Here is a 56,224-nt window from a genome sequence, read left to right as displayed (position 1 = left end):
AGAGGTACTCCTCGTCGGAGAGCCCCTCGAGCCGCCGGTCGAGGCGCTCCCAGGCGTCGTCCCAGACGCGCAGCAGCACGGGCAGCACCAGGCGGTCGCTCATGCCGCGCAAGGTAGCCGCCCCCACCGACGACTCACACGCGGTGGGCGGCTCCCGGGCGCAGGTAGACGACCCAGGTGACGACGACGCAGACGGCGTAGAAGGCGATGAACGCCAGGTACGCGGCGTCGCCGCTGCCGGTGGACAGGAACGACTGCCGGAACGCCAGGTTCACCAGCACCCCGCCGAAGGCGCCGACCGCGCCGGCGATGCCGATGAGCGCCCCGGACATGCGCAGCGCCCGCCGGTCGGCGGCCTCGGGGTCGCCGCCCTCGGCCACCGACTGCAGCGCCTGGGAGCGGAAGATCGCCGGGATCATCTTGTAGGTCGAGCCGTTGCCGACGCCGCTGAGCACGAACAGCAGCACGAAGCCGACGACGAACAGCGCCATCGACCCGGTCTGGGAGGCGGCGAACACCACCGCCGCGCCGAGGGCCATCGCGAAGAAGGTGAGGAACGTGATGCGGGCGCCGCCGAACCGGTCGGCCAGCGAGCCGCCGAGCGGGCGGATCAGCGACCCGAGCAGCGGGCCGAGCCAGGTCAGCGACGCGGCGGCCAGCGGGGTGGCGAAGTCGGCGGCGAACTGGTTCTGCAGCACCTGGCCGAAGGCGAACCCGAAGCCGATGAACGAGCCGAACGTACCGATGTAGAGGAACGACATCGCGTAGGTGTGCGGCTCCCGCACCGCCTGCCGCATGGCCCGCGGCTGGTTGCGCGCGGCGGTCAGGTTGTCCATGAGCAGCGCCGCGCCGACCGCCGCCGCCACGATCAGCGGCAGGTAGACCCAGAGGACGACGCGGGGGTGCTCGACGCCGACCGTGGCGAGCACCAGCAGGCCGACCAGCTGGACCACCGGGACGCCCAGGTTGCCGCCGCCGGCGTTGAGCCCGAGCGCCCAGCCCTTGAGCCGGTCGGGGTAGAAGGCGTTGATGTTCGCCATGGAGCTGGCGAAGTTGCCGCCGCCGACGCCGGCCAGGGAGGAGACCAGCAGGAGGGTGCCGAAGTCGACGCCGGGCTCGAGCACGATCGCCGTCGCGACGGTCGGGACGAGCAGCAGGGCCGCGCTGACGATCGTCCAGTTGCGGCCGCCGAACGTCGCGACGGCGAAGGTGTAGGGCAGGCGCACGAACGCGCCGAGCGCCGTCGGCAGCGTCGTCAGCAGGAACTTCCCCGCCGGGTCGATGCCGTAGACGCTCTCGGGCAGGAACAGCACCAGCACCGACCACAGGCTCCAGATCGAGAAGCCGACGTGCTCGGAGAACACCGAGAAGAAGAGGTTGCGCCGGGCCACCCGCTTGCCGGTGGACTCCCAGAACCCGGGGTCCTCCGGGCGCCAGTCCTCGATCCAGCGGGGCCGGGCCCGGCCGCGCGGCAGCGGCAGGGTGGTCAGCGACGGCGGCGGGGTCTGCGCGGGAGCGGCCATGCCGACCACCGTCGCGAGCGCCCGTTCCCCCCTGGTTGCCCCGAGGGGGAACCCGTGTTCCGTTTCGCTCACCGCGGGTGCCCCGGTGTGGTGAGGCCGGTGCCGCCGCCGTGCGCCGGGCCCCGGCCGCCGGGGAAGATCACCGTCGTGAGCCTCCCCGCGGACCAGACGGCACCCGGCCGTGCCCTCATCGAGGCCGGCGGCCCGGTCGCCGGCTCCATGACGACGGCCGCGGCGGCGCTGGTGTTCGAGCGCGGCACCGGCGCGGTGCAGCTCGACCCGCGGCTGGCCGCGTGCCTGCGCGCCGCCGCCGAGGAGGCCGCCGGTCTGCCGGTGCCCCGCGAGCGGGTGCGGGCCGGTGCCGCGCTGGCCTTCGCCGTCGAGCACGCGGTCACCCTCGGCCGCTCCGGCCGGCAGCTGCACGACGGCTTCTTCACCGGCCGCAGCGGGGTGCGCTCCGCCGCGGCGGAGGTGGTCGAGGGCGCGGTCGCCGCGGCGCGGCGGTCGGTCGACGAGCGGCGGGTGCGGCACCTGGGCTACCTGGTCGCCGAGGTGGCCTTCTCCGCCGACGTCGACGCCGAGCTCGTCGCCCGGGGGCTCGTGCTCGCCGACCGGCTGAACTGGCGGCAGCTGGCGCTGCTGGCCGGCGTCGGCCGCCGCGACCGGCAGCCGCTGCCGATGGCGCCGCTGGAGGACGAGCCGCGCGCGTGGACCGCGTGGGGTGCGCGCGAGGACGTCGACGACCTGCAGCGGACCCGCCTGGTCGACCCGCCGCTCGTGCCGGCCCGGCCCGGTGCCGCCGCGCGTCCGCGGCTGCGCCCCACCGACCTGCGGCTCACCCGCCGCGGCGTGCTGGTGCACCGGCTGCTGGCGCTGGACTTCGTGCGCGACGACGCCGTGGCCGCCGCGCTCGCCGACCTCGGGCTGCCGCGCTCCTGACCACCGCGCACCGCCCGCTCCTCCCGTGCACCACCCGCACCGCAGGACGGGCGGTGCGCGCAGGACGCGGGCGACGCCCTGCGCGGTCCCGCCGGGCTGGCTAGGAGGAGCGCGCGTAGGCGGCCGGCGTCGTCGCCAGCATCCGGCGGAAGTGCCGGGTGAGGTGCGCCTGGTCGTAGAAGCCGACCGCCGTCGCCACCTGGGCGGCCGGCATCCCCTCGAGCAGCAGCCGGCGGGCCCGCTCGACCCGCCGGCCGGTGAGGTAGCGGTGCGGCGGCAGCCCGTGCCGGCGGGTGAAGGCGCGGACCGCGTGCGTCGGCGAGACGCCGAGCGCGGCCGCCGCCGCGGCCAGGTCGACCCCCTCGGTCAGCCGGGCGTCGACCAGATCGCGCAGCCGGTCGGCGACCGCGTCGTCGCGCACCGGCGGCGGCGGGACGACGGCACGGTCGAGGTGCTGCCCCAGCCGCTCCAGGACGAAGGCCAGCCGGCTCTGCGCCTCCAGCCGGTCGCCGTCGCGGCGCAGCGCCCCGTGCAGCGCGGAGACGCGGGCGCGCAGCACGGCGTCGTCGAACGCCGGGGAGTCGACCGACCGGCCGACGCGCTGCTCCCCCAGCGTTGCCGGCTCCAGGTAGAGCACCCGCTTGCGGAAGCCGCCGGGGAACTGCGAGCGGCCGTCGTGGGGCACCCCCGGCGGCAGCAGCGTCACCTCGGCCCGCGAGGCGCCGTGGGCGTGCCGGTCGAGGTCGTAGCGCACGGCGCCGTCGTCGACCAGCAGCAGCGTCCAGGCGTCGTGGGTGTGCGCCGGGTAGACGTGGTCGGTGAACCGGGCGTGGAAGACCTCGGTCAGCCCCGGCACGTCGGGCCGCCAGGCGGTGACCTCGGCCCGGACGTGGGCCACGTCAGGAACGTACAAGACCGGCCCCGCCCCGCCGCCGGACGCTGGCGGGCATGGAGACCCCGCCCTGGCCCACCAAGATCGCCGTCGTCCTGCGGGACGGCCTGCTGCCGTGGCAGGAGCTCAACGTGACCGCCTTCCTCGCCGGCGCGATCGCCGGGGCGGTCCCCGAGCTGATCGGCAAGCCGTACCTCGACGGCGACGGCACCGCGTACCTGGCGATGTTCCGCCAGCCGGTGGTCGTGCTCACGGCGGACGGCGAGGTGCTGCAACGGGCGCGGACGCGGGCGCTGGACCGCGGGCTGCCGCTGGCGCTGTTCACCGCCGACCTGTTCGCCACCGGCGGCGACGCCGACAACCGCGCCGCCGTCGCCGCCGTGACCGGCCCGGCGCTCGACCTGGTCGGGGTCGCGCTGCACGGGCCGAGGAACGCCGTCGACAAGGTGGTCAAGGGCGCGCGGATGCACCCGTGATCCGGCGGGCGCGGAGCACCGCGTCGGCGACGTGGTGGACGTCGCCGTGCGCCTCGTGGCCGCGCGCGGTCCGCGGCCGGGCCTCGGCCACCTGCACCTCCCACTCGGCCGGGTCGAGCAGTTCGGCCAGCTGCTGGGCCGTGGCGAAGTACTCCGGCCGCGCGTCGTGCCGGATGCCCAGCGCCATGTCGCTCGGGTCGTGGTTGACCAGCAGCAGCGTGCCGCCAGGGGCGACCGCCGCGGCGAGCCCGGCGACCACCTTCTCCCGGACGTCGGCCGGCGGGTGCAGGAACGACGCGGTGACCAGGTCGTAGGCGCCGGCCTCCGGCGGCTCCTCGGCCAGGTCGGTCTGGCGCCACTCGACGCGGTCGGCGAGCCCGCGCTCCGCCGCCGCCCGCGCGCCGCGGTCGATCGCCACCTGCGACAGGTCCAGCGCGGTCACCCGCCAGCCGCGCTCGGCCAGCCACACCGCGTCGCCGCCCTCGCCGGCCCCGGCGTCGAGGGCGCGCCCGGGCGGCAGGTCGGCCACCTCGGCGACCAGGACGTCGTTGACCTCCCCGCTCCACAGGTGCTCCGCCGTCCGGTAGCGCTCCTCCCACCACGCGCGGTCGTGCACCTCGGTCGCCCGCCGGTGCTCCTCGACCGCCCGCCGCGTGTCCTCCTCGCCGAGGTCGCCGGTGAGGTGCGCGCCGGCCATGAGGCCGGCCGCGGCGGCCACGATGACCTGGGCGGAGAGGTCGGCGACGTTGCCGGCCACCCACACCCCGGGGACGGCGGTGGCGCCGGTCGGCCCGGCGGGGACGGCGCTGCCGAACGGCACGCCCTCGCGGAGCACGGTCTCCGCCTCGAGCCTGAGCTCGCCCAGCAGCTCGGCGCGCGCGGTGAACCGCGGTGACACCACCACGGCCTCGCGCTCCACCACGGTGCCGTCGGCCAGGCGGACGCCGGTCAGCCGGTCGCCGTCGGCCACCAGCCCGGCGACGGGCTGCTCGACGACGACGATCCCGCGGGCGGCCAGCCGCTCGCGCTCCTCCTCCGTCGGCTCCGGCGAGGTGTGCCGGAACAGCACGACGTCGGAGCTCCACTGCCGCCACATCAGCGCCTGGTGGACGGCGAAGGCGGTGGTGCCCAGGATGCCGATCGGCCGGCCGCGCACCTCGGCGCCGTGGCAGAACGGGCAGTGCAGCACGCCGCTCCCCCACTGCTCGGCGACGCCGGGGACGTCGGGCAGCTCGTCCACCAGGCCGGTGGTGACCAGCAGCCGCCGGGCGCGCACCTCGCCGGCGTTGGTGGTGACGACGAAGCCGTCCCCCTCGCGGCGGGCGCCGGTGACCCGGCCGTCGACCACCTCGCCGCCGTACCCGGCGACCTCGCCGCGGCCGATGGCGTACAGCTCGGCCGGCGGGGTGCCCTCCCGGCCGAGGTAGTTGTGCACGTGCCCGGCCGGCGCGTTGCGCGGCCGCCCGTCGTCCACCACCAGCACCGAGCGGCCCGCCCGGGCCAGCGTCAGCGCTCCGCTCAGGCCGGCGGCGCCGCCGCCGACCACCACCACGTCGTACGCGTTCTCCATGCCGACGACGGTGCACCCGGCGCCGCCGACTTGACAAACTCCTTTGCCCGGACAGCAAATGGAACCGTGGACGAGGACGTGCTGGCGGGGGTCGGCTCCCGGCTGCGGGCGCTGCGCCGGGAGAAGGGCGCGACGCTCGCCGAGCTGTCGGAGGTCACCGGCATCTCGGTGAGCACGCTGTCGCGGCTGGAGTCCGGCGACCGCAAGCCCACGCTGGAGCTGCTGCTGCCCCTCGCCCGGGCGCACCAGGTGCCGCTCGACGAGCTGGTCGGCGCGCCGCCCATCGGCGACCCGCGGGTGCACCTGCGGCCGCGCAGCAGCCACCACGGCACCACCGTCGTCCCGCTGACCCGGCGGCCCGGCGGCATCCAGGCGTTCAAGATGGTCTACCCGCCGCGCACGCCGCCCGGCGCGCCGGGCGACCTCGAGCTCAAGGTGCACGAGGGCTACGACTGGCTCTACGTGCTCTCCGGCCGGATGCGGGTGGTGCTCGGCGAGCACGACGTCGTCCTGGCGCCCGGCGAGGTCGCCGAGTTCGACACCCGCACCCCGCACTGGATCGGCAACCCGTTCGACGAGCCGGCCGAGGTCCTCGGCCTGTTCGGCCCGCAGGGCGAACGCCTCCACGTCCGCGCCGCCCCCCGCGGCCGCTGACCCCGCTCCCGGCGTCGGAAGCGGCGGGTCAGGTCGTGGGGACGGCGGCGGCGAGCTCCGGCACGAAGCTCTCCAGCAGGTACGGCAGCCTCAGCGCGCTGGAGAACTGCAGGGCGTCGTAGTCGGACCCCTCGACGAACACCGAGCGCCCCTCGGCGACGGCGGGGATCGCGGCGAGCACCGGGTCCGCCTCGATCCCGGCGCGCTCCTCGGCGGCGCCGGACTGCCACACGATCACGTCGGCGTCGCGCAGGTTCGTCTGCTCGCGGCTGACCGTCCCGTAGAACTGGTCGCCGGCGATCTCGTCCAGCTCGGCCGAGACGGTCATGCCCAGGTCGACGAAGAACCGGGTGCGGGTGTCGTCGGAGGCGTGGAACGGGTACTCGCCCTCGAACGCCGGGCCGGACAGGGTGAGGCTCGCGCCGTCCAGCTGCGGGTGCTCGGCGCGCGCCTCGTCCAACAGCGCCTCCACCTCCGCGACGAGCTCCTCGGCGCGCTCCTCCTGGCCGAGGGCCTGCCCGGTGACCCGCGTCTGCTCCTGCCAGGGCGTGCCGAAGGCGACGTGGCCGGCCGGCTGCACCACGGTCGGCGCGATGCCGGACAGGGTGTCGTACTCGTCCTCGGTCAGGCCGGTGGTGACGGCCATGATCAGGTCCGGCTCGGCCGCCGCGATCGCCTCGAAGTCGACCTCGGCCCGCGGCATGATCACCGGCTCGGCGTCGCCGGCGGCCTCGTCGGCCCACGGGAAGAAGACGTCGTCCTCGGGCCCGAAGGCGTAGCGCACCGCGACCGGTACCACCCCGAACGCGAGGATCGCGTCCTGCTCGGTGTAGCCCAGCGAGACGACCCGGTCGGGCTCCGCGGGGATCCCGGTCTCGCCGTGGGCGTGCTCGATGGTCACCGGGAGGCGCCGCCGGCGGTCTCCTCGGACGCGGCACATCAGACGTCGACGACCACGTTCCCGTCGACGTCGCGCGCCGGGTAGCGGCGCATGGCGAGCCCGGCCGCCGGCGAGGCGCCGTCGGACCAGCGGAACGCGTAGAGGTGCAGCGGGCAGACCAGGACGTCGGGATCGGTCTGCCCGTCGGCCAGCGGTCCGCCGGCGTGCGGGCAGCCGGCCTGGGTCGCGTGCAGCGACCCGTCGCGCAGCCGGAAGACGGCGACCTGGGTGTCCCCGGCGACGAAGGCGCGGCCCTCCCCCGGCGGGATGTCGTCGACCCGGCCGACGGTCCAGGCCCGGACGGCGGGCGCGGTGGTCGCGGCGGCGGCGGACTGCTCGAGCAGGCTCATCGGACGGGCACCTCCGGCAGGTCGAGCAGCGGCAGGGCCGGCCGGAACTGCCCCGGCGTGGCCGGCGCGGCGCCGTCCTGGCCCCAGGGGTCGGTGTAGGCGTCGATCGACATCTGCAGCCGCTCGTCGAGGCCGGCGACGAGGCCCTCGGCGTCCTCGAGCAGCACGGCCTGCACCGTCTCCAGCCCGACCCGCGGCACGAAGTCGTAGGTGCGCTCGAGCCAGTTGGCGTGCTCGCGGTAGTACTGGATGAACCGGCCGGTCAGCTCCAGCACCGCGGCCGGCGAGTCGACGGTGGCCAGCAGGTCGCCCTTGCGCACGGTGGCCCCGGCCGCGCCGCCGACGTACACCTCCCACTTCCCGTTCCCGACGGCGACGACGCCGACGTCCTTGACGTAGGCCTCGGCGCAGTTGCGCGGGCAGCCGACCACGGCGAGCTTCAGCTTGCCGGGGCTCTCGATGCCCTTGAGCCGCTCCTCCAGGTCGATGCCGAGCTGCGTGGAGTCGCCCAGGCCGAAGCGGCAGAAGTCGCTGCCCACGCAGGTCTTCACGGTGCGGAAGCTCTTGCCGTACGCGTGCCCCGACGGCATGCCGAGGTCGGCCCACATCGCCGGCAGGTCCTCCTTGCGGACGCCGAGCAGGTCGATCCGCTGGCCGCCGGTGATCTTCACCATCGGCACCTCGTACTTCTCGGCGACGTCGGCGATCGTCCGCAGCTGGGCGGGGGTGGTGACCCCGCCCTTGATCTGGGGGACGACGGAGAACGTGCCGTCGCGCTGGATGTTGGCGTGCACCCGGTCGTTGATGAACCGGCCGTCGCGCTCGTCGACGAACTCGTCCCCCCACATCATCCGCAGCAGCGACGTGAGCCCCATCTTCGACCTCGCGTCCTCGGCGCCGCCGGGCGCGAGCGCCGCGAAGACGGCGGAGACGCTCCGGAGGTCCTGCGAGCGGATCGCCGCCACGAGCGCCGGCTTGGCCAGCGGCACGCCGGGCACGTACCAGCTCGCCGACTCGTCCTCCGTCACCTCGCCGCCGGCGGCCCACTCGACGACCTGCCTGACCAGCGACCTGCACGAGCCGCAGCCCTTGCCGGCCCGGGTGCGGTCCATCACGGCACCGGCGCTGCTGCAGCCGTCGGCGACCGCGCCGCAGATGGCCTGCTTGGAGACGCCGTTGCAGTTGCAGACCTGCGAGTCCATCGGCATCTCGGCGACGCCGACCTCCTCGGCGCCGTCGGAGAGGTCGACCAGCAGGCGGATCCGCTCCTCGGGCAGGGGGCTGCCGCGGTCGAAGGCCTGGGTGAGGAAGGCGACCTTGCGGGTGTCGCCGATCAGGGTCGCGCCGATCAGCCTGTCGTCGCGGATCACCACCGAGCAGTGCACGCCGCGCCTGGGCTCGGAGATGACGAGGACCTCGTCGTCCGGCCGCTCGGGCGCCTTGACGCCCATGGTGGCGACGTCGACCCCGGCGACCTTCAGCTTCGTCGCCAGCCGGCTGCCGTGGTACTCGGCGGACGGGTCGGCGCCGGTGAGCACGTCGGCGAGCACCTTCGCGTGCTCCCAGGCGGGGGCGACCAGGCCGTAGACCGTGCCGCGGTGCTGGGCGCACTCGCCGATGGCGTAGACGTCGGGGTCGTCGGTGCGCAGCTGGTCGTCGACGACGATGCCCCGCTCCACCTCCAGCCCGGAGAGGACGGCGACGTCGGTGTGCGGGCGGATGCCGGCGGCGAGCACCAGCACGTCGGCCTCGAGCTGCCGGCCGTCGGAGAGCACCACGCCGCGCACCCGGTCGGCGCCGAGCACCTCGGCGGTGAGGGTGGACAGGTGCACGGTGATGCCCAGCGCCTCCACCCCGGCCCGGAGGATCGCGCCGGCGTCGGCGTCGCACTGGGCGCTCATCAGGTGCGGCGCGGCGTCGACCAGGTCGACCGCCATGCCGTGGGTCTGCAGCGCGCGGGCGGCCTCCAGCCCGAGCAGGCCGCCGCCGACGACGACCGCGCGCCGGTGCGTGCGCGCCGCCTCCACCATCGCCCGGGTGTCCTCGATGGTGCGGAACCCGAAGACGCCGGGCAGCAGGCTGCCGTCCGCGCGGTGCACCCCCTTGACCGGGGGGATGAACGAGTAGCTGCCGGTGGCCAGCACGAGGTGGTCGTAGGGGGTGACCGTGCCGTCGTCGGCCCGCACCTGCTTGGCGGCGGTGTCGACCCGCTCGACCCGCACCCCGGCGCGCAGCTCGACGCCGTTGTCGGCGTACCACTCGTGGGTGTTGAGGACGATCGAGTCCTCGTCCTCCTCCCCCGCCAGCACCGGCGAGAGCATGATCCGGTTGTAGCACCCGTGCGGCTCGTCGCCGAAGACGGTGATCCGGAACTGCTCACCGCCGCCGCGCTCGAGCACCTCCTCCACCAGCCGCGCGCCGGCCATGCCGTTGCCGACGACGACCAGCCGGGCGCGGGTGTCGAGCGTGTCGTCGTCGATGTGCAGGGCGGTGACCCCCGCCGGGCGCCCGCCCAGGACGGCCGTCATCAGACCTCCACCAGCCCGAGGTCGAGCACGAGCTCGCCGGTGACGCCCTCGGGCGCGGCGGCGTGCAGCTCGACGACGGTGCCGCCGGGCAGGTCCTCGACCACCCGCAGCGGCACGTGCACGTCGCCCCTGGCGCCGATCGGGAACCAGCGCATCGGCTCGCCGTCGCGCAGCAGGAGCACGTAGACCAGCTCGGGCGCGGAGTTGCCGCCGCGGAAGTACAGCGCCTGGGCCGACGCGCCGGCGGGCACGGTGTAGCGCAGCGAGGGATCGAGCGGGCCCGGCTTCGCCAGGCCCTCGCCGGTGATCGGGAAGACTCCTTGCAGGAACCGGGGGCTGCTCTTCACGCTCGTGGTCCTCCTCCGGGACGGCGGTCGCGGTTCGCGGGATGGGCTGTGCTGGAAGGGGCGCGGGGCCGGCTGGTCGGCCGGGGCGGGCAGCCGCTCCTCGGGCGGGCCGACGCGGGTCACCGCGACGGCGCACACCTTGAAGGCGGGCATCCGGCTGGTCGGGTCGAGCGCGTCGGCGTCGGTCAGCGCGTTGGCGCTGGAGCCGCCGCCCCAGTGGAACGGGGCGAAGACGACGTCGGGCCGGATCGCGTCGGTGAGGTGGGCGGCGAAGCGCGCCCGGCCGCGGCGGGTGGCCAGCTCGACGACGTCGTCGGGGCCGATGCCGTGCCGGCGGGCGAGGTCGGGGTGCAGCTCCGCGCGCGGCACCGGCGCCACCAGCTGCAGGCTGCGCGAGCGGCGGGTCTGCGTGCCCGACTGGTACTGGGCCAGCACCCGGCCGGTGGTCAGCACGTACGGGTACTCGCGGTCGGGCCGCTCGTGCGGCTCCACGTGCTCCACCCGCAGGAACCGGGCGCGGCCGTCGGGGGTGGCGAACCGCTCGGTGAACAGCCGCGGCGTCCCCGGGTGCTGGGGGGCGGGGCACGGCCAGAAGACGCCCTGCTCGTCGTCGATGCGCCGGTAGCTGATGCCGGAGTAGTCGGCCGCTCCCCCGGCGCTGGCCCGGCCGAGCTCCTCGAAGACCGTCTCGGGGTCGCCGCTGAAGCCCCGCGCGCCGAGGCGCCCGGCGAGCTCGGCCAGCAGCTGCAGGTCGTCGCGGACGCCGGCGGGCGGGTCGAGCGCCCGGCGCCGGCGGATCACCCGCCCCTCGAGGTTGGTCATCGTGCCCTCCTCCTCCGCCCACATGGCGCTGGGCAGGACGACGTCGGCCAGCTGCGCGGTCTCGGAGAGGAAGAAGTCGCTGACGGCGAGGAAGTCGAGGTCGCCGAGCCGGCTGACCACCCGGCGGGCGTCGGGGGCGGACACGGCGACGTTGGAGGCGAGCACCAGCAGGGTGCGCACGCCGCCGTCGGTGCCGAGGGCGTCGAGCAGCTCGTAGGCGCTGCGGCCCGGCTGCGGCAGGTCGTCGGGGTCGACGCCCCAGACGGCGGCGACGTGCGCGCGGGCGGCGGGGTCGGCCAGCCGGCGGTAGCCCGGCAGCTGGTCGGCCTTCTGCCCGTGCTCCCGGCCGCCCTGCCCGTTGCCCTGCCCGGTGACCGTGGCCCAGCCGCTGCCGGGCCGGCCGGGCAGGCCGAGCGCGAGGGCGAGGTTGATCCACGCCTGCGCGGTGTCGGTGCCGCTGCGGTGCTGCTCGGCGCCGCGGGCGGTGAGGACGACGGCCTTCTCCGCCCGCGCCAGCGCGAAGACGGTGCGCCGCTGGTCGGCCACCGGCACGCCGGTCAGCCGCTCCACGCGGTCGGGCCAGTACGCGGCGACGCCGGCCCGGACCTCCTCGAAGCCGGTGGTGCGCGCGGCGACGTACTCCTCGTCGACCAGTCCCTCGGCGACGGCGATGTGCAGCAGCCCGTTGGCCAGCGCCAGGTCGGTGCCGGGCAGCGGCTGCAGGTGCAGGGCGGCGTCGCGGGCGGTCGCCGTGCGCCGGGGGTCGACGACGACGTGCTGCGCGCCGCGCTCGCGCCCGGCGTCGAACCACTGCATGGCCGGCGGCATGGTGTCGGCCGGGTTGCTGCCCACCAGGACGACGACGTCGGCGCCGGCGATGTCGGAGAGCGGGAACGGCATGCCGCGGTCGATCCCGAACGCGCGGGTGGCCGCGCCGGCGGCCGAGGACATGCAGAAGCGGCCGTTGTAGTCGATGGCGCTGGTGCGCAGCGCGACGCGGGCGAACTTGCCGAACTGGTAGGCCTGCTCGTTGGTCAGCGAGCCGCCGCCGAAGCAGCCGACGGCGTCGCGGCCGTGCTCCCGCTGGGTGCGCCCGATCGCGCCGACCACCCGGTCCAGGGCGTCCTCCCACGTCGTCTCGACCAGCGGGCTGGTGCGGTCGCCGGGGACGGCGCGCGCCAGCGGGCGCAGCAGCCGCTCCGGGTGGTCGAGCAGCTCGGCCGACGACCAGCCCTTGGAGCACAGGCCCCCGCGGTTGGTCGGGAAGTCGGAAGGGACCAGGGTCGCCGGGCGGTCGCCGGCGGTCACGCTCATCCCGCACTGCAGCGAGCAGTACGGGCAGTGGGTGTCGGTGGTGCGCGTGCCACCCGTGCCGTCGCCCGGCCGGGCGGCGGACGGCATCGGCAGGGCGGTGGGCACACGACGAGGTTCGGCGGCCGTCGTTTCCCGACGGCTGCCCCGGCGTCAAGGCTGCGTTCCGAGGACCTCACGGCGCCCTCGGCGCGGCTGTGCGGCTCAGCGCTCCCGGCGGAGCGCGGCCGGGGCCCGGCGGCGCCAGGCGGCCTCGGCGAGCTCCTCGAACAGGCCCGGGTCGACGGCGGCGACCGCGACCCGCACGCCGGAGAGCCGCTGCCCCCACCACAGCAGCTCGACCCCGGGCGCCCCGGCGGCGGCGCGCGCCAGGTCGTCGTCCACCAGCACGTTCACGACGCCGTCCTCGGGGACCGAGGCGACCACCTCGCCGCCGCCCACCCGGACCGACCGGCGGCCGTGGTGGTCAGCCTCGTAGGTGCCCGGGAGGGCCAGCAGCAGGGCCACCGCGTCGTCGAGCCGCACGGGGACATCCTGAATCGGACCGGACCCCACCGGGTAGGGCGCGACCATGACTTCGACGACCAAGCCCCTCGCACTGGTGACCGGCGCGTCCAGCGGGATCGGGCTGGAGCTGGCCCGGCAGTTCGGGCAGAACGGCTTCGACCTCGTGATCGCCGCCGAGGACGCCGGTCTCCTCGCTGCCGCCGAGGAGCTGCGGCAGACCGGCGCCGAGGTGCAGAGCGTGCAGGTGGACCTGCGGACCCCGGACGGCGTGACCCAGCTCTACGCCGCCGCGACCGCCGGCGGCCGCGCGCTCGACGCGGTGGCGCTCAACGCCGGCGTCGGGCGGGGCGGCGCGTTCATCGACACCCCCCTGGCCGACGAGCAGGACGTCATCGACCTCAACGTCACCTCGACGGTGCACCTGGCCAAGCTGGTGCTCACCGACATGGCCGCCCGCGACGAGGGCAAGGTGCTGATCACCTCCTCCATCGCCTCGACCATGCCCGGGTCGTTCCAGGCGGTCTACAACGCCTCGAAGTCGTTCCTCCAGTCCTTCGCCGAGGCGGTGCAGGAGGAGCTCGAGGACACCGGCGTCACCATCACCTCGCTGATGCCGGGACCCACCGAGACGAACTTCTTCCACCGCGCCGTCATGGACCACACCCCGATCGGCCGCGGCAAGAAGGACGACCCGGCGCAGGTCGCCGCCCAGGGCTTCGCCGCGCTCATGGACGGCAAGAACAAGATCGTCGGCGGTTCGCTGATGACCAAGGCGCAGAAGGCGATCGGCGACGTCCTGCCCGACCGGGTCAAGGCGGTGACGCACCGCCAGATGGCCGAGCCCAAGGACTGAGGCAGCGGCGGGGTCTGGTGGGATGGGGCGGTGACCGAGCGGCGCCCGACCGTCGAGCGCATCGAGACCCCTCCCCCGCCGCCCCCGCCGCCGGTGCGGCCCGCCGAGCAGCGGGACGTGCCGCGGATCGCCGCGACGCTCACCCTGTCGCTCGGCGACTCGCGGTGGGTTCGCTGGGCGCTGCCCGGCGACGGCCGCATGCAGCGGCTCACCCGCCTGCACGAGCTGTCGGCCGGCCACCGGGCGGTGTCGACCGGCACGGCGTGGGTCACCGACGACGTCACGGCGGTGGCCGCGTGGGTGCCGCCGCCCGGTGCGCCGGGCACCCGGCCGCTGCCGGACGACGTCCGCGCGGCGCTGGACCGCGAGCTCCCGTTCCTCTCCGCCGAGCGGTGGCCGGCGGTGCGCCGGACCGACGAGCTGGTCGCCCGTCTCGCCCCGGCCGGGCCGCACTGGCGGCTGGCCCACCTCGGCACCCGGCCGACCGCCCGGCGGAGGGGCGCGGCCACCGCGCTGCTGGAGGCGGGGCTGGCGGCGGTCGACGCGAGCGGGCTGCCGGCCGCCACCGCGGTGCACGCCTGGGCCGACGCGGCGTTCCTGCGCCGGTCCGGCTTCACCGTCGCCGAGGCCACCCGGACCGCGGACGACGAGCTGCCGCTGTGGGTGCTGGTGCGCGAGCCGGGCTCAGCCGCCGGGGGCGACGCGCTCCCGGGCTGACACCTCTCCCGGGACGTCGCGGCGGGCGGCAGCGCCGCGAGCGCGTCGGCCACCGTGCGCCCGGTCGGCAGCAGCTCCTCCCGCTCGGCGATCACCCCGGCGGACAGGGCGACGCACCCGTCGCAGCCGGACCGTCACGCTCACGGGTCCTCCCCTCGTCGGGCGTCACGCCGGCGCCGGCGGGCGGTCAGTCCCACCGCCGTCGGGAGCGCTTGAGCTCGCCGCGCATCTTCTTCGCCTGGATCCGCCGCTCCTGGCTGCCCCGCGTCGGCTTCGTGCGGCGGCGAGCCGGCGGCGAGGGCGCCAGGGCGGCGCGCAGCACCGCGGCCAGCCGCTCGCGCGCGGCCTGACGGTTGCGCAGCTGCTGGCGGTGCTCGCTGGCGGCGACGGTGAGGACGCCGTCGACGAGCCGGCCGCCCAGCCGCTCGGTCAGCCGCTGCCGCTGCTCGTCGCCGAGCCCGGGCAGGTCGTCGACGGCGACGGAGAGCTCCACCCGCGAGTCGGCGGTGTTGACCCCCTGGCCGCCGGGGCCGGACGAGCGGGAGAACCGCCAGGCCAGCGCGCCCGCGGGCACGACGAGCCGGTCGGTGACGGGCAGGTCACCGGAGGCGTCGTCGCTGGCGGGCACGCCGTCCAGTGTCGCGGATGCGCTGCTCAGGGGACGGGGTCGGGGCCGCCGGCCGCGCCGGGGCGGCAGCGCACCAGCCGGCGCAGCGTCAGCCAGCCGCCGCGCAGCGCGCCGTGCCGGCGGATCGCCTCGATACCGTAGGCCGAGCAGGTCGGCGAGTACCGGCAGCACGGGGGACGGCGCGGGCTGATCTCCCGCTGGTAGACGCGGATCGCCGCGACCATGCGCTCGGCCGGCCGCCCCGGCGCCCGGACCGCCCGCCGCACCGTGCCCGGCAGCACGAGCATCGCCTCGGGGCCGCAGCCGAGCAGCTGGGCCAGGCAGCAGCCGGTCTGCAGGAACAGCAGGTCGCGCAGGCAGTTGTCGTCGCCGCGGCGCCGGTAGCCGTAGCCCGGCGGCGGGCCGTACCCCCGGCCGTACCCGGGAGGGGGCCCGTAGGGGCGGCCGTAGCGCGGACGGCGACGGCGCGGACCCCAGCCGAAGACGAAGACCATCTGCCGATCCTGCGGGAGCGGGGCACCGACCGCAGGGCGGCGCGGATGATGACGGCGTGGCACCGCGCACGCCGCTCGCCGAGGCCCTGGCTGCCGGGCCCGTCGTCCTCGACGGCGGCCTGGCCACCGAGCTCGAGCGGCGCGGCCACGACCTCTCCGGCCACCTGTGGTCCGCCCGCCTGCTCCGCGACGCGCCCGCGGCGATCGCCGCCGTCCACGCCGCCTACGCCGCGGCCGGGGCGCAGGTGGTCACGACGGCGAGCTACCAGGCCACCCACGAGGGCTTCGCCCGCGCCGGGCTCGGGTCCGGGGAGACCGACCACCTGCTGCAGCGGTCGGTGTCGCTGGCCCGGCGCGCCGCGCCGGACGCCTGGGTGGCGGGCTCCGTCGGGCCCTACGGCGCGATGCTGGCCGACGGCTCGGAGTACACCGGCGGCTACGCCGACGACCTGGGGACCTCCGCCCTGCGGCGCTTCCACCGCCCGCGGATGGAAGGGCTGGCCGCGGCCGGCGTCGACGTGCTGGCGCTGGAGACCGTGCCGGCCGCCGCCGAGGCGGAGGCGCTGCTCGCCGAAGCGGCCGCGCTCGACGTCCCGGTGTGGCTGTCGCTGACCACCGTGCTCGACGACGAGGGGACCGTGCGCACCCGCCGCGGCGAACCGGCGGCCGAGGTCTTCGCGCAGGCCGCGGACACCCCCGGCCTGATCGCGGTCGGCGTCAACTGCACCGACCCGGCGGGCGTCCTGCCGGCCGTGGAGGCCGCCGCGGCCTGCGGCGTGCCGGTCGTCGTCTACCCGAACAGCGGCGAGCGTTGGGACGCCGCCGGCCGCCGCTGGACCGGCGAGCCGGTGCGGGCCGCCGCCGACGTCCCCCGCTGGGTCGCCGCGGGCGCCCGCCTGGTCGGCGGGTGCTGCCGGACCGGCCCCGCGCAGATCCGCGCGGTCAGCGCCGCCCTCCCCCGCTGATCACCGTGGGTGACGCCTCGTCGCCCGGACCGGTGAACGGGTCCCCGGCGGCTCGCCCGGCCGGCTACGGCGTGTGACGCTCGGCCGGTGACGACCCGGGGGAGCGCACACCTGCAGCTGGTGACCGACGAGGTCGCCGAGCCGGTCGCGGTGACGGTCGCCGCGCCCGCGGTCCGCGCGAGCGCCAACGCGTTCGGCATCGCCGGCACCACGGTGGCGCTGGCCGTCGTCCTCGCCCTGCTCGGTGCCCAGGACTGGCCGCTGCCCGGGCGGACCGCCGACGGCGTGACCGACGTGCCCTCGTCGCTGGTGCAGTTCCTGGTCGTCTGCGCCGGGCTCTGCCTGTGGGCCGCCGGGCGGGTGACCCGGCCGGCGCGGACGTTCCGCTCCCCCGCCGCCGCGTCGGTGTGGTGGGCGGTGGTCGCCGCCGCGGCGTTCGTCTCGCTGACCGCCGCGGTGTCGCTGGCCTCCTGGGGCGGGTTCGGCGCCCACCCCGCCGACCTGCTGGTCCGCTGGACGGTCCCGTTCGTGCCGGCCCTGCTCGCCGGGGTGCTGGCCCGCCGCGACGGGCGGGCGGCCCGCCTGCGCGCCGCGCTGGGCACCGGCGTGGTCACCCTGCCCCTGTTCGCGCTGGGTTGGGCGCTGCTCGCCTCCCCCGCCGGCATCCCGCTGCCGGCGTCGGAGGTGCTCTCGACCACGTTGCTGGCCGGCGTGGCCCCGTTCGCGGTCGCCGTCGCCATGGTCACCGCCGAGCGCCGCCCGTAGCGGAGTCCCACGACGGCGCCCTGCCCGCCGCGGGACCCCGCGTCGGGGCGTCAGAGGATCGGGTTGCCGCCGGTGACCGCGACGCGTGCGCCGGACACGTAGCTGGCCTCGTCGCTGGCCAGCAGCACGTACACCGGCGCCAGCTCGGCCGGCTGCCCGGCGCGGGCCAACGGCACCTGCTGGCCGAAGCTCTCCACTTTCTCCTCGGGCATGGTGGCCGGGATCAGCGGCGTCCAGATCGGCCCCGGGGCGACGCTGTTGGCCCGGATGCCCTTGTCCGCGTACATCTGCGCGAGGCTCGCGGTGAAGTTGGCGATGCCGGCCTTGGTCATCGCGTACGGCGCGAGGTTCGGGCTCGGCATATCGGAGTTCACCGACGACGAGTTGATGATCGCCCCGCCCGAGGGCATGTGCGGGATCACGTCCTTGCAGAGGGTGAACATCGCGCTCAGGTTCAGCGCGACGGTGTGGTCCCACTCCTCGTCGGAGACCTCGTCCAGGGTGTCGTGGCTCATCTGGTAGGCCGCGTTGTTCACCAGGACGTCGACCTTGCCGAAGGCCTCGACGGCCTTGGGGATGATCGTCTTGGCGTGCGCCCGGTCGGCCAGGTCGCCGGCGACGAGGACGCACTTCCGGCCGGCCTCCTCGACGTACCGGGCGGTGTCCTGTGCGTCCTCGTGCTCGTTCAGGTAGCTGATCAGGACGTCGGCGCCCTCGCGGGCGAAGGCGATGGCGACCGCGCGGCCGATGCCGCTGTCGCCGCCGGTGATGACCGCGGCCTTGCCGGTGAGCCGGCCGGACCCCCGGTAGCTCTCCTCGCCGTGGTCGGGCTTGGGGTCCATCTCGCCCAGCGTGCCGGGCGGGGTCTGCTGCTGTGCGGGCTGGGAATCGGGGCGCGGTGACGACATGCGCCCCGCCTACCCGCGCCGCGCCGGGCGGAACCGGATCGTGACGCCTCGCGACGTGGTTCTGGGGCCGGACCCGCGCTCCGGGGGTCCGGCTGGACGTGCGGAGCGCGTGACCCGCCCCCAGGAGCGGGCCGGCCGCGACCTACGCGGCGCGGGCGACCGACGACTCGGCGGGGGCGGCCACCGGCAGCTGCCAGCGCAGCACCAGGCGACGCCGGCCCGTCTCGTCGACGACCGGCACCCAGCGGCACTCGGGACACTCACTGGTGCGCACCGTCGCGCCCCCTTCCGTTCACCTGTCGTTCACCTTCTGACCACTATCGGTTCATCCCATGCCCGCGCGGAGGCGTCGTTACCGGATCGTGATCGCCGCTCGGCCCGGTTCCGGAACGAGGAGACCCGGCAGAAGGTGGCGCGCGACCCTGTTGTGCGCCTTCCGGCGCTGCCAGGCTCGCGGGGTGACCGAGACCGAGTCGACCCGCACCTCGTTCTGGGACCGGCCCGCGACGTGGAAGGCGTTCGCGGTGGTCGGTGGCTACCTGGTCGTCTACCTGGTCGTCTCGCTGGTGGTCGGCCTCCTCCTCGGCGACCGGGTCGCGGAGAACCCGCTGGAGGACGCGACCAGCATCGTCGTCGCGCTGGTGCTGCCGATCGGGATCGGCGGGCTCGCCCTGCTCGTGTTCACCTGGCGCGTGGGCTGGCTCCGCGAGGTCTTCGGTCCCCAGCCGATCGGTGGCCGCGGCTGGATGTGGACCGCCCCTGCGCTGATCGCGGCCGTGGTCGTCGGGCACCTCGGCGCCACCGACTGGAACCGGTGGACCGGCGGTGAGATCGCGGTGCTGGCGCTGGCCGGCCTCTGCATCGGCGTCACCGAGGAGCTCGCGACCCGCGGGCTGGCGGTGAAGGTGCTGCGCGACGCGGGCCACGGCGAGCGGTTCGTGGCGGTCGTGTCGTCGCTGCTGTTCGCGCTCATGCACACGGTCAACCTGCTGGCCGGGATGGCGCTGTCGACCGTGCTGGCCACGCTGGCCTACACGTTCTGCTTCGGCATGTGCATGTACCTGGCGATGCGGGTCACCGGCACGATCTGGGCCGCGATCGTCCTGCACGCGCTCACCGACCCGACCACGTTCCTGTCCACCGGGGGGATCGACGAGGCGGTCGGCGCGCGGACGGAGAACGCCTGGTCCCTGCTGGCCTCGTTCGGCACGTTCGCGTTCCTGGTCTTCGCGGTCGTCGCGGTGTTCCTCGTGCGGGGCCGGGTCCGGCCGGCGGAGCCGGCACGCGTCGGGTAGCACGATCGGCCCGGCGGTGCCGGGAAGCGGAGCGGCGTCGGGCACGCTGTTGTCCACGATGACCGCGATCGCCGCCCCTCCCCTGCTCGACGACCCCGCCGACCTCACGTCGCTGCGGGCGCTCGGCGACGACCCCGACGAGCTGTTCGCCCGCTTCGCCGCGTGGGCCGACGCCGGGGGCACGACGCTCTACCCGGCGCAGGAGGAGGCGCTGATCGAGCTGGTCAGCGGCGCCCACGTGGTGCTGGCCACGCCGACCGGCTCGGGCAAGTCGCTGGTGGCCACCGGAGCGCAGTACGCCGCCCTGGCGGGGGGACGGCGAAGCTTCTACACCGCCCCGATCAAGGCGCTGGTGAGCGAGAAGTTCTTCGCCCTGTGCGGCGTCTTCGGCGCGGAGAACGTCGGCATGCTCACCGGCGACGCCGCGGTCAACCACGACGCCCCGATCATCGCCTGCACCGCCGAGGTGCTGGCCAACATCGCGCTGCGCGAGGGCCGCGAGGCGCCGATCGGCCTCGTGGTCATGGACGAGTTCCACTTCTACGGCGACCCCGACCGCGGCTGGGCCTGGCAGGTGCCGCTGATCGAGCTGCCCGACGCCCAGTTCCTGCTGATGTCGGCCACCCTCGGCGACACGGAGAAGCTGCGCGAGGACCTCACCCGCCGCACCGGCCGGCCGACGGCGCTGGTCGCCCACGCGGAGCGCCCGGTGCCGCTGCACCACTACTACGCGACGACGCCGATGCACGAGACGATCGGCGAGCTCCTCGACACCCGGCAGGCGCCGGTCTACGTCGTCCACTTCACCCAGGCCTCGGCGCTGGAGCGGGCGCAGGCGCTGATGAGCGTGAACGTGAGCAGCAAGGAGGAGAAGCAGGCGATCGCCGACATGATCGGCGGCTTCCGGTTCTCCTCGGCCTTCGGCACGACCCTCAGCAGGCTGGTCCGGCACGGGATCGGCGTCCACCACGCCGGGATGCTGCCCAAGTACCGGCGGCTGGTGGAGCAGCTGGCCCAGGCCGGGCTGCTCAAGGTCATCTGCGGGACCGACACCCTCGGGGTCGGGATCAACGTGCCGATCCGCACCGTCGTCTTCTCCGCGCTCTCCAAGTTCGACGGCACCCGGATGCGCCTGCTCACCGCCCGCGAGTTCCACCAGATCGCCGGCCGCGCGGGGCGGGCCGGCTACGACACCGCGGGCACCGTCGTCGTCCAGGCGCCGGAGCACGAGGTGGAGAACCTCAAGCAGTTCGCGAAGGTGGCCGACGACCCGAAGAAGCGCCGCAAGCTGGTGCGCAAGAAGGCGCCCGAGGGCATGGTCCCGTGGTCGAAGTCGACGATGGAGCGGCTGATCGAGGCCGACCCCGAGCAGCTGACCAGCCACTTCCAGGTCACCACCGGGATGATCCTCGACGTCGTCGCCCGGCCCGGGAACCCGGTCGCCGCGATGCGGCACCTGCTCACCGACAACCACGAGCCGCGCAAGCGGCAGCTCCGGCACATCCGCGAGGCGATCGGCATCGCCCGCTCGCTGCTGCAGGCCGGCGTCCTCGTCCGGCTCGACGAGCCCGAGCCCGACGGCCGCCGCTACCGGCTCACCGTCGACCTGCCCCCGGACTTCGCGCTCAACCAGGAGCTGTCGACGTTCGCGCTGGCCGCCATCGAGCTGCTCGACCCGGCGTCGGACACCTACGCGCTGGACGTGGTGAGCGTCGTCGAGGCCACCCTCGACGACCCCCGCCAGATCATCGCCGCGCAGCTGAACAAGGCCAGGGCCGAGGCCGTGGCGCAGATGAAGGCCGAGGGCATCGAGTACGAGGAGCGCATGGAGCTGCTCGAGGAGGTCACCTACCCGCAGCCGCTCGCCGAGCTCCTCGAGCACGCCTTCGACGTCTACCGCCGGTCCAACCCCTGGGCCGCCGACGCCCACCTCTCGCCGAAGTCCGTCGTCCGCGAGATGTGGGAGCGGGCGATGACCTTCCGGGAGTTCGTCTCCACCTACGGGCTGACCCGCTCCGAGGGCGCGGTGCTGCGCTACCTCTCCGACGCGTTCAAGGCACTGCGCTCGGGGGTGCCGGCCGCTGCGCGCACCGACGAGGTCACCGACCTCGTCGAGTGGCTCGGCGAGCTGGTGCGCCAGGTGGACTCGTCGCTGCTCGACGAGTGGGAGGCGCTCACGAACCCCGACACCGGCGCGATCGACGAGGTGGCCGTCCCGGCCCGGCCGCGGCCGCTCACCGGCAACGAGCGGGCGTTCACCGCGATGGTGCGCAACGCGCTGTTCCACCGCGTGCAGCTGTGGGCGCGCCGCCGCTGGTACGACCTCGGCGAGCTGGACTCGGCGTCCGGCTGGGACGCCGAGCGCTGGGGCGAGGTCGTGCAGGCCTACTTCGCCGAGCACGACGAGGTCGGCACCGGCGCCGACGCCCGCGGCCCGGCGCTGCTGGTGTGGGACCGGCAGCCGGGCGTCTGGCGGGTGCGGCAGATCCTCGACGACCCGGCCGGCGACCACGACTGGGGCTTCGAGGTCGAGGTGGACCTCGAGGCCTCCGACGAGGAGGGGCACGCGGTGGTCCGCCTCGTGGGTGCCGGCCGCACCGACGGATGAGAAGGTGCGCGGCGTCAGCGCACCCGAGTCGGCCGCCGGACGCTTCGAGCTGGCGGTCCACCAGCCGCCCCCGCCGGAGCTCGCCGCTCCCGAGCTGCTGCCCGCCCGCCTGGCCCACGCCGTCGCCGCCGCGCTCCCGGTCGACGGCGCCGGGCTCACCGTGCACGCCGACGGCGGCCTGCGCGCGCCCATCGGGGCCAGCGACCCGACGACGGCGCACGCCGAGCGGCTGCAGTTCACCTTCGGCGTGGGCCCGTGCCTGCGCGCCGCGGACGACGGCGCCGTCATCGCCTTCGACGAGGAGGACATCCGGCGCAACTGGGCCGGGCTGCACGCCTCGCTCACCACCGAGACGCCGTACCGGGCGGTGCTGTCCCTGCCGCTGATGCCCCCGCTCGGCCCGTTGCTGGTGCTCGACCTCTACCAGTGCGACCCCGAGGAGCTCACCGGGCTCGACCGCGACGAGGTGGAGGCCGTCGTCGTCCGCCTCACCACCCGGCTGGCCGATGCGCTGCTCGCGCCCGACGACCCGCAGGAGGCCGCCGGCTGGTGGAAGGGCCCCGACGCCCTGCGCCGCACGCAGGTCTGGCAGGCGATGGGCATGGTCACGGTGCTGCGCGGGCTCGAGCCCGCGGACTCCCTCGAGGTGCTCCGGGCCCACGCCTTCGCCACCGGGCGGGTCGTCGACGACGTCGCCGCCGACCTGGTCGCGCACCGCCTCGACGTCTCCGCGCTGGCCGCCGTCCCCGACTAGGGCTCGTCCCGCCCGCCTCCCCCAGGACGGGCACACGCCCACCGCCCTCTCGCGCCCGCCGAGAGGGCGATGAGCGTGTGCCGGTCCAGTGCGGCGCGGCCAGTCGGTGCGCTCACCCGCGGCAGTCCGTCCAGGGGTGCGGCGGGTCACACGGCGGCCTGTGACACGCTCGCAGCCGATGACGGGGTGGGAGATGGTCGCGGTCGCCGCCGGCCTCGCCGCCGGGTCGATCAACGCCGTCGTCGGCTCGGGGACGCTCGTCACCTTCCCGGTGCTGCTGGCGGTGGGCCTGCCCCCGGTGGTGGCCACGGTGTCGAACTCCCTCGGGCTGGTGCCGGGCAACCTGACCGGGGCGATCGGCCACCGGCGCGAGCTCGCCGGCCAGCGGCCCCTGGTCCTGCGGCTCTTCCCCGCGTCGGTGCTGGGTGCCGTCACGGGTGCGTTCCTCCTGCTGCACCTGCCGGCCGAGGCGTTCGAGGCGGTCGTGCCGGCGCTGGTCGGCCTGGCCGTCGTCCTCGTGGCCGTCCAGCCCCTGCTGCAGCGCTGGCTGCGCCGCCGCGGGTCCGATGCGCCGGTGCGGCTGCGCGACTGGCGGCTGGCCGGGCTGCTCACCGGCGCCTACGCGACCGGCGCCTACGGCGGCTACTTCGCCGCCAGCCAGGGCGTGCTGAAGAACGTGCTCACGCTCGGCGTCAACGCGGTGGCGGCGGGCACCTACGTGCTGGTGGCCACCGACCGGGTCGACTGGCTCGCCGCCGGGCTGGTCGCCGCGGGCGCGCTGCTCGGCGGGTGGGTCGGGTCGTCGGTCGGGCGGCGGCTGCCGCCGGTGGTGCTGCGGACGGCGGTCGTCGTGCTCGGCCTGGTCGCGATCGCGGTGCTGGTGACCCGGTGAGCGTCCTCGAGTTCTGCCTGCTCGTGCTCGCCGGCGTCGGCGCGGGCCTGTCCGGCAGCATCGCCGGCCTGGCCTCGCTGATCAGCTACCCCTCGCTGCTGGCGGCCGGCCTGCCCCCGGTGACGGCCAACGTCACGAACACCGTCGCCCTCGTCCTCAACAGCGCCGGGTCGGTCAGCGCCTCGCGGCCGGAGCTGCGGGGACAGGGCCGGCGGCTGGCCCGGCTGGCCGCGGCCGCCGTCCTGGGCGGGGCCACCGGCATGGCGCTGCTGCTGCTCACCCCCTCGGAGGCGTTCGAGCGGATCGTGCCGTGGCTGATCGGCGGCGCGTCGCTGCTGCTGCTCGTGCAGCGGCCACCGGGCGAACTGGCCGCCGAGGCGGCCACCCACCCGCACCCGCGCGGGGACTCGCGGTGGCTGGCCGTGGGCACGTTCGCGATCGCGATCTACGGCGGCTACTTCGGCGCCGCGGCCGGCGTGATGATGCTGGCCGCATACCTCTTCGCCACCGGCGAGCGGCTGCCGGTGGCCAACGCGCTGAAGAACGTGGTGCTGGGCGTGGCCAACGCCACCGCCGCGATCGGCTACGTCCTCCTCGCCTCGATCGCGTGGTCGGCCGTGCTGCCGCTGGCGGTCGGGCTGTTCTGCGGCGGCTTCCTCGGCCCGGCGGTGGTCCGCCGCGCCCCGCAGCGGCTGCTGCGCCGGCTGATCGGGCTGGCCGGCCTGGGCCTGGCGGTCACCCTCGCCGTGCAGGCGTACGGCTGAGCGGCTACCCGCGGACGACGTAGGCGGCGAGGAAGAGCACGAAGCCGCTGACCAGGAGCAGCAGCCGCGCCGGCGTGAGGCCGTTGAGCAGCCCGGCGGTGACCTCGACCGTCGCCGGGCGGACGACGGCCTCGCGGACCCCCCGGCGGACCAGCCGCACCTCGTCGGCCAGCAGCGGACCGGAGGCGCCCAGCAGCCCCATGCCGACCACCAGCAGGACGAGGGCCAGCCGCTCGCGGAAGCCGCCCGCCGTCCCCGCGAGGAGCAGCACGGCGACCAGCCCGAGCAGGGTGCCGAGCAGTGCCCCGGCGACCGGCGCCCACGGGCCCATCCGGGTGACCGGGCCGCGGCGACGGGGCCGCACCGTCGGCCGGGCGGCGACCGGTCCCGTCGTCGTCCCGGCGACCGGCGGGGCGCCCGCTGCGGGCGGCTGCTCCGGGGCGGCGAAGGCGACCCCCTCGATCGGGTGCGTGCCGGGGTCCGGCTCCGCTCCCGGGTCGGGGGTCGCGCCGTGGGGTGGCCCCGCGGGCGGGGGCACGTCTGATCCGGTCACTTCCTCACCTCACCGGTCACGCTAGGCGCACCCGCCCCGCGACCCGGGGAACCGCGCCCGGCGATCCTCAGCAGGTGGCGAGCAGGTCGCGCAGGGCCGCGGCCTCGGCGGCGGTCACCGACAGCTCGTACTCCGCCTTCACGGTGACGACGACGCTGGCGTACTCGCAGCCGTAGGAGGGGTCGGGCGGCACCCACTCCTCCGCGGTGGAGTCGCCCTTGCTCGAGTTCTGCTCGCGGGTGGTGGCGATCAGGTTGGACAGGTCGTTGGCGAAGGCCTCGCGCTCGTCGTCGGTCCACGCCGCGGCCCCCTGCACCCACGCGGCGGCCAGCGGGACGACGTGGTCGATCGGCACCTGGCTCGCCTCGTCGCGGCTGAACGCGACCACCTCACCGGTGTAGGGGTCGACCAGGGTGCCCGCGACGACGATGCAGCCCTCCGTCCCCTCGCGCACCTCCACGTCGGTCAGGTCGCGGTGCAGGACGTCGTTGCGCTGGTCGCACCCGTTGCGGTCGACGTCGGACCACGCCGGGCCGAACACGCAGCCGGCGCCGTCCCCGCAGTCCCGCTCGTAGCCGGCCAGGCCGCCCTTCGCCGCGATCGGCAGCGTGCCGAGCGCGGCGCTCGCCGCGGCCGGGTCCAGCGTGCCGGCCGGCACCTCCCCGCCGTCGGCCGGCGGGCTGTACGACGTCGGGCCCGGCCGGTCGGTGGCGAGGTAGATCGCCAGGACCAGCAGCGCCACCACCAGCAGGCCCAGCGTGGACGCGCTGCCCGTGCGCCTGCGACTCATCGGCCCCTCCCCCGCGCCGGACCCTACGAGCGCGGGGCGACGGATCCGGGAAGACGCGCGGGAGCGTCACAGCAGCCGGCGGCTGCCCTCCGCGACCACCCGCAGCCAGCGGTAGCCGTAGCCGTCGAGCTGCAGCTCGGCCGCGCCCTCGTCGGAGAGGGGCGTGGTGCAGTCGCGCAGCAGGTCCTCCAGGCAGTGGGAGGCGTCGCAGCCGTCGAGGACGAGCGGCACGGTGCGCGGCTCGGCGCCGAGGTTGTGGACGGCGACCATCGACCCGTCGTCCCACCGGCACAGGTGCGCGAGCACCTCCGGGTGCGGCTGGTCCAGCAGCTCGAACTCGCCCCAGCCGAGCTCGGGGCACTCGCGGTAGCGGCGGACCAGCAGCTTGACGAACGACAGCAGCGAGTCGGGGTCGCGGCGCTGGTCGGCGACGTTGACGTGCTCGGGGGCGAAGCCGCCCGTCACGACCGGCGCGGTCAGCCTGCGGGCGCCGGCGGTGGAGAAGCCGCCGTTGGCGCCCGAGGTCCACTGCATCGGCGTGCGGACGGCGTTGCGGCCCTCGACGTCGAGGTTCTCCCCCATGCCGATCTCCTCGCCGTAGAACAGCACCGGGGTGCCGGGCAGGGAGAACAGCAGGCTGTAGACCAGGCGGATCCGGCGCGGGTCGCCGTCGAGCATGGGCGGCAGCCGGCGGCGCAGGCCGCGGCCGTAGACCTGCATCCGCTCCTCGGGTCCGAACGCCGCGAACACCTCGGCGCGCTCGTCGTCGGTGAGCTTGTCGAGGGTGAGCTCGTCGTGGTTGCGCACGAAGGTCGCCCACTGGCTGTCGGGGTCGACCGGCGGGCGGCCGGTGAGCGCGGTGGCCAGCGGGCCGGCGTCGGCGCGGGCGAGGGAGAGGTAGAGCGCCTGCATGCCGATGAAGTCGAACAGCATGGTGAGCTCGTCGCCGTCGGTGCCGCCGAAGAACTCCGCCTGCTGCTCGTGCGGCAGGTTGACCTCGCCGAGCAGCACGCCGTTGCCGGACCTGCGCCCGACCAGCGAGCGCAGGTCGCGCAGGTACCCGTGCGGGTCGGGCAGCGCGTCGGCGGCCGCGCCCTCGGTCTCCAGCAGGAACGGGACGGCGTCGACGCGGAAGCCGGACAGGCCCAGCTGCAGCCAGAAGCCCATGACCTTGGCGATCTCGTCGCGCACCAGCGGGTTGGTGATGTTCAGGTCGGGCTGCTGCTTGTAGAAGCGGTGCAGGTACCACTCGCCGGTCTTCTCGGAGAACTGCCAGACGCTGTCCTCCTGGTCGGGGAAGACGACCTCCTTCGACGTGTCCGGCGGCGGGTCGGACCGCCAGACGTAGAAGTCGCGGTAGGGCGAGTCCTTGCTGGCCTCGGCGGAGCGGAACCAGGGGTGCTTCGCGGAGGTGTGGTTGACCACCAGGTCGGCGATGACCCGCATGCCGCGGTCGTTCGCCGTCCGGATGACCTCGACCAGGTCGCCGTGGGTGCCCAGCCGCGGGTCGACGCCGTAGAAGTCGGTGATGTCGTAGCCGTCGTCGCGCTCGGCGGTCGGGTAGAAGGGCATCAGCCACAGGCAGGTGACGCCCAGGTCGGCGAGGTGGTCGATCCGCTGGGCGAGGCCGGCGAGGTCGCCGCAGCCGTCGCCGTCCCAGTCCATGAACGTCTCGACGTCGAGGCAGTAGACGACGGCCGTCTTCCACCACAGGTCACTGGTGTCGGTGATCCTCACTGCAGCGCGACCGCGGGCAGCGGCTGGTCGACGTCGAGCTGCGGGAGCACGTGCTCGCCGAAGGCGTCGAGGAAGCCGCGCTGCTCGATGCCGACGTGGTGCAGGTAGATGGCGTCGAAGCCGAGTTCCTGGTACTCGGCGATCCACTCGGCGTGCTGCCCGAGGTCGCTCGAGACGCGGACGACCTCGGCGATGTGCTCGGGGCGGACGTGCTGCGTGGCCTGCTCGAACGACTCGGGGCTGTCCAGGTCCCACGCCAGCGGCGGCCCGATGGCGCCGCTGCGCCACTGGTCGAAGGCGATCGAGAGGGCCCGCTGCTCGTCGGGGTCGTAGGACAGGTGCACCTGCAGGGCGGCGGTGCCGCGGCCACCGGCGTCGCGGTAGGCGGCGAGCATCTCCCGCAGCTTGTCGTGCGGCTGGTTGATGGTGACCAGCCCGTCGGCCCAGTCGGCCGACGCGCGCGCGGTCTCGACCGAGACGGCGGGCGCGATGAGCTGCGGCATGGTCTCGGGCAGGGTCCAGATGCGGGCGCGGTCCACCCGGACCAGGCCGTCGTGGGAGACCTCCTCGCCGGCCAGGAGCGCGCGGATGACCTCGACGCACTCGCGCAGCCGGGCGTCGCGGACGTGCTTGCGGGGCCACACGTCGCCGGTGATGTGCTCGTTCATGGCCTCGCCGCTGCCCAGGGCCACCCAGAACCGGCCGGGGAACATCGCGTCGAGGGTGGCGATGGCCTGGGCGATGATCGCCGGGTGGTACCGCTGGCCGGGGGCGTTGACCGCGCCGAACGGCAGCGACGTCGTCGCCAGGGCGGCGCCCAGCCAGGACCACGCGAAGCCCGAGTGCCGCTGGCTGGGGTTCCACGGCGCGAAGTGGTCGCTGCACATCGCCGCGGTGAAGCCCACCTCCTCGGCGTGCCGGGTGGCCTCCAGCAGCTGCGCCGGGTGGACCTGCTCGTGCGAGTTGTGGAAACCGATCACGCTCACCGGCTCTGCCTACCGGCAAACCGCCCGGTCCGCAGGGTGCGGTGCGCAGTGCAACCACTGCCGAGATCACGTGATCTCGGCAGGCGGGCGCGTTCCGGCCGCTCCGGCGACCCGGCGGTTGTGCCACGCCACCACGGCGGCCTGCCCGACCCACGCGAGGAGCACCGTCCCGGCGAAGAGGCCGAGGAAGCCGGCGTCGGTGGCCGCGAGCCGGCCGGCGCAGAACGACACGAGGAAGACCCCGGCGGCCAGCGCGGCGAGCGACCACCACCGCGCGGGGCCCGTCGGGCGCTGCGGGACGAAGCCCAGGCGCGGCACCGGTCGGCCCCGGTAGACGGACGTGGTCGGGAAGACGCACAGGAAGAGCAGCACTCCCCCGGCGGTGAGCCCGGCCCATTCGAGCGCCATGCCGCCAGTGTCGCGCGACGGGGCCGGCGGAGGCGAGATCGGCGGTGTCCCACGCTTTCCCCCGCCGGAGCGTGCGAGAGCGCCGATGTCGCCGGGTCAGGCCACGAGGTCGGCGACGCGGGCGGGGTCGGTGACGACGTCGAGGTGCCCGCCCCGCCCGTCGCCGGCGACCGGCCAGCCGCGGCTCGCGGCCGCCGCGGCGTCCTCGTCGTAGGCGGCCGACAGCTGGACGTAGCGGGCGCCGTCCTCGGGCCAGGCGCCGGGCAGCGGGACGGCGACGTCGTAGAAGTCCGCCGGCAGCTCGTGGCCCTCGGCCTCGATGGCGGCGCGCAGCGCGGGGTCGCGCACCAGCCCGGCGAAGGCGCCCGGCCCCCACCACGTCGTCCACTCGGCGATCCGGCCGTCCCGCACGAGCGGCGCCACCAGCTCCCGCACCCGGGCCGGCGGCGCCGTCGCCCCGGACCGGGCCGGCACCGGGGCGTCGAGCCACACCACCTCCCGCGCCCCGACGGCGGCGGCGATCGCCGGCAGCGTCGGCCCCGCGCCGGAGAAGCCGAGGACCACGTCGGCGGGGCCGGTCGCGGCCGCGGCGGTCCAGCGCGTCGGCCAGTCCGCGGCGACGTCCACCGCCGCGCGCAGGTCGGGCACGGACACGGCGTTCCCGCGGGTACGCAGCTCCGCCGCCAGCGGCCCCAGCGTCGCCGGGCCGAGCAGCGGCGGGTGGACGAGCAGCCAGGAGGACATGTCGCCATCCTCACCCTCGTCGCTGCGGGCATGGACCGGCCTCGACGGGGCAAGGTGCGGGGCATGACGCCGACGACCGACGCGTGGGGCATCGACGCCACCTGGCTGGACGCACTGGACGAGGAGCACGAGGTCGCGCCGTCGACCATCGAGCGGCTGCGGGAGATCATCGGGCAGCCGCCGGCCGACCTCGAGGACCGCGCCCCGATCGTCGCCCGGCCCGGCGACCCCCTCGAGGTCGACGACGCCGAGGTCGTCTGCGAGGACGGCGAGACCCGGCACGTCGACGGCGTCCTCCCCGGCGACTTCCCGCTCGGCTACCACCGGCTGCGCACCCCCGACGGGCGCGAGCGGCGGCTGATCGTCTCCCCCGGCCGCTGCTGGCTGCCCGACGAGCGGACCTGGGGCTGGGCGGTGCAGCTGTACGCCACCCGGAGCCGCGACAGCTGGGGCATCGGCGACCTCGGCGACCTGCGCGCGCTGCGCAAGATGGCCGCGCTGCAGGGCGCGGGCTTCCTGCTGATCAACCCGCTGCACGCGGTCGCGCCGACCACCCCGCAGGAGTCCAGCCCGTACCTGCCGGCCACCCGCCGCTTCCGCAACCCGCTCTACCTGCGCGTGCCCGAGGTGCCCGGCGCCGGCAAGGCTGACGTCGGCGACGCCGGCGACCTCAACGCGGGCGAGCTCATCGACCGCGACGCGATCTGGGCGCGCAAGCGCGCGGCGCTGCGCCGGGTGTTCGACGCCGCCGGCCACGACGACCCCGCCTTCCCCGACTGGTGGTGGCAGCAGGGCCAGCCGATGCAGGACTGGGGCACCTGGTGCGCCCTCGCCGACGAGCACGGCCCCGACTGGCACACCTGGCCCGAGGAGCTGCGCGACCCCCGGGGGCAGGCGGTCCGCGACTTCGCCGCCGCCCACGAGGGGGACGTCGCCTTCCACGTCTGGCTGCAGTGGTGCCTGTCCCGCCAGCTGGAGGAGGCCGCGCACGGCATGACGGTGATCCAGGACCTGCCGATCGGGGTGGCCGGCGGCGGCGCCGACGCGTGGACCTGGCAGGACGTGCTCGCCCAGGGCGCGAGCGTCGGCGCACCGCCGGACGCCTTCAACGCCCAGGGGCAGGACTGGGGCTCGCCGCCGCTGGTCCCCTGGCGGCTGCGGCTGGCCGACTACGAGCCGTTCGTGCAGTCGATCCGCGCCACCATGGCCGGTGCCGGCGGCCTGCGGATCGACCACGTGATGGGCCTGTTCCGCCTGTGGTGGGTGCCGGCCGACGGGAGCGCCGCCGACGGCGCCTACGTCCGCTACCCCGCCGAGGACCTCCTCGACATCGTCGCCCTGGAGAGCTTCCGGGCTCAGGCGCTCGTCGTCGGCGAGGACCTCGGCACCGTCGAGGAGGGCGTGCGCGAGGCCCTGGCCGAGCACGGGATCCTCTCCTACCGGCTGCTGTGGTTCGAGGAGGACGACCCCGCGCAGTGGCCGGAGGCGGCGATGGCGGCCGTCACCACGCACGACCTGCCCACCGTGGCCGGGCTGTGGACCGGCGCCGACGTCGAGGAGCAGCGCGAGCTGGGCACCGGCAGCGCCGAGGAGCTGCAGAGCGGCCGGCTCGAGTTGATGGGCCGGATCCCGGGGGTGGGCGGCAACGCCCGGCCGGACACCGCGGTCCGCCGTGCCTACGAGCGGCTCGCCTCGGCGCCGAGCCTGCTGCTGTCGGCCACCCTCGAGGACGCCGTCGGCGAGGTCCGCCGTCCCAACATGCCGGGCACGACCGAGCGGCCCAACTGGTCGTTGCCGCTGCCCGTCCCGGTCGAGGAGCTGCCCGGTCACCCGCTGCTGCGGGAGATCGCGGACACGCTCGCGGCGCGCCGGAGCTGAGTCGAACGCACGTTCGACCGCGTGCCACACTGCCGGGGTGGCGGGCGGCATGAACCGGGGGGCGGGGCGGTCACTGGGCGAGCGGGCGGCCGAGTCCGGCGTCCGGCCGGACCTGCCCGCGCCGCCGTCGGCCCGTCCCCGGCAGGACGCCGAGGGCCGGCACTGCTGGGTGCGCGACCCGCCGGAGTTCCCCGGCACGTGGCCCGGGCTGCTCGTCGAGTGGCGGCAGCGGGACGGCGTCTGGCAGGGCCGGGTCGCCTTCACGGTGACCGGCCCGCACGGCGCGGCGCTGGTGGAGGCGTGGCTGCCGGCGTCCCGCCTCGAGCCGCGTTAGCTCCGCCGCCGTCCGGGCTATGGCCTGATCATGACCACACCCGACCGACCCACGCTCGACGACGTCATGGAGCCCACCGAGTCCGCCCCGCCGGACCACAGCCAGCACGCGAAGGGCTACGACCGGCCCAACGACGAGGCGCTGCAGCACCGCACCGAGCAGGAGCGGCAGCTGGTCGGGTCCGACGACGCCGACCCGGCCGGGGCCGAGGACCACTCCGCCACCGACTGATGGGAGCCCGGCTGGCGGCCGGCGACGTCGCGTGCTGGTTGCTGAAGACCGCGACCACGGCCGTCAGCTGGGCACCGGGGACGACGCACGAGCTGCGCCGGTGCGTCCGCCCCTCCTACCGGCTGGGCCTGGTCCGCCCCGGCCGGCCCTGCCTGCTCTGGCGCAGCGGCCGCGACCGGCCGGGCGTCCACGCGCTCGGCGTCGTCGCCGCCGAGATCGAGGACGACGCCGGCGGTCCGGTGCTGCCGGTCCGGCTGACGTTCCTGGCCGAGCCGGTCGACCGGGCCGAGCTCCTCGCCGACCCGGCCTTCCGCGACGCCGAGGTGCTGCGGATGCCGACGGGCAGCAATCCCTCGTGGCTCACGGCCGCGCAGTACGCCGCCGTGCTCGCCCGGGTCTGACAGCCGCCCCTGGGACCATGGGGCCGTGACCGCGAACCGGCTCCGCAACGGGGCGCTCCTCTGGCTGCTCACCCTGCAGTTCTTCGTCGTCGAGACGATCGCGCAGCTGCGGTGGCCCGGTTCCTACTCGCGCGTCGACCAGGTCATCAGCGACCTCGGCACCGCCCTCTCCCCCGCCCGCACGCTGATGAACGCCTCCTTCGTCGTCCAGGCCGCGCTCATCGCCGGCGGCACGCTGCTGCTCGCCCCGGCCCTGCGCGGCACCGCCGGCGCGGTGGCCCGGGTGCTGCTGTGGATCTCGGCGGCGGGGGTGCTGCTGGTCGGCGTCTTCCCCTCCGACGGCAACTCCGCCCTGCACGCGGTCGGGGCCGTCGCCCACCTGCTGGGCGGCGGGATCGCGCTCATCGCGCTCGCCTACGCCGTCCGCCGGCGGTCGGAGGCGGTCGGGACGGCGCTCGCGCTGCTGGGCCTGGTGGGCACCGGGCTGACGATCTTCTTCTTCGCCGGGGTCGTCGAGTGGCTGGGCGAGGGCGGCACCGAGCGGGTCGGCGCCTACGTCATCCCGGTCGGGCTGGCCCTCGCCGGGGTGGCGCTGTGGCGGTTCGGCGCCGACGGTGCGGCGGACCCCCGGCGGGCGGAGAAGGAGCGGGAGCGCGCCGAGCGGGCCGAGGAGGCCCGGCGGCGCGACGAGGCGCTGGAGGCGGCGGCCGCCCGGCAGTCCGCCGAGCGTCGCTCCCCCGAGGCGGCCGACGCGACGGCGGCCGACGAGCCCGACGACCCCGAGGACCTGTGGGCGGCGCCCGAGCGGGAGGACCGCCGCTAGGCGATCGTGAGGACGTCGGACACCGGCCGCCGGCCGCTGGTCGGCGGGGTGAGACCCGCGGGCGGGTAGCCCATGCGCAGCAGCATCTGCGGGTAGCCGATCAGCGACAGCCGCCGGCGCAGGCGGGTGCGGGCGGCCGGCCAGTCCAGGGCCTGGGTGAGCGGGGAGGCCACCAGCCCGGCCGTCGTCGCGACGAGGAGCACCCGGCCGAGCGCGCGCCCGGCCTCGAGCCACGCCGTCCGGTCGTCGTTCTCGCTGCCCATGAGGATCACCGTGGGCCGTTCGACCTCCGGCGGCGGCGCGTCGGGGTCCTGGGCGGCGCGGAACATCGCGTGCTCGTGGGAGCCGATCGCGAAGTCGCGGACCAGCCAGTTCGACGGCCGGTCCCGCGGGTCACCGGCCGGCACGGCCTCCACCGGCACGCCGTCGACGGCCGACGGGTCGGTGCGCATCCAGGTCTCGAGCTCCTCGAGGTAGGCGGGGTCGCCCTGCTCGGCCTCCTCGGCCTGGGAGAGCAGGAAGACGGTGGCGGTCTCCTCCTCCTCGCGGTCGATGACCTTCACCCACAGCCCGTAGCCGCCGGCCTCGCGCTGCAGCCGGTCGAGCAGTTCGGCGGGGACGGCGCGGGGCTCGAAGGCGGCGCGCACCGTGTGCCGCTGCGGGATGGCGTCGGCGAGCGCGCGGTCCTCGTCGCCGGGCTCGGCCGGGCCGGTCACGCGCAGGCTGGCCAGGTGGTCCTCGTCGGCCGGGTCGGGCAGCAGGTCGACGTCGACGGCGACGCCGGCCGCCCGCAGCGCGACCTCGGCGAAGGCCACCGCGGTGCCGCAGCTGATGACCTGCTGGCGGCGGCTCGGATCGAGCACGGGCAGCGCCCGCTCGGGGTCGTAGCGGACGTCGAGCCGGTCGGCCGCGGCGGCGAAGCGCCACGGCTGCGTGTTGTGGATGGACGGCGCCCGCGTCGCGGCGCCGACGACCTGCGCCCAGTCGATCTCCTGCACCATGCCAGCCTGCCTCCCGCGTCGATCGGCCCTGCCGGGTCCTAGGTCCCGGACCATCGTTCCAAACCGCCCGGGTGTGGAGTGCCGCACGGGCGGTCAGGATCGGGTCATGACGAGCGCCGGATCGCTGGACGTCATCCCCGTCGACGAGTGCTACGAGCTGCTGGCCGGCCACGAGGTCGGCCGGCTCGGCGTCGTCGCCGGGCACTACCCGCTGATCATCCCGGTCAACTACGGCATGGACGGCCGCACGCTGGTCATCCGCACGCACCCGGGCACGACGCTGACCGCGGCCGCGCACGCCAACGTCACGTTCGAGGTCGACGACATCGACCGGGTCACCCGCAGCGGCTGGAGCGTCCTGGTGCGCGGGCTGGCCGAGGAGGTCGGCCCCGAGCACCGGCCCGGGCTGGTCGAGCGGACCCACGCCACCGGCGTCCAGCCGTGGGCCCCCGGCGAGCACGGCAGCTGGCTGCGGGTCATCCCGCACGAGGTGACCGGCCGGCGCATCGTCCCCGGGCAGCTGCCGTGGGGGGTCGACGACCGCGCCTACCTCTGAACGGCGCCGGCCCTGATGACCACCCGGGGCGCCTCGTGCCGGGCGAGCAGGTCGACGGTGCGGGTCGCGTCGTGCACCAGGAGGTCGGCCGGCCCACCCGCGCGCAGGCCGTAGCCGTCCAGCCCGAGCACCCGCGCCGCCGACGTCGTCACCAGGTCGAGCAGCACCTCCTGCTGCGGCCCGGAGCGCATGTCGAGCAGGTGCGCGGCGAGGAAGGCGACCTCGAGCAGGTTGTGCCGGCCGAAGGGGTAGAACGCGTCCTCGATGTCGTCCTGGCCGAGCGCGACGGCCACCCCGGCGGCCAGCGCCCGCTCGACCGGCAGGGCCACCGAGCCGGTGTGCGGATCGCTGACCAGCCCCAGCCCGGCCCGCCGCACGAGCCCGAGCGCCGCGGCCTGCCGGTCGTCGTCGTAGTGGCCGAGCGCGCGGGCGTGGCAGGCGACGCCGCGCCCGGTCAGGCCGTGCCGCAGCATCGCCTCGGCGAGCATGCCCGTGGTCTCGTACGCGGGGTCGGGGGCGTCGTCGGTGAGCATGGCGACCCGCAGGCCGCGGCGGGCGGCGAGCGCGCAGGCCCACTCGACGTGCGCGCGCTGGTCGGCGGCCGTGGCCTCGATCCACGGGATGCCGCCGACGACGTCGGCGCCGAGGTCGAGGGCCTGCTCGACCAGCTCGGCCGCCCCGGGGTCGCGCAGGACGCCGTCCTGCGGGAAGGCCACGACGCGGACGTCGACCCGGCCGGCGAACTCCTCCTTGGCGGCGAGCACCGCCTCCACGCCGACCAGGCCGGCCGCGGTGTCGACGTCGGCGAAGGCCTGCACGTGCAGCACGCCGTGGCGTGCGCCGTCGGCCAGGGCCTGGCGGACGTTCGGCAGCAGCCGCTCGACCGTGTAGTGCCGCTTCACCTCGCTGGCCAGGTCGATCGCGGCCGCCGAGCCGGCCATGCCGGCCTCGGTGTAGGCGCGCAGCGCCGCGTCGCCGGCGAGCGGCAGGGTGCGCACCTTGTCCAGGTGCAGGTGCGCGTCGACGAACGGCTCGGTGACCAGGCCGCCGTCGGCGGCGACCACCTCGGCGCCGGGCGGCACCGGCCGCTCCCCCGTCGGGACCACGGCGGCGACCGTGGCGCCGTCGCAGTGCACGTCGACGACGTCGCCCGACCGCAGCCGCGCCTGCGTGACCACCAGCACGGCCGGATCCTCGCAGGTCAGGCCGCGGCGGCGGTCTCCTGGGGCACCGGCTCGGGCCGCGGGCGGGTCCGGCGGCGGGAGACCGCGACGCCGGCCAGGCACACCGCCCCGCCCACGACCGCCAGCGCCGGCGGCACCTCGCCGAGCAGCAGCCAGCCCATGAGGACGACCAGCGGGGGGACGACGTAGGTGGTGACGCCGAGCTTGCCGGCGTCCATGCGGGCCAGCGCGTACGCCCAGGTGCTGAACGCCAGCGCGGTGGGGACGACGCCGAGGTACACCATGCCGGCGATCGACCCGGCCGAGGCGCTGCCCAGCTCGTTCACCAGGACCCCGCTCCAGGGCAGGCAGCAGACCGCGCCGATCGCGCAGGCGGTGGCGGTCACCTGCAGGCCGGGCAGCCGGCGCAGCACCGGCTTCTGCGCCACCACGCCGATCGCGTAGGTGAGGGCGGCGACCAGGCAGAGGAGGACGCCGAGCAGGTCGGCCTCCGCGCCGCGGGTGGCCACGCCGATGAGGACGACGCCGGCGAAGGCCACGGTGATGCCGACGACCAGCCAGCGCGGGAAGCCCTCGCCGAGGAACAGGCCCGCGAAGACCGCGATCAGGATCGGGCCGATGTTGACCAGCATCGCCGTCGTGCCGGCGTCGAGGTGGTGCTCGGCGGCGTTGAGCGCGACGTTGTAGACGCCGAACCAGCCGACGCCGCAGAGCACGAGCAGCCGCCACTCGCCGGCGGTCGGGCGCACCCAGCCGCGCCGGGCCAGCAGCAGGCCGAGCACCAGCGTGCCGACCAGCAGCCGCCCGAGGGCCAGCGCGCCCGGGGAGAGGTCGTCCCGGACGCCGCGGATGCCGATGAACGCCGACGCCCAGGCGACGACGGTGACGGCCACCGCGGCGAGGACGGGGGCGGTGCGGACCGGTGCAGAGCTCACGGCCGGACCCTAGGCGGCGGCACCGACGGTCCTCCGGCGGTTTCCGGACGCGCACGTCGCCCTGGCGGATCCGCTGCGGAGGTCGGCAGTTCCGCTGCGGTCAGCCGTGCAGGTGCTCGGCGTACGTGCGCCGGCCCCGCTCGCCACCGGTCGGCAGCGCGGCACCCTCGCGCAGCGCGGCGCTGAGCTTGCCCGGGAGGGGCGTGGCGACGACCCGCGCCCCCGGTTCGCGGGCGGCGGCCCACGCCCGGGCGAGGTCGGCGACCGCGACCTCCTCCGGCCCGCCGTACTCGACCACGCCGCCGGACGGCGGCCGGCCGACGAGATCGGTGACGTGCGCGGCGACCTCGCCGACGTCGACCGGCTGGACCCGCCAGCCCATCGGCACGGGCAGCACCGGCCCCCTGCGCGCCGACGCCAGCAGGCCGTCGGCGACGTCGTGGAACTGCGTGACCCGCAGCAGGGTCACCGGCAGACCCGACGCCAGCAGCACCTGCTCGGCGGCGAACTTCGCCCGGTAGTAGCCGTAGGGGATCCGGTCGACGCCGACGCAGGAGACGAGGACCAGGTGCCGCAGCCGGTCGCGGTCGAGGGCCTCGACCAGCCGCCGGGTGCCGGCGACGTCGACCTGCCAGGCGTTGCGCGGATCGGTGGCCGCGTGCACGACCACCTCGGCGCCCCGGACGGCCGCCGGCAGGTCGCGGCCGGTGGCGAGGTCGGCGCGCACCCCGCCCGGCCCGGTGCCGCGCCGCGACATCTGCCGCACCGTGTGGCCGGCCCCCTGCAGGAGGGCGATCAGCCGCTGTCCGAGTCGTCCGGTTCCCCCGGTGACGAGAACGTCCACGCCCCGCAGTCTGGCCGGACGGGGAGCGGTCGCGCACCCTCGGGGCCACGATGTCGGGATGACGGTCCCTCTGGCCCCACCGCTGCCCCGTCACCTCCAGTTCGAGGTCACCTCGGCCTGCAACCTCTCGTGCGCCATGTGCCTCGTCAGCTACCGCCCGCGGGTCGACAAGGCGGCCGGCGCCCTCCCGCTGGAGCTGTTCCGCCGGGTCGTCGAGGGCACCCCGGGCCTGACCCGGGTGACCCTGCAGGGCCTGGGGGAACCCCTCCTGCAGCCGCACCTGGTGGAGATGGTGGAGCTGGCCACGGCCCGCGGGATCGAGGTCGGGTTCAACAGCAACGCGATGCTGCTGACGCGGGCCCGCGCCGAGCGCCTGGTGGCCGCCGGCCTGGCCTGGCTGCACGTGTCGCTGGACGGCGCGACCGCGGCCACCCACGAGAGCATCCGCGCGGGGGCCGACTTCGCCCGCACCACGCGCAACCTGCGCGGCCTCGTCGAGGCCCGGCGGGCGGCGGGCGCGACGAAGCCGTGGGTGCGCGTCGTCTTCGTGGCCATGCGGCGCAACGTCGGCGAGCTGCCGGCCCTGGTCCGCCGCCTCGGCGACTGGGGCGTCGACGAGCTGCACGTGCAGGGGCTGTCGCACGACTTCGCCGACACCGACCCGGCCGGTGACTACGCCGGCATCCGGGCGTTCGCCGCCGCGGAGTCGCTGGCGGGCGCACCGGACGGGGCCGCCGAGGTGTTCGCCCGGGCCGCCGAGGAGGCCGCGCGCGCCGGGGTGCGGCTGCGACTGCCGGCGACCGAGGCGGCGCCGGCCCGCCGGGAGCCCGGGCGGCCCGGCTGCACCTGGCCGTGGGAGGCCGCCTACGTGACCAGCTCCGGCACGGTCCAGCCGTGCTGCATGGTCATGGGCAGCGACCGGGTCTCGATGGGGTCGCTGGCCGACGACGACCTGGCCACCGTCTGGGCGGGGAAGGCGTACGCCGACTTCCGCGCGGCGCTGACGACCGACGAGCCGCCGGACGTCTGCCGCGGCTGCTCCCTGTACCGCGGCACGTTCTGAACCGGACGGCCGGCCCCGCGGCGACGGCGTGTCGACGAGCCGACACGCGCCCTCGGCCACGGTGCCCGCCGTGATCGTGATCGCGGCGGTCGTCGCGTCCGTGCTGCTCGCCGCCCTCGCGGTGCTCCAGGTGGCGCTCGCGGCCGGCGCCCCGCTGGCCTGGGACGGCCGGCACCGCGTCCTGCCCCGGGGGCTGCGGATCGCCAGCGCCGTCTCGCTCCTGCTGTACGCGCTCCTCGCCTGGGCGATCTGGGCCGCGGCCGACCGCGCCTCGGAGGTCGGCGACCACCGGCCCGACCACCCGCTCATCTGGGTGCTCACCGCCTACTTCGCCGTCGGGGTGCTCGCCAACGCGATCTCGCGCAGCCGCCCGGAGCGCTTCGTGACGACACCGGTCGCCCTGGTCCTCGCCCGCTGCTGCCGGACGATCGCGCGCCCTGCCCTGAACCCGGCAGGATGGTGCCGTGGCCCGCACGCCGGCTGACCCCCACGACCAGGGCGAGCTCGCGGTCGGCGACGGCAACCGCGTCCACTGGGAGGTCAGCGGCAACCCCGACGGGCGGCCCGCGGTGCTGCTGCACGGCGGTCCGGGCAGCGGCACCTCCCCCGGCATGCGCCGCTGGTTCGACCCGGCCGCCTACCGCGTCGTCGCCTTCGACCAGCGCGGCTGCGGCCGGAGCACCCCGCGCGTCGACGACCCGGCCGTCGACCTCTCCACCAACACGACCCAGGCGCTGGTCGCCGACGCCGAGGCCCTCCGCGAGCACCTCGGCATCGAGCGGTGGACCGTGGCCGGCGCCTCCTGGGGCACCACGCTCGGCCTCGCCTACGCGCAGGCGCACCCCCACCGGGTGGCCGAGCTGGTCCTCGCCGCCGTCGGCACCACCACCCGGCGCGAGGTCGACTGGATCACCCGCGCGATGGGGCGGGTCTTCCCCGAGGCGTGGGCCCGCTTCCGCGACGGCGTCCCGCCCGGGGACCGCGACGGCGACCTGGCCGCCGCCTACGCCCGGCTGCTCGCCGACCCCGATCCCGCCGTCCGCGACCGCGCCGCGCGCAACTGGTGCGCCTGGGAGGACACCCACGTCTCCCTGGGCCCCGGCTGGTCCCCCGACCCACGCTTCGACGATCCCGTCTTCCGCGCCGTCTTCGCCCGCCTGGTCACCCACTACTGGTCGCACGCCGCGTTCCTGCCCGACGGCGCCCTGCTCGACGGCGCCGCCGCCCTCGCCGGCATCCCGGGCCTGCTCGCGCACGGCCGCCGCGACATCAGCGGTCCGCTCGAGGTCGCCTGGCTGCTGTCGCGGCGCTGGCCCGACGCCGAGCTGGTCGTGGTCGACGAGGGCCACGGCGGGCCCGGCCTCACCGACGCCGTGGTCGCCTTCACCGACCGCCACGCGGACGCGTGAGATCGGACGGGTCCGTCACAGCGTGGCGCGCGGGGCGCATCTCACATGCGAGATAGCGTGGCGGTGTGACGGTGACCGACCCTCTTCCCGACACCGCCGACGACTGGGCACCCGACAGCGTCATGCGGCGGATCGGCATCCTCGTCCGTGACGCCCGCCGCCACCGGGGGCTCACCCAGCGCGAACTCGCCGAGCGCCTGGGCACCAGCCAGAGCGCCGTCGCCCGCATCGAGCAGGGCGGCCAGAACCTCACCCTCGAGCTGCTCGGCCGCCTCTCCGGGGCCCTGGACAGCGAGCTGATCAGCCTCGGCCCGCCCACGCCGGCCGGCCCCACCCACCTCCGGGTCACCGGCGGGCACGCGCTGCGCGGCAGCGTGACGGTGAAGTCGTCGAAGAACGCCGCGGTGGCCCTGCTCTGCGCCGCGCTCCTCAACCGCGGCCGGACGACGCTGCGCAACGTCTCCCGCATCGTCGAGGTCGAGCGCATCCTCGACGTGCTGCGCTCGATCGGCGTCGAGGCCACCTGGGACGCCGCCGGCCGTGACCTCACCCTCGTCGTCCCCGACGGGCTCGACCTCGCCGGGATCGACGCCGACGCCGCCCGCCGCACCCGCAGCATCATCATGTTCCTGGGCCCGCTGCTGCACCGGGCCGACACCTTCGCGCTCCCCTACGCGGGCGGCTGCGACCTCGGCACCCGCACCGTCGAGCCGCACATGATCGCGCTGCGCCCCTTCGGCCTGCGGGTCGAGGCGCGCAGCGGCGAGTACCACGCCACCGTCGAGGCGCCGCCGGTCTGCGACCGGACGATCGTGCTCACCGAGCGCGGCGACACCGTCACCGAGAACGCCCTGCTCGCCGCCGCCCGCACCGACGGGACGACGACGATCCGCAACGCCAGCTCCAACTACATGGTCCAGGACCTCTGCCTGTACCTGCAGCTGCTCGGCGTGGGCATCGAGGGCCTCGGGACGACGACGCTCGTGGTGCACGGCCGCCCGGTCCTCGACGCCGACGTCGACTACACGATCAGCGAGGACCCGGTCGAGGCGATGAGCCTGCTCACCGCCGGCATCGTCACCGACTCCCAGCTGACCGTCTCGCGCGCGCCGGTCGAGTTCCTCGAGGTCGAGCTCGCGGTCCTCGCCGAGATGGGCCTGCGGATCGAGCGCTCCGCGGACTACCTGGCCGACAACGGGCACACCCGGCTGGCCGACCTCACCATCCGGCCGTCCGCGCTCCGCGCGCCGATCGACAAGATCCACCCGATGCCGTTCCCCGGCCTCAACATCGACAACCTGCCGTTCTTCGCGGTGATCGCCGCGCACGCGGCCGGCGAGACGCTGATCCACGACTGGGTCTACGACAACCGGGCGATCCACCTCTCCGACCTCACCCGGCTCGGCGCCAGCGTCCGGCTGCTCGACCCGCACCGGGTGCTGGTCACCGGCCCGACCCGGTGGTCCAGCGCCGAGGTCGTCTGCCCGCCCGCGCTGCGGCCCGCCGTCTGCATCCTGCTGGCGATGCTGGCCGCGAAGGGCACCAGCGTGCTGCGCAACGTCGACATCATCGCCCGCGGCTACGAGCACCTCTACGAGCGGCTGGTCGAGATGGGCGCGGACATCGAGGTCTTCCACGACTGAGGTCCGACCCCCCACGATGAGGGCGTGACTCTCGCCGGCTCCGCCGAGACGAGGCTGGCGCGTCTCCTCGAACGGCTGCTCACGGCCGCGGAGGCGTCGCTGGCCGCCGGTGACCTGGAGCCGGCCCGCGCCACCGCCGAGGAGGTGCGCGCGGTCGACCCCGACAACCGGCGGGCCGCCTCGATCCTGCGCCGGGTGGCGCGGCGGCAGCTCGGCCCGGCCGGCGAGCGCGCGCTCATGACGCTGGTGTTCGCCGACCTGGTCGGCTCGACCCCGCTGTCCGAGCGGGTCGAGCCCGAGCAGCTGCGGGACCTCTACGCCTTCTACCGCGGCGCGGCCCGCGACGCGGTCAGCCGCTACCGCGGTTCGGTGATGCAGTACGCCGGCGACGGCGTGCTCGCCGGCTTCGGCTACCCCGAGCCGCACGAGGACGACGCCCGGCGGGCCGTCCTCGCCGGGCTCGACCTCGTCGTCGCCGTCCGCGACGCCCGCACGGAGCTGAGCCGCCGCTTCGGCGTCGCCCCGGAGGTGCGGGTCGGCATCCACACCGGCCGGGTCGTCGTGACCGACCTCAGCGACGACCCCTCGGTCGCGGAGCGCGACTCGGTCGTCGGCCTCGTCCCCAACCTCGCCGCCCGCCTGCAGTCGGAGGCCGCCCCGGGGTCGGTGGTGATCAGCGACGTCACCCGGCAGCTGGTGGACGCCGACTTCTTCCTGCAGTCGCTGGGCGAGCGCGCGCTGAAGGGGATCAGCCGGCCGGTCGAGGTGTTCGCCGTCGAGCGCCCCCGCTACGCCGCGGCCCGCTTCCAGGTGGAGCGCTACCGCAAGGCCGGCCTCGTCGGGCGGGACGCACCCCGCGACCGGCTGCTCGCCTCCTGGCAGGCGGTGCAGGACACCCCCGGCACCGCCGTCTCCCCGTTCCTGGTGCTCGGCGAGGCCGGCATCGGCAAGTCGCGGCTGGTGGCCGAGGTCCTCGACCGGGTCGAGGCCAGCGGCGGGCGGGTGCTGGGGGCGGCGTGCCTGCCCTACTACGCCAACGTCTCGCTCTGGCCGATCGCGCGGCTGCTCGACCGGGTGCTCGGCCGGCTCGACGAGGGCACCGACCGGCTCGACTGGCTGGTCGACAACCTCGCCGACGCGGGGCTGGACCCCGCCCGCGCGGTGCCGTTCCTCGGCCCGCTGCTCGGCATCCCGCCCAGCCCCGAGTTCCCGGCGCCGGAGCTGGACTCCCGCGCGATCCTCGAGCAGACCCTCGACCGCCTCGTCGACTGGCTGGCCGGCGTCGCCGCGCGCACCCCGCACCTGTTCGTCGTCGAGGACCTGCACTGGGCCGACCCGTCCACCCTGGGCCTGCTCGGCCGCATCGCCGAACGCCGTCCGCCCGGCGTGCTGGCGGTGGCGACGACGCGCGACGACTCCGGCATCCCGTGGGTGGAGGCGGCCTGCGTGGTCGAGCTGGACCGGCTCGACGGGCCCGCCGCCACGCGCCTGGTCGACAACCTCGCCTCCGGCGAGCGGCTCTCGGGCGAGCAGCGGACGGCCATCATCGAGCACGGCGAGGGCATCCCGCTGTTCATCGAGGAGCTGACCCGCTCCAGCCTCGACGCGCAGCGCACCGAGCCGATCCCGCTGCGGCTGCAGGAGCTGCTCACCTGGCGGCTGAAGGTGCCCGGCATCGACCTGCGCACGGTCCAGGTCGCCGCCACCATCGGGCCCACGTTCCACCCCGCGACGGTCACGGCGGTCGTCGGCGACGCCGACGCCGTCGCCGAGCAGCTGCAGGTGCTCACCGACGCCGGCATCGTCGACCCCGTCGGCCTCCAGCCGGGCACCTACCGCTTCCGGCACGCCCTGATGCGCGACGCCGCCTACGAGACCCAGGTGCTCGACGTCCGCCGCCAGACGCACGCCCGGGTGGCGGAGGTGCTGGGCGGGCAGGGTGCCGAGCCCGCGCTCGTCGCCCAGCACCTCGACCTGGCCGGCGCCGCCGACCGGGCCGCGGGCCTCTACCTCGTCGCCGCCCACGCCGAGCAGGGCCGCGGCGCGCACGCCGAGGCGACGAAGCTGGTCACCCGCGCCCTCGAGCTGCTGGAGGGGCTGCCCGGCTCCGAGGACCGCGACCTCGCCGAGCTCAACGCCCGGCTGCTGCGCGGCCTGTCGGTCAGCTCGGTGCACGGCTACGCGGCGCCGGTGGTGCAGTCCGACCACCGGCGGGCCGAGCAGCTGGCCACCCGGCTGGGCCGCCCCGAGGTGCTGCCGGCCCTCATCGCGCTGTGGGGGTTCTGGCTCAGCAGCGGCGCCCTGGCCACCGCCCGCGGCATGTACGACCGGCTCACCGGGATGCTGACGGAGCCGGCCTTCGCCGCGTTCGAGCCGGAGGTGGAGTCCTGCGCCGGCTTCCTGGACTTCCACCAGGGCCGGCTGAGCTCGGCCGAGGAGCACCTGCGGCGGTCGCTGGCCGGCTTCGCCGCCCGGCCGGCCGAGCAGCGGGTGCTGCCCGCCTGGCCGCTGCCCAACGACCCGGTCGCCGCGGTCGCCGTCGCGCTCGCCTGCGTCTGCGCCGCCCGCGGGGCCCCCGACGAGGCAGCCCGCCACGAGCAGGAGGCCCTCCGCCGGGTGGCGGAGCTCGACGCCCCGCGCCGCACGGCCTCCGAGGCCTTCGTCACGACCTACGCCGCCTGGATCCGCCGCTACCTGGGCGACGACGAGGGCGCGGCGCGGCTCGGCGCCCGGGTCCTGGCGATCGGCCAGGAGCACGGGTACGCGCTGTGGACCGCGCTCGGCGAGGCCTGGGCCGCGAGCGGCGACCCGGACGGGCGGCCGGACCGCGCCTTCCTCGAGCGGTCCATCGGCACGCTGCGGCTGATGGGGCTGGAGGCCTTCACCGCCTCGATGCTGTGCTACCTGTCCCGGCTGGACGAGGCGGCCGGCGCGCGCGACCGCGCGGAGGAGCACCTGGCCCAGGCGTTCGAGGTGGTGCTGCGCACCGGCGAGGACCTGCACCTGCCCGAGCTGCTCTGCCAGCGCGCGCACGCCACCCTGGCCCGGCAGGGCGATGCCGAGCGGGCGGTCGCCGACCTGACCCAGGCCCTGCGGACGGCGAAGTGGCAGGGCGCCCGCACGTCCCGGCTGCGCGCCGCGCTCGACCTGGCCCGCCTGCCGGTGTCCTGCCGGCCGGAGCGCTGGCGGACGCTGCTCACCGAGGCGCGCGAGGACATTCCCGACGGCGTCGTCACCCCCGAGACCGCCGTCGCGGACGCGCTGCTGGGCCGCTGAGCGCGCTCAGCGCCGCCGGGGCAGGACGACGCGGGCGCGGGTGACGCCGTCCTCGGAGCCGAGCGTGAGCCGCCCCCGGTGCTTCTGCGCCACCACCGCCAGCGACGTCGCCAGGCCGAGCCCGGTGCCCTGCCCCACCGGCTTGGTCGTGAAGAACGCGTCGAACGCCCGCTCCAGGACCTCCGGCGGCACCGGCGGTCCGGTGTTCTCCACGTCGACGACGACGGCGTCGTCCTCCCCGCGGGTGCGCACCGTGACCGTGCCGCCCGGGTCGACCGCGGCCAGCGCGTTGTCGAGCAGGTTGGTCCACACCAGCGCGAGGTCGGCCGGCCAGCCCTGCACCGCCTGCGGCGCCGGGTCGAGGTCCTCGACCACCCGCACGCCCGGCGGCACCTTGTGGCGCAGCAGGACCAGCGCCTGGTGCAGCCCGGCGTGCACGTCGACGTCGGTCAGCGCCTGGTCGGAGCTGTAGGCCAGCGGGCGCACGCCCGACACGATGCGGGAGAGGTGCTCGGCGCCGGCCGAGACCTCCTCCAGCAGCGCGTCGACCTCGGCGGCGCGCGCGAGCGCGCGGACCGCCGGCTCCCGCCGGTCGGGGGGCAGGCCGGTCAGGGCCGGCCCGAGGTCGGCCGGCGCGACGCCGAGGCGGACCAGCTCCGGAGCGGCGCGCCAGCCCTGCTCCACGCCGGCCGTGGCGAGCACGTCGGCGATCAGCCGCTCGGCGTCGGCCCGGGCCAGCGGGTCGGCCGGCGCCGGAAGGGTTCCGGCGAGCGGCCGCAGCGGGTTGGCCGGTCCGCCGTCCTCGGCGAGGAGCGCCCGCAGCCTGGCGGCGCCGCGCTGCACGGCGCTGGCGGGGTTGTTCAGCTCGTGCAGCAGGCCGGCGGACAGCGCTCCGAGCGCCGCCATCCGCTCGTGCTGGCGCACCAGCCCCTCCTCCCGGTCCAGCCGGCGGGTGGCCGCCAGCAGCAGCGCGCGGGCCGACTCGGGGTGGGTGAGCAGCCTGTCCAGGGCCTCCGCGCCGATGCGCTGGAGGGTGCTGCGGGTGCGGGCGCGCACGGTGGCCGAGCGCGGCCGGCGGTGCGCGATGCCGAGCTCGCCGAGCAGCTCGCCGGGACCGCACACGTTGAGCAGGACCTCCGACCCGCCGACCTCGCGGCTGACCTCCAGCTCGCCGTCCAGGACGACGTACATGCCCTCGGGCGGCGAGCCCTCGGCCATGAGCACCTCGCCGGGTGCGACGGTCACGGTGCGGCTGCCGGCGGCGAGCTCGTCGAGGTCCTCGGCGGGCAGCTCGGCGAACAACCGCGAGCCGCGCAGCGCCGTCCGGACGTCGCGGTCGGGCGCCAGGGTCACCGGGTGGCCAGCCGCTGGTGCGCGAAGCGGACCGCCATGGCCCCCTCCCCCACCGCCGCGGCGATCCGGTTGCCCGACCCGTGCCGCACGTCGCCGGCGGCGAACACACCGGGCACCGAGGTCTCCAGCGGCAGCGGCGGCACCGGCAGCGGCCACGCCTCGGGCAGGGCCTCCGGTCCGGCGCCGAGGTCCATGCCGGTGAGGACGAACCCGCGCTCGTCGCGGCGGACGACGCCGTCCAGCCAGCTCGTGCGCGGGGCCTGGCCGATGAAGACGAACAGGGCCTCGGCCGCGACCTCGCGCTCGTCGGTCCCCGTGCGCAGGCGCAGCCCCTCCAGCCGCCGCGTGCCCAGCGCGCCGGCGACCTCGGTGTGGTTCTCGACCGTGATCTTCTCCGAGGCCTCCAGCCGGTCGATCAGGTAGCGCGACATGGTGGCCGCCAGGTCGCTGCCGCGGATCAGCACGGTGACCGACGCGGCGAACTGGGAGAGGAACATCGCCGCCTGCCCGGCCGAGTTCCCGCCGCCCACGACGAAGACCCGCCCGCCCTCGTGGTCGACGCCCTCGGCCCGCCCCGCGCCGTAGTAGACGCCGGCGCCGGTGAGCGCCGCCGCGCCCGGCACGTCGAGGGTCCGGTACTTCACCCCGGTGGCCACCAGCAGCGTGGACGCGCTGACCTCGCTGCCGTCGGCGAGCCGGACGACGGTGTACGGGTCGACCCGCCGCACGCCCACCACCTCGGCCGGCACCAGCAGCTCCGCGCCGAAGCGCACCGCCTGCTCGCGCGCCCGCAGCGTCAGGTCGGCGCCGGAGAGGCCGACCGGGAACCCGAGGTAGTTCTCGATCCGGCTGCTGGTGCCCGCCTGCCCGCCGGGGGCGTTGCACTCGAGGATCAGGGTGGACAGGCCCTCCGAGGCGCCGTAGACGCCGGCGGCCAGCCCGGCCGGCCCGGCGCCCACCACCACGAGGTCGTAGGCCGCCCGCTCGGCGCGCACCCGCAGGCCGATCCGCGCGGCCACCTCGTGCAGGTCGGGGTGGACCAGCACCTCGCCGTCGTCGAGCACCACCGCGGGCAGCGCGCCGGCGTCGACCTGCGCCACGTCGAGCAGCTCCCGCGCCGTCGCGTCGGTCTCGACGTCCAGCCACCGGTAGGGCACCAGGTTGCGGGCGAGGAACTCGCGGACCTCGTGGGTGGCCGGCGACCACCGGTCGCCGATGACCCGCAGGTTGGCCATCGGCGGCGGCTGCCGCCACGTCTGCAGCAGGTCGTCGAGCACCGGGTAGAGCCGGTCCTCCGGCGGGTCCCACGGCTTGAGCAGGTAGTGCTGCACGTCGGCGTCGTTGATCGCCTTGATCGCCGCGTCGGTGTCGGCGTAGGCGGTCAGCAGCACCCGCCGGGCGTCGGGGTAGAGCCGCCGGGCGGCCGACAGCAGCTCCACGCCGCTCATCCCGGGCATGCGCTGGTCGACCAGCAGCAGCGCGACCGGGTCCTCGCGCAGCCGCAGCCGGCGGAGCAGGTCGAGGGCCTGCTCCCCGGAGGCGGCCGTGTAGACCTGGTAGCGCTCGGCGTAGCGGTCGCGCAGGTCCCGCTCGACGGCGGCGAGCACCGGCGCGTCGTCATCGACGGCCAGCAGAGCCGGCTTGCTCATGACGCCTCCTCCACGGTCGGTGGGCGGTGGGGTGCACGGCCCGGCCGTCGGGGTCCCCCGACGGCCGGGCGGCGATGTCCTCGGCGGCGGCGACCGCGTCCAGCCCTGCGTCCAGGGCGGCCCAGGGGCCGGCGGCGGCGCCGGCCGCGCGCTCCCTCGGCTCGTCGTCCTCGCCGAGGGCCAGCCGGATCGCCCGGGCGAGCCGGTCGACGCGGGAGCGCCGCAGCGGCCACATGGTCACGCCGATGGCGGCGCGCGCGGCGTCCGCGGCGCCGGCTAGGCGGGCGGCAGCGCGCGGCAGGCCCAGGGCGAGGACGAGCCCGGCGAGCCCGTCCAGGCAGTTCGCCAGCCCCTCCTGGTCGCGGACCAGGCGGTGCCGCTCGGCCGAGCTGCCGAGCCGCTCCCGGGCCGCGACCAGGTCACCGGCGAGGACGGCGTCGGCGCCGAGGTGGTCGAGCACGGTGGCGACCAGGTGCTCGTCGCCGGTGGACCGGGCCAGGTCCAGCGCCTCCTGGTGCGCCAGGACCGCCGCCGGCAGGTCCCCGGCGAGCAGGGCGGCCTCGCCCCGGTGGACCAGCGCGTAGGCGACCGACCAGGCGTCGCCGCTGCGGCGCAGCGCGTCCACCGCCTCGGCGAGCAGGTCGTGCAGCTGGGGGTCCTCCGGCGGCCGCGTGCACGCGACGCCCACCAGGCCGTGCCCCAGCAGCCAGGGGTCGCCCCGGTCGCGGGCCTCGGCGACGACGGCGCCGAGCAGCGGCGCGGCGTCCTCGACCCGGCCGCCGGCGACCCGGGTGACGCCGCGCGCCCAGTGCAGCCGGGCCCGCTCCTCGGCCGGCAGCCGCCCCGCCGACGGCAGCGCCGCGGTCTGCTCGGCGACCTCGGCCAGCGGACCCAGCAGCCCGCGCGACCACCACCAGCGGGTCAGCGGCGCCGCGATGCCCAGCACCAGGTCGGCGCGGTCGTGCGCCACCGCCCAGCGCAGCGCCGCCAGCAGGTCGGCGGTCTCCGCGTCGAGCCGGGCCCGCCACAGCTTCCGGTCGGGGCCCAGCAGCCCGGTGCCGGCAGCCGCGCTGACCCCGGCCAGGTGCTCGGCCAGCCGCCGGCGGGTGGCCTCCTCCTCGCCCCGCTCCCGCAGCTGCTGGGCGGCGAACACCCGCACCAGCTCGAGCATGCGGAACCGCGGCTCCCCCTCGCCGGAGTCGGTGCCGACGACCAGGCTGTGCGCCACCAGGTCGGCCAGCGTCTCGGCGACGTCGAGGTCGCCGTCGACCGCGCCGATCGCCTCGGCGGTGTCGAGCGTGCACCCGCCGCCGCAGACCGACAGGCGGGCCAGCAGCGCCCGCTCCGCGGCGCCGAGCAGGTCGTGGCTCCAGACCAGGGTGGCGCGCAGCGTGCGCTGGCGGTCCGGCACGTCCACCTCGGGGTCGGGCAGGTCCAGCACCGGGTCGAGCGCCGCGGACAGCCGGCGCAGCAGCACCGCGGGCGGCAGCGTCCGCACCCGCGCGGCGGCCAGCTCCAGGGCCAGCGGCAGGCCGTCGAGCCGGCGGACCACCTCGGCCACCGCCGGGGCGGTCGTCTCCGTGACCGTGAACGAGGGGTCGGCGCGGCGCGCCCGGGCGGTGAACAGCTGCACGGCCGGCGCCGCCGTCACGGCGTCGTACCGCCGCTCGCCGGCGGCCGGCACGGGCAGCGGGCCGAGCGGCACGTCGTGCTCCCCGCGCAGCCCGACCAGGCTGCGGCTGGTGACCAGCAGCTGGGTGCGCGGGCAGCGGCTGAGCAGCCGTCCGAGCTCGGGAGCCGCCCCGGTGACGTGCTCGGCGTTGTCGACCAGCAGCAGCACCGCCCGCCCGGCCAGCCGGTCGGCGACCAGGTCCAGCGCCGACCGCACCCCTTCCGCCGGCACGCCGACCGCGGCGGCGACCGCGCCCGGGACCTCGGCGGCGTCGCGCACCGGCGCCAGGTCGACCCACCAGACGGCGTCGCGCTCGGCGGTCAGCACCTCGGCGGCCTCCAGCGCCAGCCGCGTCTTGCCGGTGCCGCCCGGCCCGGTGAGCGTGACCAGCCGGACGGCGGGGTCGCGCAGCAGGCCGGTGACCAGCGCGAGGTCGTCGTGCCGGTCGACCAGCGGCGCGGCCGGGGTCGGCAGCCAGCCCGGCGCGAGCCCCGGCGGGGTGCGGGGCGCGGCGAACCGCTCGGACAGCAGGACGGCGAGGTCGTCGGAGACGAGGTCGCCGAGCGAGGCGGCGTCGTCGTAGAACGTCGTCGAGGTGTCGCCCTCCGCCTGCATGCGCTCGATGAGCCCGGCCAGCCGCGGCTCGCGGCCGGGTGCGGTCCGCCGGACGTAGAGCAGCCGCGGCATGCCGGCCGACAGCTCGTACTCGTCCTCCAGGCCGGAGATCTCCATGCCGGGGGCCACCCAGCCGTAGCGCTCGCCGTAGATGCCGACGAAGACGTCGCTCTGCTCGAGGTAGGAGCGGTAGAGGTCGCGCGGCGGGTGCGTGCGGGCACCCAGCTCGAACATCACCGGGATCAGCCGCAGCCGGGTCACGGCCTCCCGCACGGCCACCCGCTCCTCGGCGAGCTCGACCATGGTGGAGGAGACGAAGACGCGCAGCCGCTGGTCCGGTGTCGGGATCGGCCGAGCGCCCTCGGCCGCGCCGGGCGGCGGTCCGACCACCGGCCCACCTCCCGCGGGTACGCAGCGGCGTGGTGACCGAGGAGCATACGGAGAGGTCGGGGGGCCGGATAGCCTCGCGGCGATGCTCGATGTCGATCCGGCCGCGGTGGGCCGTTTCTTCGCGCCCGAGCGGCCGGGACCGCTGATCCAGCAGCACGTCGTCTCCTCCGGCGTCGGCCGGTGCGCCGTCGACCGCTGGCCCGACCCGTCGACGGTGCTGGCGGAGCTGCCCGGCGACAACGTCGCCGTCCGCGGCACGCCGCGGGCCGTCCCCGGACTGCGGGGGCTGGTGGAGGCGCCGCCGGAGTGGCTGCCGGCGCTGCGCGAGGTGGATCCCGGCCTGGCCGTCTGGGACCGCGTCGTCGCCGTCCTGCCGGAGTCGGTCGACGTGCCGGCGCCCGGCGCGCGGGTGCGCCGGCTCGGCACGGGCGACGCGGCCGCCCTGGCGGCGCTGGACCCGTCGATCGCCTGGATCGGCGAGACGTGGGACGGCGCCGCGGGGCTGGCCGCATCCGGGTACGCCTGGGCCGCCTTCGACGGCGACCGGCCGGTCGCCGTGGCCTGCTCCTTCTACGTCGGGCGGCGCTTCGAGGACATCGGCGTGGTGACCGAGCCCGGTTTCCGCGGCCGCGGGCTGTCCCGGGCCTGCACCGCCGCGCTGGTGGCCGACATCCGCGCCCGCGGGCACCGGCCGACGTGGACGACGAGCCCCGGCAACACGGCCAGCCGGGCGGTGGCGGCGCGGCTGGGCTTCGTGCACGAGCGCGACGACGTCCTCTACGCCGTCGGCGTCCCGATCCCCGGCTAGCGCTCCTGCGGCAGGGTGACGCCGAAGCCGTGCACGGCGAGGCGCACGAGCACCGGGCCGGGGCGGAGCAGGTCGGCGACGCGCGCGTCGCTGAGGGACTCGAGCTCGGCGAGCCGGCGGCCGAACGCGTCGTCGCCGTCCAGCCGTGCGGCGTTCAGCGCGGCCGCGTTGGCCCAGACCTTCCGCCGGGACTCGCGCAGGAAGATCCGGGTGGCCAGGCGGTTGACCGGTGTCAGCAGGTGGTCGAGCAGGGTGCGCGGGTCACCGGCCCGGCGCAGCTCGAGGTCCTCGGCGCCCACGCGGGAGGCGAGCACGCCGTCGATCCGCTGGTGGTCGCGCTCGCGGGCGGCCAGCACCCCCGGGTCGGCGAAGTCACCCGGCGCGATGACCCGCACCAGCGACTGGGGCAGGTCGTAGTTGATGTGCGCGTTGACGCCGAGCAGCACGTGCGCCTCGGGCCGCAGCCCGGCCCGGGCGCCGAACGCCCGCCGCCAGGGGGCGGGCGCGGTCGCCGGGTCGCGCCGGTGGGCCTCGAGCGCGTCGAGGTAGAAGCCGGCGAAGTCGGTGTCCCACTCCGCCAGCCAGGCGGGGTCCTCGAACAGGCCGTCGTCCAGCGCGGCCCGGACCGCCTCGGTGATGCGCAGGTAGGTGCCGAGGAAGAAGCGCGCCGGGTCGCCGGCCGCCTCCAGCTGCGCCTGCAGTGCGCTCATCCGCGCGATGAGCGCGTCCACCTGTTCGCTCACGCCGCCTCCCCGGTCCGGCCCCCTGCAGGGTCCCGCTGCGAGCGTGCGAGCGGTGGGGGGCAGGGGGTCCTTTTTCAGATCAGGGCGTCCAGTCCGTCGTCGGGCATGAGCGGGGCCGGCACCGACTCGATGGGCGGGCGGTGCGGCTGGTCCAGCCCCCGCATGCGGGCGGCGTGCAGGGCCAGCAGCAGGTTCAGCCGCAGCGTCGGGTCGGTGGTGAAGGGGCCCAGCAGCCGCTCCAGCTTGCCGATCCGGTAGCGCATCGTGTTGTAGTGGAAGTGCAGCCGGCGCGCCGACTCCGCCACGTTGAGGTTGGTCTCCAGCAGCACCCGCAGCGTCTCGCGCAGGTCGGCTGAGTCGGGGTCGGTGCTGTCGGCCAGCGGGCCGAGCACCTCATCGACGTAGGAGCGCAGCTCCGTGCTGTCGGGGATGAGCGAGAGCAGCCGGAAGACGCCGAGCTGGTCGAAGTGGGTGACCGCGGAGGTGCCGTGGATCTCCTGGCCGACCGACAGCGCCCGCTGCGCCTGCTGGTAGGCGTCGCCGAGCCCGGTGATGGTCGGCGACGGGCGCCCGATGCCGGTGCCCAGCACGCGGCCCACCCGGCGCAGCCGGGCGTTCACCCGCGAGGTCACCGCCGAGACCAGGGAGGAGATCTCCTCGGGGTTGCGCCCGTCGAGCGGCAGCACGGTGACGATCTCGGTCGACAGCCCCGCCACGGCGGCGCCGGCGACCTCGCCCTCGAGGGCGGCCCGCCAGCCGTCGGCCAGCCGGTCGAGGACGTCGAGGGCCCGGGTCGGGTCGGCCTGCGGGTCGGCGACGGTCTCGGTCGCCGACACCAGGACGACGACGGGGCCGTCGAGCCGCCAGCCGAACGAGCGGGTCTGCGCCAGCGCGCGCTCGGTGTGCCGCAGCGAGCCGCCGACCAGCCGCCGGACCAGGTCGCCCTGGAAGCGCAGCTCGACCGAGTGCACGGCCTGCTGGCGGATCACCGACAGCGCCGACACCATCGCGGCCTGCTCCAGGACGCCACCGGCACCGACCATGAGCGGGCCGGTGCGGTGCACCGCGACCAGCCAGCCGTGGCGCTGGTCGCCGGCCATGATCGGGGCGACGGCGTACTCCCCCACCCCGCCGGGCAGCTCGTGGTGCCCGGGGACGAGCAGGATGCCGTCGGCGGGGTTGAGGTCGGCGTCGGCCAGCACGTCGGCCGGGGTGACCACGCTCTGGTCGGCGCGGACGCCGGAGAGCCGCCGCGCCGGGGCCAGCTCGGCGAGCGCGTCGTCGGCGGCGGCGTCGAGCAGCCAGAGCCAGTCGCTGATCTCGGCGACGTCCTCGGAGGGGCCGGCGCTGGTCGCGATCTCGCGGTCGGGGCCGAGGCCGAGGACGGCGGCGCCCTCGAGGAACCCGGAGAGCTGGTCGGTGACCTCGGCCAGCCCGCCGCCGGTGAGGGCGACGTCGATGAACTGGTTGTGCATGCGCGAGGTCAGCGACAGCGCCTCGCTCTGCTTGCTGACCACCGCGCCGAGGACCTCGGAGAGGACCTCGTCCATGCGCACGCCGGCCGGCAGCGCCAGGACCGGGAAGCCGCGCCGGTCGGCCTCGGCGAGCACCTCGCCGGGGACCGGCGCCGGCCCCTCGGCGCGGCGGAACGCCAGCGCGGCGGTGCCCATCGAGACCAGCCGCTCGACCAGCGCCCGGCAGTTGGCGGGGTCGGCCGGGGGCAGCCGCGCGCCGAGGACGACGACGACGTCCGAGGCGGCGACGGCCAGGGGGTCGGCCGGGTCGTCGACGACCATGTGCCGCACCGGCCGGTCGAGCCCGTCCCGCCCGGCGACCACCGTCGTGCCGGCCAGCGCGGGCAGCCGGAGCGCCTCGGCCAGCGTGAGGCCCATCCGGTCGTGCCACGAAGTGCGCTCGGCGAACGGCTGTGGGAAGGTGGCACGCGCGGACTGCGCACTGCGACGGAACGCTACCGTCGAACTACGCTGCGTGGCGGCCGTGAGTGACGAATCACCCTGGGTCACGGGTCATCCCCCTTCAGTTGCCAAACAGACTGCCACATCCCGATCCGCTGTCAGGAGTGCCCGGTCGGCCGCTGCCATTCTTGGCAACTTCCGCCATACGAGGCCGCGCGACGCGCCGCATAGGTTCGTGACCAGGTTCACCGCAACCCGCTGGATGGTAGGCCGTCACCCCTGGTGGTGAGTGCCACCCCCTCCGTCGGGGAGCGAGGGACCCGGCGGGGGCCATCAGCACGGCGCTCCCGTCGACGCCTCCGCCGGAAGGGCCGCCATGCGCACCATCGACGAACTCACTGGCCCGGGTGGCCGCCGCACTCAGCCGGACGCGCCCCGCGGACGCGCCGCGCGTGCCGGGGTGCCCCTGATCCCCCTCCCCCGCGAGTCCGCCCAGGCCGCGGCCCGCACCGCCGTCCCCGCCCGCGCCGCCACCGCGGTCCCGGCCTCCGCCAGCACCGGCGTCGCCGAGCTGCTGCGCGGCCCGGTCCGCCCGGCGCGCGTGCTCATGAGCCTCCCGGCGGCCGTCTACCTGCAGGTGCAGAACGAGCGCGGCGGCGACGTGGTCGGCGTCCTCACCAGCGACGCCGCCCGGCTGCCGCTGGGCTGCGTGCTCTTCCGGCCGAGCAACGGCCGGCCCCTGGTCGCCCTGCCCACCGGCGCCCCGGCCGAGGTGGGTGGCGGCCGCATCGTGGTCGGCGACCTCGCGGTCAGCGCCGCCGCCTGGTGGGACCCGCGCCCCCGGCTGCCGCACGCCCGCCCGGCGCTGCTGCCCGAGGGCGTGCGCCAGCTGCGCAACGCGCTCTACGGCGAGGGCGTCCCGCACAGCGCCTTCACCCTCCCCGGCCTGCCCACCGGCCCCGGCGGCCCGCTCGCCGCGCTGCGCGGCGCCGTCCGCCGGGCCGACCTGGACGCGGCGCTGCGCACGGCGGCCCGGCTGATCGGGCTCGGCCCCGGCCTGACCCCGGCCGGTGACGACGTCATGGCCGGCACGATGGCCGGCCTGGTCCTCCTCGGGCACCCGGCCGCCGAGCGGTTCGCCGCCGGCGTCTACTCGCTGGCCGCCGGCCGCACCACCGAGCTGTCCCGGGCGCTGCTGCGGCACGCGGCCGCCGGGCGGGTCAGCGGCGAGTACGCCGCCGTCCTGCAGGGCCTGGTCGGCGAGCGGCCGCTGGGCCCGGCGATCGCCGGCCTGCTGGCCACCGGCTCGACCAGCGGCCGCGCGATGGCGCTGGGCCTGTGCACCGCGATCGACCTGGTGGACCGCACCACGCGCGTGCGCTGACGACCGCGGCCGACGGCCCCCCGACCCCGGCGGTCGGGGGGCCGTCGCCGTTCCGGGGACTGCTCACCCGCGCCGTGCGGTCGCCACCCGCGCGGGTGGTCGGCCGCTACGCGGGCAGCAGCGGGCCGAGGGCGTCCCACTGGGCGATGGGGCAGCCGTCCACCCGGGACAGCTGCCGGTCGACCGGCTCCCCGCGCCAGCGGCCGGTCACGTGCGCGGTCTGCGGGCCGCCGTACTGCTCGGTGCAGACGGCGTCGGCGGGCAGCGGCGCGAACGGGTCGTCGAGGCCCTCGAGGTGGGTGCAGGCCGCGGCCGCCGCCGGGTGGTCGCCGGCCACGCCGCCGCCGCACACCAGGGTCCAGGTCTGGGCCGGCGTGCCGTCGCCGCGGGCGAGCA

Annotated in this window: 54 protein-coding genes (2 of these 54 cut by a window edge); 25 read left to right on the top strand and 29 right to left on the bottom strand. The window is 76.2% G+C overall.

Annotated elements, in window-relative coordinates:
* Window positions 1–103: the 5' end (the start) of a DinB family protein gene (locus ACI797_RS06650; RefSeq protein WP_456857798.1), read on the bottom strand. 440 nt of this gene lie to the left of the window's left edge; only the first 103 of its 543 coding nucleotides appear in the window; its start codon is at window positions 101–103; the stop codon falls past the left edge of the window.
* 31 nt (window positions 104–134) lie between these two features.
* Window positions 135–1,523: an MFS transporter gene (locus ACI797_RS06645; protein ID WP_456857796.1), complete on the bottom strand. Its 1,389-nt coding sequence runs from the start codon at window positions 1,521–1,523 to the stop codon at window positions 135–137.
* Window positions 1,524–1,670: 147 nt separating this feature from the next.
* Here ACI797_RS06645 and ACI797_RS06640 point away from each other — a divergent pair, with 147 nt between their 5' ends.
* Window positions 1,671–2,462 (top strand): hypothetical protein, encoded by a 792-nt coding sequence (locus ACI797_RS06640; protein ID WP_456857794.1) that lies wholly within the window; start codon window positions 1,671–1,673, stop codon window positions 2,460–2,462.
* Window positions 2,463–2,562: 100 nt separating this feature from the next.
* On the opposite strand, the gene ACI797_RS06635 is transcribed toward ACI797_RS06640, so the two are convergent.
* Complete coding sequence (locus tag ACI797_RS06635) at window positions 2,563–3,360, bottom strand: AraC family transcriptional regulator (protein ID WP_456857792.1); 798 nt, start codon at window positions 3,358–3,360, stop codon at window positions 2,563–2,565.
* 50 nt (window positions 3,361–3,410) lie between these two features.
* On the opposite strand from ACI797_RS06635, the gene ACI797_RS06630 reads away from it, so the two are divergent.
* A complete protein-coding gene (locus ACI797_RS06630) occupies window positions 3,411–3,830 on the top strand; it encodes a DUF2000 family protein (protein WP_456857790.1) in 420 nt (139 codons plus the stop codon).
* On the opposite strand, the gene ACI797_RS06625 is transcribed toward ACI797_RS06630, so the two are convergent.
* Window positions 3,805–5,400, bottom strand: coding sequence for an FAD-dependent oxidoreductase (locus ACI797_RS06625; RefSeq protein ID WP_456857786.1), 1,596 nt, complete (start codon window positions 5,398–5,400; stop codon window positions 3,805–3,807). The genes ACI797_RS06630 and ACI797_RS06625 overlap by 26 nt on opposite strands.
* A gap of 66 nt (window positions 5,401–5,466) precedes the next feature.
* On the opposite strand from ACI797_RS06625, the gene ACI797_RS06620 reads away from it, so the two are divergent.
* Window positions 5,467–6,054, top strand: coding sequence for a helix-turn-helix domain-containing protein (locus ACI797_RS06620; RefSeq protein WP_456539716.1), 588 nt, complete (start codon window positions 5,467–5,469; stop codon window positions 6,052–6,054).
* A gap of 28 nt (window positions 6,055–6,082) precedes the next feature.
* Here ACI797_RS06620 and ACI797_RS06615 read toward each other — a convergent pair whose 3' ends face one another.
* The 5 genes from ACI797_RS06615 to ACI797_RS06595 all read right to left on the bottom strand — a co-directional run bounded on the left by ACI797_RS06615 (window position 6,083) and on the right by ACI797_RS06595 (window position 12,877).
* On the bottom strand, window positions 6,083–6,955 hold the full coding sequence (locus ACI797_RS06615; protein WP_456857779.1) for an iron-siderophore ABC transporter substrate-binding protein: 873 nt from the start codon (window positions 6,953–6,955) through the stop codon (window positions 6,083–6,085).
* A gap of 38 nt (window positions 6,956–6,993) precedes the next feature.
* Window positions 6,994–7,344 (bottom strand): Rieske (2Fe-2S) protein, encoded by a 351-nt coding sequence (locus tag ACI797_RS06610; protein ID WP_456857775.1) that lies wholly within the window; start codon window positions 7,342–7,344, stop codon window positions 6,994–6,996.
* Complete coding sequence (nirB, locus tag ACI797_RS06605) at window positions 7,341–9,872, bottom strand: nitrite reductase large subunit NirB (protein WP_456857771.1); 2,532 nt, start codon at window positions 9,870–9,872, stop codon at window positions 7,341–7,343. Before nirB ends, ACI797_RS06610 begins: the two co-directional genes overlap by 4 nt.
* Window positions 9,872–12,460 carry a molybdopterin oxidoreductase family protein gene (locus tag ACI797_RS06600; protein WP_456857769.1) on the bottom strand — a complete coding sequence of 863 codons (2,589 nt, stop codon included), beginning with the start codon at window positions 12,458–12,460 and terminating at the stop codon, window positions 9,872–9,874. Before ACI797_RS06600 ends, nirB begins: the two co-directional genes overlap by 1 nt.
* A 96-nt stretch (window positions 12,461–12,556) precedes the next feature.
* Window positions 12,557–12,877, bottom strand: a complete 321-nt coding sequence (locus ACI797_RS06595) for a hypothetical protein (RefSeq protein ID WP_456857766.1) — start codon at window positions 12,875–12,877, stop codon at window positions 12,557–12,559.
* A gap of 46 nt (window positions 12,878–12,923) precedes the next feature.
* Here ACI797_RS06595 and ACI797_RS06590 point away from each other — a divergent pair, with 46 nt between their 5' ends.
* Both ACI797_RS06590 and ACI797_RS06585 read left to right on the top strand, forming a co-directional pair.
* Window positions 12,924–13,712, top strand: coding sequence for an SDR family NAD(P)-dependent oxidoreductase (locus ACI797_RS06590; RefSeq protein WP_456857764.1), 789 nt, complete (start codon window positions 12,924–12,926; stop codon window positions 13,710–13,712).
* 30 nt (window positions 13,713–13,742) lie between these two features.
* Complete coding sequence (locus tag ACI797_RS06585) at window positions 13,743–14,429, top strand: GNAT family N-acetyltransferase (protein ID WP_456857762.1); 687 nt, start codon at window positions 13,743–13,745, stop codon at window positions 14,427–14,429.
* A 187-nt stretch (window positions 14,430–14,616) separates the two neighbouring features.
* Here the strand turns inward: ACI797_RS06585 and arfB are convergent, their stop codons facing one another.
* On the bottom strand, window positions 14,617–15,057 hold the full coding sequence (gene arfB / locus ACI797_RS06580; RefSeq protein ID WP_456857759.1) for an alternative ribosome rescue aminoacyl-tRNA hydrolase ArfB: 441 nt from the start codon (window positions 15,055–15,057) through the stop codon (window positions 14,617–14,619).
* Window positions 15,058–15,083: 26 nt separating this feature from the next.
* On the bottom strand, window positions 15,084–15,551 hold the full coding sequence (yidD, locus tag ACI797_RS06575) for a membrane protein insertion efficiency factor YidD (RefSeq protein WP_456857755.1): 468 nt from the start codon (window positions 15,549–15,551) through the stop codon (window positions 15,084–15,086).
* 56 nt (window positions 15,552–15,607) lie between these two features.
* On the opposite strand from yidD, the gene mmuM reads away from it, so the two are divergent.
* Together mmuM and ACI797_RS06565 are read left to right on the top strand one after the other, a co-directional pair.
* Complete coding sequence (mmuM, locus tag ACI797_RS06570; RefSeq protein ID WP_456857750.1) at window positions 15,608–16,516, top strand: homocysteine S-methyltransferase; 909 nt, start codon at window positions 15,608–15,610, stop codon at window positions 16,514–16,516.
* Window positions 16,517–16,603: 87 nt separating this feature from the next.
* Window positions 16,604–17,281 carry a hypothetical protein gene (locus ACI797_RS06565; RefSeq protein ID WP_456857747.1) on the top strand — a complete coding sequence of 226 codons (678 nt, stop codon included), beginning with the start codon at window positions 16,604–16,606 and terminating at the stop codon, window positions 17,279–17,281.
* Between the two features lie 50 nt (window positions 17,282–17,331).
* Here ACI797_RS06565 and ACI797_RS06560 read toward each other — a convergent pair whose 3' ends face one another.
* The gene (locus ACI797_RS06560) at window positions 17,332–18,189 is read right to left on the bottom strand and encodes an SDR family oxidoreductase (RefSeq protein ID WP_456857742.1); all 858 of its coding nucleotides are present in this window, start codon (window positions 18,187–18,189) and stop codon (window positions 17,332–17,334) included.
* 142 nt (window positions 18,190–18,331) lie between these two features.
* Window positions 18,332–18,463 (bottom strand): hypothetical protein, encoded by a 132-nt coding sequence (locus ACI797_RS06555; RefSeq protein WP_456857739.1) that lies wholly within the window; start codon window positions 18,461–18,463, stop codon window positions 18,332–18,334.
* A gap of 184 nt (window positions 18,464–18,647) precedes the next feature.
* On the opposite strand from ACI797_RS06555, the gene ACI797_RS06550 reads away from it, so the two are divergent.
* The 5 genes from ACI797_RS06550 to ACI797_RS06530 all read left to right on the top strand — a co-directional run bounded on the left by ACI797_RS06550 (window position 18,648) and on the right by ACI797_RS06530 (window position 24,502).
* The gene (locus ACI797_RS06550; protein WP_456857734.1) at window positions 18,648–19,484 is read left to right on the top strand and encodes a CPBP family intramembrane glutamic endopeptidase; all 837 of its coding nucleotides are present in this window, start codon (window positions 18,648–18,650) and stop codon (window positions 19,482–19,484) included.
* A 58-nt stretch (window positions 19,485–19,542) separates the two neighbouring features.
* Window positions 19,543–22,092 (top strand): DEAD/DEAH box helicase, encoded by a 2,550-nt coding sequence (locus tag ACI797_RS06545; protein ID WP_456857732.1) that lies wholly within the window; start codon window positions 19,543–19,545, stop codon window positions 22,090–22,092.
* A 4-nt stretch (window positions 22,093–22,096) separates the two neighbouring features.
* On the top strand, window positions 22,097–22,846 hold the full coding sequence (locus ACI797_RS06540; protein WP_456857729.1) for an ANTAR domain-containing protein: 750 nt from the start codon (window positions 22,097–22,099) through the stop codon (window positions 22,844–22,846).
* Window positions 22,847–23,024: 178 nt separating this feature from the next.
* Window positions 23,025–23,738: a sulfite exporter TauE/SafE family protein gene (locus ACI797_RS06535; protein ID WP_456857724.1), complete on the top strand. Its 714-nt coding sequence runs from the start codon at window positions 23,025–23,027 to the stop codon at window positions 23,736–23,738.
* Window positions 23,735–24,502, top strand: coding sequence for a sulfite exporter TauE/SafE family protein (locus ACI797_RS06530; RefSeq protein WP_456857722.1), 768 nt, complete (start codon window positions 23,735–23,737; stop codon window positions 24,500–24,502). Before ACI797_RS06535 ends, ACI797_RS06530 begins: the two co-directional genes overlap by 4 nt.
* A 4-nt stretch (window positions 24,503–24,506) precedes the next feature.
* Here ACI797_RS06530 and ACI797_RS06525 read toward each other — a convergent pair whose 3' ends face one another.
* The 6 genes from ACI797_RS06525 to ACI797_RS06500 all read right to left on the bottom strand — a co-directional run bounded on the left by ACI797_RS06525 (window position 24,507) and on the right by ACI797_RS06500 (window position 29,720).
* The gene (locus ACI797_RS06525) at window positions 24,507–25,055 is read right to left on the bottom strand and encodes a hypothetical protein (protein WP_456857720.1); all 549 of its coding nucleotides are present in this window, start codon (window positions 25,053–25,055) and stop codon (window positions 24,507–24,509) included.
* Window positions 25,056–25,122: 67 nt separating this feature from the next.
* Window positions 25,123–25,845 carry an HNH endonuclease family protein gene (locus ACI797_RS06520; RefSeq protein WP_456857718.1) on the bottom strand — a complete coding sequence of 241 codons (723 nt, stop codon included), beginning with the start codon at window positions 25,843–25,845 and terminating at the stop codon, window positions 25,123–25,125.
* A gap of 66 nt (window positions 25,846–25,911) precedes the next feature.
* Complete coding sequence (locus ACI797_RS06515) at window positions 25,912–27,582, bottom strand: alpha-amylase family protein (RefSeq protein WP_456857716.1); 1,671 nt, start codon at window positions 27,580–27,582, stop codon at window positions 25,912–25,914.
* Window positions 27,579–28,568 carry a TIGR03885 family FMN-dependent LLM class oxidoreductase gene (locus ACI797_RS06510; RefSeq protein WP_456857714.1) on the bottom strand — a complete coding sequence of 330 codons (990 nt, stop codon included), beginning with the start codon at window positions 28,566–28,568 and terminating at the stop codon, window positions 27,579–27,581. The genes ACI797_RS06515 and ACI797_RS06510 overlap by 4 nt, the downstream gene beginning before the upstream one ends.
* A gap of 66 nt (window positions 28,569–28,634) precedes the next feature.
* Window positions 28,635–28,976 (bottom strand): hypothetical protein, encoded by a 342-nt coding sequence (locus tag ACI797_RS06505; protein WP_456857712.1) that lies wholly within the window; start codon window positions 28,974–28,976, stop codon window positions 28,635–28,637.
* Between the two features lie 96 nt (window positions 28,977–29,072).
* On the bottom strand, window positions 29,073–29,720 hold the full coding sequence (locus tag ACI797_RS06500) for a hypothetical protein (protein WP_456857710.1): 648 nt from the start codon (window positions 29,718–29,720) through the stop codon (window positions 29,073–29,075).
* Window positions 29,721–29,750: 30 nt separating this feature from the next.
* Between ACI797_RS06500 and malQ the strand changes: the two genes are divergently transcribed.
* Genes malQ through ACI797_RS06475 form a run of 5 tightly spaced genes read left to right on the top strand, consistent with a single transcriptional unit; the run spans window position 29,751 to window position 33,387 of the window.
* A complete protein-coding gene (gene malQ / locus ACI797_RS06495; protein ID WP_456857845.1) occupies window positions 29,751–31,598 on the top strand; it encodes a 4-alpha-glucanotransferase in 1,848 nt (615 codons plus the stop codon).
* Window positions 31,599–31,647: 49 nt separating this feature from the next.
* Complete coding sequence (locus tag ACI797_RS06490) at window positions 31,648–31,932, top strand: hypothetical protein (RefSeq protein WP_456539691.1); 285 nt, start codon at window positions 31,648–31,650, stop codon at window positions 31,930–31,932.
* Between the two features lie 30 nt (window positions 31,933–31,962).
* Window positions 31,963–32,163: a hypothetical protein gene (locus ACI797_RS06485; RefSeq protein ID WP_456857708.1), complete on the top strand. Its 201-nt coding sequence runs from the start codon at window positions 31,963–31,965 to the stop codon at window positions 32,161–32,163.
* Window positions 32,163–32,564, top strand: coding sequence for a hypothetical protein (locus tag ACI797_RS06480; protein ID WP_456857706.1), 402 nt, complete (start codon window positions 32,163–32,165; stop codon window positions 32,562–32,564). The genes ACI797_RS06485 and ACI797_RS06480 overlap by 1 nt, the downstream gene beginning before the upstream one ends.
* Before the next feature lie 25 nt (window positions 32,565–32,589).
* Window positions 32,590–33,387, top strand: a complete 798-nt coding sequence (locus ACI797_RS06475; RefSeq protein WP_456857704.1) for a DUF998 domain-containing protein — start codon at window positions 32,590–32,592, stop codon at window positions 33,385–33,387.
* Here the strand turns inward: ACI797_RS06475 and ACI797_RS06470 are convergent.
* The gene (locus ACI797_RS06470; protein ID WP_456857702.1) at window positions 33,384–34,388 is read right to left on the bottom strand and encodes an Acg family FMN-binding oxidoreductase; all 1,005 of its coding nucleotides are present in this window, start codon (window positions 34,386–34,388) and stop codon (window positions 33,384–33,386) included. The two genes, ACI797_RS06475 and ACI797_RS06470, sit on opposite strands and share 4 nt — an antisense overlap.
* Before the next feature lie 106 nt (window positions 34,389–34,494).
* Here ACI797_RS06470 and ACI797_RS06465 point away from each other — a divergent pair, with 106 nt between their 5' ends.
* Entirely contained in the window at window positions 34,495–34,944 is a 450-nt protein-coding gene (locus ACI797_RS06465; RefSeq protein WP_456539686.1) for a pyridoxamine 5'-phosphate oxidase family protein, read from the top strand.
* Here ACI797_RS06465 and ACI797_RS06460 read toward each other — a convergent pair.
* The 3 genes from ACI797_RS06460 to ACI797_RS06450 all read right to left on the bottom strand — a co-directional run bounded on the left by ACI797_RS06460 (window position 34,935) and on the right by ACI797_RS06450 (window position 37,907).
* Entirely contained in the window at window positions 34,935–36,128 is a 1,194-nt protein-coding gene (locus ACI797_RS06460) for an amidohydrolase family protein (protein ID WP_456857699.1), read from the bottom strand. The genes ACI797_RS06465 and ACI797_RS06460 overlap by 10 nt on opposite strands.
* A 17-nt stretch (window positions 36,129–36,145) precedes the next feature.
* Window positions 36,146–37,063, bottom strand: coding sequence for a DMT family transporter (locus ACI797_RS06455; protein WP_456857697.1), 918 nt, complete (start codon window positions 37,061–37,063; stop codon window positions 36,146–36,148).
* Between the two features lie 100 nt (window positions 37,064–37,163).
* A complete protein-coding gene (locus ACI797_RS06450) occupies window positions 37,164–37,907 on the bottom strand; it encodes an SDR family oxidoreductase (protein WP_456857695.1) in 744 nt (247 codons plus the stop codon).
* 58 nt (window positions 37,908–37,965) lie between these two features.
* On the opposite strand from ACI797_RS06450, the gene ACI797_RS06445 reads away from it, so the two are divergent.
* The 5 genes from ACI797_RS06445 to ACI797_RS06425 all read left to right on the top strand — a co-directional run bounded on the left by ACI797_RS06445 (window position 37,966) and on the right by ACI797_RS06425 (window position 45,298).
* Complete coding sequence (locus ACI797_RS06445; RefSeq protein ID WP_456857693.1) at window positions 37,966–38,970, top strand: radical SAM protein; 1,005 nt, start codon at window positions 37,966–37,968, stop codon at window positions 38,968–38,970.
* 70 nt (window positions 38,971–39,040) lie between these two features.
* Window positions 39,041–39,454 (top strand): hypothetical protein, encoded by a 414-nt coding sequence (locus ACI797_RS06440; protein WP_456857691.1) that lies wholly within the window; start codon window positions 39,041–39,043, stop codon window positions 39,452–39,454.
* Window positions 39,435–40,379 (top strand): prolyl aminopeptidase, encoded by a 945-nt coding sequence (gene pip / locus ACI797_RS06435; RefSeq protein WP_456857689.1) that lies wholly within the window; start codon window positions 39,435–39,437, stop codon window positions 40,377–40,379. Before ACI797_RS06440 ends, pip begins: the two co-directional genes overlap by 20 nt.
* Window positions 40,380–40,444: 65 nt before the next feature.
* Window positions 40,445–42,022 carry a helix-turn-helix domain-containing protein gene (locus ACI797_RS06430; protein WP_456857687.1) on the top strand — a complete coding sequence of 526 codons (1,578 nt, stop codon included), beginning with the start codon at window positions 40,445–40,447 and terminating at the stop codon, window positions 42,020–42,022.
* A gap of 24 nt (window positions 42,023–42,046) precedes the next feature.
* Window positions 42,047–45,298 (top strand): ATP-binding protein, encoded by a 3,252-nt coding sequence (locus tag ACI797_RS06425; RefSeq protein ID WP_456857686.1) that lies wholly within the window; start codon window positions 42,047–42,049, stop codon window positions 45,296–45,298.
* Window positions 45,299–45,304: 6 nt separating this feature from the next.
* Here the strand turns inward: ACI797_RS06425 and ACI797_RS06420 are convergent, their stop codons facing one another.
* Genes ACI797_RS06420 through ACI797_RS06410 form a run of 3 tightly spaced genes read right to left on the bottom strand, consistent with a single transcriptional unit; the run spans window position 45,305 to window position 50,977 of the window.
* On the bottom strand, window positions 45,305–46,651 hold the full coding sequence (locus ACI797_RS06420; protein WP_456857685.1) for a sensor histidine kinase: 1,347 nt from the start codon (window positions 46,649–46,651) through the stop codon (window positions 45,305–45,307).
* The gene (locus ACI797_RS06415) at window positions 46,648–48,300 is read right to left on the bottom strand and encodes an FAD-dependent oxidoreductase (protein ID WP_456857684.1); all 1,653 of its coding nucleotides are present in this window, start codon (window positions 48,298–48,300) and stop codon (window positions 46,648–46,650) included. The genes ACI797_RS06420 and ACI797_RS06415 overlap by 4 nt, the downstream gene beginning before the upstream one ends.
* A complete protein-coding gene (locus tag ACI797_RS06410) occupies window positions 48,269–50,977 on the bottom strand; it encodes an ATP-binding protein (RefSeq protein WP_456857683.1) in 2,709 nt (902 codons plus the stop codon). The genes ACI797_RS06415 and ACI797_RS06410 overlap by 32 nt, the downstream gene beginning before the upstream one ends.
* A gap of 82 nt (window positions 50,978–51,059) precedes the next feature.
* On the opposite strand from ACI797_RS06410, the gene ACI797_RS06405 reads away from it, so the two are divergent.
* Window positions 51,060–51,785, top strand: coding sequence for a GNAT family N-acetyltransferase (locus tag ACI797_RS06405; RefSeq protein ID WP_456857682.1), 726 nt, complete (start codon window positions 51,060–51,062; stop codon window positions 51,783–51,785).
* Here ACI797_RS06405 and ACI797_RS06400 read toward each other — a convergent pair.
* Window positions 51,782–52,528, bottom strand: a complete 747-nt coding sequence (locus ACI797_RS06400; protein ID WP_456857680.1) for a DUF5995 family protein — start codon at window positions 52,526–52,528, stop codon at window positions 51,782–51,784. The two genes, ACI797_RS06405 and ACI797_RS06400, sit on opposite strands and share 4 nt — an antisense overlap.
* 74 nt (window positions 52,529–52,602) lie before the next feature.
* Complete coding sequence (locus ACI797_RS06395; protein ID WP_456857678.1) at window positions 52,603–54,420, bottom strand: PucR family transcriptional regulator; 1,818 nt, start codon at window positions 54,418–54,420, stop codon at window positions 52,603–52,605.
* Window positions 54,421–54,904: 484 nt separating this feature from the next.
* Between ACI797_RS06395 and ACI797_RS06390 the strand changes: the two genes are divergently transcribed.
* Window positions 54,905–55,828 carry a DUF2877 domain-containing protein gene (locus ACI797_RS06390; protein WP_456539672.1) on the top strand — a complete coding sequence of 308 codons (924 nt, stop codon included), beginning with the start codon at window positions 54,905–54,907 and terminating at the stop codon, window positions 55,826–55,828.
* Between the two features lie 106 nt (window positions 55,829–55,934).
* Here ACI797_RS06390 and ACI797_RS06385 read toward each other — a convergent pair whose 3' ends face one another.
* A protein-coding gene (locus ACI797_RS06385) for an SSI family serine proteinase inhibitor (RefSeq protein WP_456857677.1) crosses the window boundary here: on the bottom strand, window positions 55,935–56,224 show its 3' portion. 106 nt of this gene lie beyond the right edge of the window; 290 of the gene's 396 nt are visible here — the last part of the coding sequence; the start codon falls outside the window, past its right edge; the stop codon is at window positions 55,935–55,937.

The organism is Geodermatophilus sp. SYSU D00691, assembly GCF_054050275.1.
The sequence above is the reverse complement of the archived record's forward strand: the minus strand, read 5'-3'. Positions and strand labels throughout refer to the sequence as shown.

Bases quoted from the DNA above. Each gene is read 5' to 3' on its own strand.
- ACI797_RS06645 (WP_456857796.1), bottom strand. From the start codon at position 1,523: ATGGCCGCTCCCGCGCAGACCCCGCCGCCGTCGCTGACCACCCTGCCG.
- ACI797_RS06630 (WP_456857790.1), top strand. From the start codon at position 3,411: ATGGAGACCCCGCCCTGGCCCACCAAGATCGCCGTCGTCCTGCGGGAC.
- ACI797_RS06625 (WP_456857786.1), bottom strand. From the start codon at position 5,400: ATGGAGAACGCGTACGACGTGGTGGTGGTCGGCGGCGGCGCCGCCGGC.
- ACI797_RS06610 (WP_456857775.1), bottom strand. From the start codon at position 7,344: ATGAGCCTGCTCGAGCAGTCCGCCGCCGCCGCGACCACCGCGCCCGCC.
- nirB (WP_456857771.1), bottom strand. From the start codon at position 9,872: ATGACGGCCGTCCTGGGCGGGCGCCCGGCGGGGGTCACCGCCCTGCAC.
- ACI797_RS06590 (WP_456857764.1), top strand. From the start codon at position 12,924: ATGACTTCGACGACCAAGCCCCTCGCACTGGTGACCGGCGCGTCCAGC.
- yidD (WP_456857755.1), bottom strand. From the start codon at position 15,551: ATGGTCTTCGTCTTCGGCTGGGGTCCGCGCCGTCGCCGTCCGCGCTAC.
- ACI797_RS06560 (WP_456857742.1), bottom strand. From the start codon at position 18,189: ATGTCGTCACCGCGCCCCGATTCCCAGCCCGCACAGCAGCAGACCCCG.
- ACI797_RS06545 (WP_456857732.1), top strand. From the start codon at position 19,543: ATGACCGCGATCGCCGCCCCTCCCCTGCTCGACGACCCCGCCGACCTC.
- ACI797_RS06535 (WP_456857724.1), top strand. From the start codon at position 23,025: ATGACGGGGTGGGAGATGGTCGCGGTCGCCGCCGGCCTCGCCGCCGGG.
- ACI797_RS06520 (WP_456857718.1), bottom strand. From the start codon at position 25,845: ATGAGTCGCAGGCGCACGGGCAGCGCGTCCACGCTGGGCCTGCTGGTG.
- ACI797_RS06505 (WP_456857712.1), bottom strand. From the start codon at position 28,976: ATGGCGCTCGAATGGGCCGGGCTCACCGCCGGGGGAGTGCTGCTCTTC.
- ACI797_RS06500 (WP_456857710.1), bottom strand. From the start codon at position 29,720: ATGTCCTCCTGGCTGCTCGTCCACCCGCCGCTGCTCGGCCCGGCGACG.
- malQ (WP_456857845.1), top strand. From the start codon at position 29,751: ATGGACCGGCCTCGACGGGGCAAGGTGCGGGGCATGACGCCGACGACC.
- ACI797_RS06490 (WP_456539691.1), top strand. From the start codon at position 31,648: ATGAACCGGGGGGCGGGGCGGTCACTGGGCGAGCGGGCGGCCGAGTCC.
- ACI797_RS06485 (WP_456857708.1), top strand. From the start codon at position 31,963: ATGACCACACCCGACCGACCCACGCTCGACGACGTCATGGAGCCCACC.
- ACI797_RS06480 (WP_456857706.1), top strand. From the start codon at position 32,163: ATGGGAGCCCGGCTGGCGGCCGGCGACGTCGCGTGCTGGTTGCTGAAG.
- ACI797_RS06470 (WP_456857702.1), bottom strand. From the start codon at position 34,388: ATGGTGCAGGAGATCGACTGGGCGCAGGTCGTCGGCGCCGCGACGCGG.
- ACI797_RS06465 (WP_456539686.1), top strand. From the start codon at position 34,495: ATGACGAGCGCCGGATCGCTGGACGTCATCCCCGTCGACGAGTGCTAC.
- ACI797_RS06445 (WP_456857693.1), top strand. From the start codon at position 37,966: ATGACGGTCCCTCTGGCCCCACCGCTGCCCCGTCACCTCCAGTTCGAG.
- ACI797_RS06415 (WP_456857684.1), bottom strand. From the start codon at position 48,300: ATGAGCAAGCCGGCTCTGCTGGCCGTCGATGACGACGCGCCGGTGCTC.
- ACI797_RS06405 (WP_456857682.1), top strand. From the start codon at position 51,060: ATGCTCGATGTCGATCCGGCCGCGGTGGGCCGTTTCTTCGCGCCCGAG.
- ACI797_RS06395 (WP_456857678.1), bottom strand. From the start codon at position 54,420: ATGGGCCTCACGCTGGCCGAGGCGCTCCGGCTGCCCGCGCTGGCCGGC.